We start from the raw sequence: 56522 nt of genomic DNA, 5'->3' as shown, positions 1-56522 counted from the left end.
AAATAGAGCAGGTCAATATCGAGATAAGGCAGGATCAGCCGTTCGCGAATCCACTGCCAGATAATCCGGGTCATCTCGTCGCCATCAATCTCGACGAGCGGGGTTTTTACCTTGATTTTGGCCATGACGATCTTTCATCTGGGGAGTGATTAAGTGGTTTGACATTCGCATCTAGGGCGGTCTTGCCTGATGATCAACCAGTCAAATTGATCTGTTGCCATGATTAGGGCCATGGCAACATTGCCACATTGCAGGGTCCGGCGTATGAACCGCGGCTATGTCCAATCATATCGATCCCGATCTTCGCCCTGCCGAAGGCCATGTCGCCAGCGCCCGTTGGCGTTTTCCCACCGTCCATCCCGAAGGGCGCAAGTTTGCGCTCATCTCGGGCGGCATCGCCTTGTTGCTGGGACTATTCGCATGGGAAACACTGGCATGGCCGATGGTCGGCCTGACCATCTGGATTCTGACTTTTTTCCGCGATCCGATCCGCGTCACGCCCAAGGGTGACAATCTGATCATTGCGCCTGCCGACGGGCTGATTACCCAGATTATCGCCTGTGCGCCGCCTGCTGAACTCAGTGGCCCAGAAGGGCTTGGCGATGCGATGATGACCCGCATCTCGATTTTCATGAGCGTGTTCGACGTGCATATCAATCGCACCGCGATTGGCGGCACCGTCCGCCGCGTGGTCTATATTCCGGGTAAATTCCTCAACGCCGATCTCGACAAGGCGAGCGAAGAAAATGAGCGTCAGCATATTCTCGTCGAATCGGCCAATGGCCTGCGCATCGGCTTCACCCAGATCGCCGGTCTGGTTGCGCGCCGGATCGTGCCGTTCGTCAAGGCGGGCGATGTGATCGCCGCAGGCCAACGCGTCGGCCTCATTCGCTTTGGCAGCCGCGTCGATGTCTTTCTGCCGGAAGGGACGGGCGCGAATGTCGTCGTCGGCCAGCGGACGATTGCGGGTGAAACCGTTCTGGCGAAGATCGGCGAATATCAGCCGCCGACCGGGGTCGCGCAATAATGTCCAATGGCGAACGTCGGCTTGCGGGCCTGCCGCTCCGATCTGTCCCGGCCAATGCCATTACCGCTGCGGCATTGTGCTTTGGCCTGACCGGCGTGCGCTTTGCGATTGCCGGCAATTGGCCGATGGCGATGGCCTGTATTATCGGGGCAGGGGTGCTCGACGGTCTCGACGGTCGGGTTGCCCGCATGTTGAAGGGTGAAAGCCGGTTCGGGGCAGAGCTTGATTCACTGTCCGACGCCATTTCCTTTGGCGTATCGCCCGCGCTGATCGTGTATCTTTGGGCGCTGAAGGATGTGCCGCGCATCGGCTGGTTCTTCGCCCTTGGCTATGCGGTGTGCTGCGCCTTGCGCCTTGCGCGTTTCAATGCCCAGATCGACATCAAGGACCAGCCGCATAAATCAGCCGGTTTTCTGACCGGCGTACCGGCACCTGCGGGCGCGGGTCTGATGTTCGTGCCCTTGTATATCTGGGACGTGACCGGCGAACCGCTGGCCCGCGCGCCTTGGATTGTCGCGCCTTGGACCTTGCTGGTCGCGTTGCTGATGATTTCCAATTTCGCGACCTTCAGTTGGAGTTCGCTCCGCCTGCGCCGTGATTTGCGGCTCCCCGCCATTTTGTTGGTCGGCATTGCCTGCGCCATGCTCATCAGTGAGCCATGGGCGACGCTGCTGGCCATTTCGGCGCTGTATCTGCTGATGATCCCATTCAGCATGAGCAGCTATGCCAAGATCAAGCGGCGTCGGGCCATGACGGGTAATGCGACTGAACTGCCCGGCGACGAATAATGTTTTCCGGGGCGGCGTTGTTTGACCGCGCCGTCCGGAAATCGCCGCGCAATGTCGGCATGCTACCTGCGGCAGGGCCAGTCATCCGCGACCAAGCGATCGACAGTTCGGCCACCAGCACAGCGAGTGCGAGGCCAAGGGTAAGCACAGAACTCAACATCGACAGCAAATGCAGAACGGTCATTGTTCGAACCCCTTATCGAAAGGCAGCCTGTTTGGCCTCGGTTTGTTCCATGCAACATGTTCCCCTCATGTTCCAATGTCAAGAACAAAAAGTGATCGACTTGACTTGAGTGACGATTCGCGGCTAGGGGCCGCTCATTCCACATGCGTGACGCACATACCGGTGCGCGGGGTTCGCCCTTCGTCACTGTCACGCAGAGGTACAACCGGAAGGAGAAAGACCATGGCGGCTCCAGTCGTCACCATTCAGCAATTGATCGAAGCGGGTGCCCATTTCGGCCACCAGACCCACCGTTGGAACCCGAAGATGAAGCCTTACATCTTCGGAGATCGTAACGGCGTGCATATTTTAGACCTGTCGCAGACCGTGCCGCTGTTCGCGCGCGCGCTCGACTTCGTCAACCAGACCGTTGCCCGTGGTGGCAAGGTGTTGTTCGTCGGCACCAAGCGTCAGGCCCAAGGCCCGATCGCTGAAGCTGCGCGTGCTTCTGGCCAGCATTTCGTCAACCATCGCTGGCTCGGCGGCATGCTGACCAACTGGAAGACCATTTCCGGTTCGATCAAGCGTCTCAAGCAGATGGAAGAGCAGCTTTCCGGTTCGACCCACGGTCTGACCAAGAAGGAAATCCTTCAGCTCACCCGCGAACGCGACAAGCTTGAGCTGTCGCTCGGCGGCATCCGCGACATGGGCGGCATTCCGGACGTGATGTTCGTGATCGACGCCAACAAGGAAGAACTCGCGATCAAGGAAGCCAATGTTCTTGGTATTCCGGTCGTCGCCATCGTCGATTCGAACGTCAGCCCGGATGGCATTGCTTTCCCGGTTCCTGCGAACGATGACGCTGCGCGCGCGATCAAGCTGTATTGCGATGCCATTGCCGCTGCCGCGAGCAAGGGCGATCAGGGTGGCCGCGCGGCGCGCGGTGAAGACCTTGGCGCCATGATCGAGCCGCCGGTTGAAGCATAAGTCTTTGGGCCTGATGATTCGGGCCTGATGATTTAACTACGCTTCGAGTATCACGCGCCGGACATGTTCGGCGTTTATTGAACGACATTACAGGTGCCCCGGCTAATAGTCGGGGCGCTTTGTCATCGTGAAAGGATGAAAGACATGGCAGAAATTACCGCTGCTTCGGTGAAGGAACTCCGTGAACGCACGGGCGCCGGCATGATGGACTGCAAAAAGGCATTGTCCGAAAACAATGGCGACATGGAAGCCGCTGTTGACTGGCTGCGCACCAAGGGGCTTGCTGCTGCCGCTAAAAAGGCTGGCCGCGTGGCTGCCGAAGGTCTGGTCGGCGTTGCCGTCAGCGGCAATAAGGGTGCCGTTGTTGAAGTGAACTCGGAAACCGATTTCGTCGCCAAGAACGATCAGTTCCAGGCTTTTGTACGCAACGTGACCGAAATCGCGCTCGGCACCGATGGCAGCGTCGAAGCGCTCGCCACCGCAGCCTATCCGACTGGCGGCACCGTACAGGAAGTGCTGACCTCGAACATCGCGACCATTGGTGAAAACCAGTCGCTGCGTCGTGGCGCTGTGCTTGAAGTCAATCAGGGCGTTGTCGTCTCTTATGTGCACAATGCTGCTGCACCGAGCCTCGGCAAGATCGGCGTGCTCGTCGCGCTGGAAAGCGCTGCGCCTGCCGATGCGCTCAATGCACTTGGTAAGCAGCTCGCGATGCACATCGCCGCCGCCAATCCGCTGGCGCTCGATGAATCGGGCCTCGATCAGGAAATGCTGGCGCGTGAACGTGCGATTGCCGAAGAAAAGGCATCGACCTCGGGCAAGCCTGCTGAGATCGTCGCCAAGATGGTCGATGGCGCGATTGCCAAGTTTGCCAAGGAAAATGCGCTGGTCAGCCAGTTGTTCGTGATGGACAACAAGACCAAGATCGCTGACGTCGTGGCGCAGGCTGGCAAGGAAGCCGGCAGCCCGATCACGCTGAAGGCGTTCGTGCGCTTCCAGCTTGGCGAAGGCATTGAAAAGCAGGAAAGCGATTTCGCAGCAGAAGTTGCGGCAGCCGCTGGTATCTGATTTTCGCTAGATCGCATCGTTTTTACGGAAAACCGGTTCCGGCATTTCCGAACGATGCAGTATAACGCTTGGCAGGGCGGTGCGGGTCGATTAGGGTCCGCGCCGCCTTTGTCTTCTTTGTAACATCACGGATTATCATGACTCGACCCCGATTTCATCGCATCCTCCTGAAGCTCTCCGGCGAAGTGCTGATGGGCGATGGACAGTTCGGGATCGATCCCGCGACTGTCGCCCGCATGGCGCAAGAAGTGAAGGCGGCTCGCGATGCCGGGCATGAAGTGTGCCTCGTCGTCGGTGGCGGCAATATTTTCCGTGGTCTGGCAGGCGCTGCCAAGGGGTTTGAGCGCTCTTCCGCCGATTATATGGGCATGCTCGCGACCGTGATGAATGCGCTCGCGATGCAGAATGCGCTTGAACAGATCGGCGTCGATACCCGTGTGCTGTCCGCCATTCCGATGGCGACCGTCTGCGAACCCTATATTCGTCGCCGCGCGGTGCGCCATATGGAGAAGGGGCGGATCGTGATTTTCGCTGCAGGGACCGGGAATCCTTTCTTCACGACCGATACGGCCGCTGCTCTGCGCGCCGCCGAAATGGGCTGTGATGCGCTGTTCAAAGGCACGAGCGTGGATGGCGTCTATGATGCCGACCCGAAAAAGAACCCGACTGCCAAGCGCTACGAAAGCCTCAGCTTCAACCGCGTGCTGTCCGATGATCTGAAGGTCATGGATGCGAGCGCCGTGGCCTTGTGCCGCGATAACAATATTCCCATCGTGGTGTTCAGCATCCGCGAACAGGGCAACCTTGCCAGCGTTCTCGCCGGCGAGGGTGTCGCCACTATCGTCCAGACACAGGAGAACTGATCATGGCCAAATATGATAAGGCTGATCTCGAACGCCGGATGAAGGGCGCTGTCGAAAGCTTGCAGCATGACCTCAATGGCTTGCGCACAGGCCGCGCCAATACGTCATTGCTCGATCCGATTCAGGTGGAAGTCTATGGCGCGATGATGCCGCTTAATCAGGTCGCAACTGTCTCTGCGCCGGAACCGCGCATGTTGTCGGTGCAGGTGTGGGACCGTTCCAACATGACCCCGGTTGAAAAGGCGATCCGCAATGCGGGCCTTGGCATCAATCCGATTACCGATGGGCAGAATATCCGCCTGCCGATCCCGGACATGACGGAAGAGCGCCGCAAGGAACTGGCCAAACTCGCTAGCCAATATGCAGAAAAGGCCCGGATTGCCGTACGCAACGTGCGTCGCGACGGGATGGATATGCTGAAGGCCGACGAAAAGAAGAGCGAAATCAGCGAAGACGAACGCAAGCGCTTTGAAACCGAAGTGCAAAAGATCACGGATGCCACCATCGCCGATATCGATGCCGCCGTGGGCCTCAAAGAAAAGGAAATTCTCGGCAAGTGAGCGTATCCGGCCCCGGCCTTGTGGCAGTGCCACGTCATGTTGCGATCATCATGGATGGTAATGGCCGCTGGGCAAAGCAGCGTGGCCTGCCGCGCGTCGCGGGGCATAAGCAGGGCGTGGAGGCGGTGCGCCGCACCGTCCGCGCTGCGAGTGAACTCGGCATCGAGGCGCTGACCTTATACGCGTTCTCGACTGAAAACTGGCGGCGACCGGAAGATGAAATCAGCGACCTGTTGGGCCTGTTGCGCTTCTTTATCTCGCGCGAATTGGACGCGCTGCACAAGGCCGGTGTCCGCATCCTGATCCTTGGCGATTTGTGCCGTTTTCCCGCCGATATCGTCGCGGATATCAAACACGCGATTGAGCGCACCGCAGGCAATAGCAAGATGACGCTGGCGATTGCGCTGGGCTATGGCGCGCGGGCGGAAATCGTCCATGCTGCGCGTACGCTGGCCGCAAAGGCCGTTGCAGGCGAGATTGCGCCGGATCAGATAGACGAGGTCATGTTCGACGCCGCGCTTTACACCCATGATATGCCTCCGCTCGATCTGCTGATCCGGACATCGGGTGAGGTGCGCCTGTCCAATTTCCTGTTGTGGCAGGCTGCCTATGCCGAAATGATCTTCATCGATCAGTTCTGGCCGGATTTTGGGCATGAGACACTGGCCCAATGCCTTGACGAATATGCGCGGCGCGAGCGCCGCTATGGAGGGCTGTGATGGCTATCGCCAAGAATTTGCGGGATCGGGCGATTTCGGGCGTCATCCTTGGTGCGGTCGCCATCGGGGCCATCATCCGGGGCGGCAATGCGTTTTTAGCCCTCACGGCCATAATGACCCTGTTGATGCTGGTTGAATGGATCAACATCTCGCGGGCGATTGTTCGCAGCAAAGGCCTGCCGGTACCGCTGCTCGGTCTGTTCGGGCCATTGGGCGCGATCTATTGCGGGCTGACCTTGGCCGCATTGCTGATCATTCGCGCGGGTGAACATGGCTTGGCGCTGGCAATCTGGACCTTGTCGATTGTCGTGGCGACTGATGTCGGCGCCTATTTTGCCGGTCGCACTATTGGCGGACCGAAGCTCGCGCCGAAGATCAGTCCGAACAAGACATGGGCGGGCCTGATCGGCGGCATGGCGGCGGCAGGTTTGATCGGCATGCTGGTTGCCGGGCAGGGCGCATTGACCCCGAGCTTTGCCTATGCGGGAGCGGGCCTTGCGGTGCTGGCGCAGGCGGGCGATCTGTTTGAAAGCTGGATGAAGCGCATGGGCGGCGTCAAGGATAGCGGACGCGTCATTCCCGGCCATGGCGGGGTATGGGATCGGCTGGATGGGCTGGTACCGGTGTCTTGGGTCGTGGCCGCCTTGGTGATGAGCCAGAGTGCTGCGCAGTGACCAGAAGCATCACCATTCTTGGTGCAACAGGTTCCATAGGCACATCGACGCTCGATCTGATTGAGCGCGAACCGGACAAATTCCAGATAGACACGCTGACGGCCCATCGTGATGTGCAGGGCTTGGCATCGGCGGCATTGCGGACGCGGGCAAGTCTTGCCGTCATTGGCGATGAAAGTCTGTATGACGCGTTGAAATCCGCGCTTTCCGGTTCGGGGATAGAGATTGCCGCCGGGGCAACTGCGCTGGTGGAGGCGGCGTCGCGACCGGTGGACTGGACCATGGCGGCGATTGTCGGCGCGGCTGGCCTGCCACCCGTCATGGCGGCGGTGCAGCGCGGCGGGACATTGGCGCTGGCGAATAAAGAGGCGCTGGTTTGCGCGGGCGAATTGGTGCAGGCTGCCGTCAAGGCGCATGATGCGACGTTGCTGCCGGTGGACTCCGAGCATAACGCGATTTTCCAATGCTTCGATGTGGTGCAGGCGCATCGCATCAGCCGGATCATCCTGACGGCATCTGGCGGCCCGTTTCGCGGGCGTGACCGGGCCGCAATGGCAGCGGTGACCCCGGCAGAGGCCGTGCGCCATCCCAATTGGTCGATGGGCGCGAAGATCTCGGTCGACAGCGCAACCTTGATGAACAAAGGGCTTGAACTGATTGAAGCCCAACATATTTTCGGACTGGAGCCGGACAAATTCGAGGTGATTATTCACCCGCAATCGGTCATTCATTCAATGGTCGAATATGTCGACGGGTCGGTGCTGGCGCAAATGGGGTCGCCGGATATGCGGATTCCAATCGGCTTTTGCCTCGGTTGGCCGGAACGGATGACGACGCCTGCCGAACGGCTCGACCTCGCACGGATTGCACAACTCGATTTCCATGCGCCTGATTTGGCATCATTTCCTGCGCTCGCACTGGCGATGCAGGCGATGAAGGAGGGGGGTGCGCGGCCTGCGATCCTCAATGCGGCGAACGAAGTGGCGGTCGCGGCCTTTCTTGAACACCGCATAGGCTTTCTCGCGATTGCAGAGATTGTCGCGGACGTATTGGCTCGCTATGCTCCGCCCCGGCCTGATACGCTGGAAGATGTGTTCGCAGTCGATGCGGAGACGCGGCGGATTGCAGCAGAACGAGTGGAGGCAATACCCGCGTGATCAGTTCCAGCCCCGGTTTGCTGTTTACACTGGCCAGCTTTGCCTTTGTCATTGGATTGCTCGTCTTTGTCCATGAGCTTGGCCATTATCTTGCCGGACGCTGGTTCGGGGTGAAGGCTGATGTCTTTTCGATCGGCTTCGGTCGCGAAATGGTCGGCTGGACCGACAAACGCGGTACAAGGTGGAAAGTGGCATGGCTGCCTTTGGGTGGATATGTCCGTTTTGCAGGCGATATGAACGCCGCCAGCCAGCCGACCCCGGAATGGCTCGCACTGCCAGCCGCGGAACGCAACAAGACCTTCCAGTGCAAGCCCTTGTGGCAGCGCGCGATCATTGTCGCGGCAGGGCCTGCAATCAATTTTGCCTTTGCCATCGCCATTTTCATCGGCTTTTTCGGTATCTACGGCCAGCCGATGACGCCGCCTGTCGCCGGGCAGGTCATGCCGGGATCGGCGGCAGAAATGGCCGGGATCAAGCCGAATGACCGGCTGGTATCGGTCGATGGCCAACAGGTGAAGCGGTTTGAGGATATCGCCCGGATCGTGCAATTGCGCCCCGGTCAGGCCTTGCCGATCGTCATCCAGCGCGGCGGTGAGACATTGCGTATGGTTGCCACCCCGACCGATGAATATCAGCGCGACCGTTTCGGCAATCAATTTCATGTAGGACGCCTTGGGATCGCGCAGACCAGCCTCGCCTGGGTGCCGGTGCCTTTCTATCGCCTGCCGGATGTCGCAACGGTTGAAGTGTTCAAGACCGTCGGTTCGATGACGGATGCGATTGGTCAGATCATTACCGGGCGGCGTTCGATCAAGGAAATGGGCGGGCCGCTCAAAATCGCGCAATATTCTGGGCAGCAGGCTTCGCAAGGCGCCGAAAGCCTGATTATGTTCATCGCGCTCATTTCCATTAACCTCGGATTCATCAACCTGTTGCCAGTGCCGATGCTTGATGGTGGCCATTTGTTGCTTTACGCAGCCGAGGCGGTGATCCGTCGACCGATCCCGCCAAAGGTGCAGGAACAGGCCTTTCGGACCGGTTTTGCATTGTTGATGGGCTTAATGGTGTTTGTAACGTTGCTTGATCTCGGTAGTTTTGGTCTGTGGGACCAGATTAGCAGCTTGATCGGCTGAGATGGATGAGGCAGGGCAGTTTCTCAGAAATTGGGATGCTGTCATGATATTTGGCAAAGACAGACTGTAAGGGCACCTCGCGTGAATTCAGCAAAACTTACCGCGCCTTCGGGCAAATATCTTACCTGCGCGCTGCTGGTGGGGACGATCCTGTCCGGACCGGTATCTGTGGCGATGGCTGCGGATGATGCCGCGCCGGTGCCTGCACCCGCAACACCCGCCGCCGCACCTGCGACGGCAGGCGTGATCCGCTCGATTACAGTGACCGGGGCGCAGCGTCTCGAACCTGATACGGTCCGTTCATATATCAAATTACGCCCGGGGCAGGCCTATACCCGCGAACAGCTCGATGACGCGCTGCGCGATCTGTTTGCGACCGAATTGTTCGCCGACGTCCAGATCCGTGACAATGGCACCGGCGACCTCGTCATCGAAATCAAGGAAAACCCGGTCATCAACCGCATCGTGCTGGAAGGCAACAAGCGGTTGAAGGAAGAAAAGATCCGTCCGGAAATCAAACTGTCACCGCGCCAGATTTTCACAAAGTCAAAAGCGCGCGCCGATGTCGCCCGGATCATCGAATTATACCGCCGTCAGGGCCGCTTTGCTGCGACGGTGGAGCCGAAGCTCGTCACGCTCGACCAGAACCGCGTCGATGTGGTGTTCGAAATCACCGAAGGGGCCAAGTCCAAGGTCCAGCAGATCAACATCATCGGCAATGAAAAATTCTCGGATGGCGATCTGCGCGGGCAGATGGTGACGAAGCAGTCGCGTCTGTTCCGCCTCTTTTCATCATCGGCCAGCTACGATCCCGATCGTCTCGCCTATGACCAGCAGAAGCTGCGCCAATTTTATCTGAGCAACGGCTATGCCGATTTCCGCGTCGTGTCGGCGGTTGCCGAACTGACCCCGGACAAGCGCGACTTCATCATCACCTATGTGGTGGAGGAAGGCGAACGCTACAAGCTCGGCGCAGTCGATCTTGAAAGCGAAATTCGCGACTTTAAGGCTGACAAGCTCAAGCCGCTGATCCCGATGAAAAAGGGCGATTGGTATAACGCTAAGGCGATTGAAGACACTGTCGATCAATTGACGGAAACCGCCGGGACCTTCGGCTATGCCTTTGTCGATATTCGTCCGGACTTCGTGCGTGACAAGGATGCGCGGACCATGTCCGTCACCTTCAAGGTGGCAGATGCGCCGCGCGTGTATGTCGAACGGATCGACATCAACGGCAACACCCACACCAAGGACAAGGTGATCCGCCGCGAATTCCGCCTGTTCGAAGGCGATGCGTTCAACACCTTCAAGGTGAAGCGCTCGAAGGATCGCATCCAGTCACTTGGCTATTTCCAGGAAAATCTGGAAATCGAGCAAAAGCAGGGCAGCAGCCCGGACAAGGTTGTGCTGGAAGCCAATGTCGAAGAAAAATCGACCGGCGAATTGCAGGTGTCGGCCGGTTTCTCGTCGCTTGAACGCTTTATCGTCGACCTGTCGATCCGTGAACGCAATTTCATGGGCAAGGGTCAGGAAGTCCGCGCCAGCGTCAATTATTCCAGCTATTCCAAGTCGGTCGAGGTCGGCTTTACCGAGCCTTATATCTTCGACAAGAACATTGCCGTCGGCGGCGATATTTTCCGTCGAGACTATAACAGCTTCAATTACATCGGGAAAAGCCGCAACACGACCTATCAACAGTCGACCACCGGTTTCCAGATCCGTGCCGGTGTGCCGCTGACCGAATATTGGTCGATGGCATTGCGTTATGGCCTGAACTATGACGATGTGACGCTCGATAAGGATACATTCTATTATACCGACGCCAGCGGCGCACGGATCTGCGATGAATTCACCGCCGGGCGCTATCTCTGCGATGCGATTGGCAAAAGAACGACATCGTCGGTCGGCTACAGCCTCGTCTTCGACAATCTCAACAATCGCATTCGTCCCAGCAAGGGGCAGCGCATGGTGTTCAGTCAAGATATGGCCGGACTTGGCGGCAGCGTAAAATATCTGCGGACCCGGATCGACACCAATAAATATTGGGGTCTTGGCAAGGGCTTTGTCTTCTCGGTCGGGCTGGAAGGTGGCCATATCCTCAGCCTTGAAAAGAGCAAGGGCGATGGCGTTGACAAGGTTCGTTTGACCGACCGTTTCTTCCTTGGTGAACCACAGTTGCGCGGCTTCGGCATTCGCGGCGTAGGCCCGCGGGTTGTCCGCACCTATCCGGGCCAGACGACCACGCAAAATAACAACAACGATGCGGTCGGCGGTCATCAATATTATCTCGGCAAGGTCGAATTGGAAATTCCGCTCGGCTCCGGCGCGCGTGAAATGGGTCTGCGCCCGAGTGTGTTCCTCGATGCCGGTTCGGTCTGGGGTGTAAAGAACCCGAAGCTGTTGACAGCGGCAGAGACCGGATCAGTCGTGCGTCAGTGTCAGGATCCAGCGACGCTCGCCGTCACGCCGTCCAATGGCGGTGTTTGCGCCGCGGGGCTTACCCCGCTTCATATCGCGGCATTTGATGAAACTTTCTTCGGCGACACATGGAAGCCGCGCGTATCCATCGGTTTTGGCGTGAATTGGAATTCGCCATTCGGTCCGTTCAGGATTGATATAGCTAAAGCGCTTATTAAGCAGGATGGCGACAAGACCAAGCTCTTTACATTCAACATAGGGACCCAGTTCTAATGACTAAAATGACGAAGTTTCTTGCGGCTAGCGCAGCCTTGATGATGGTGCCTAACCTCGCAGCCGCGCAGGTTGCCCAAGGCGTAGCCACCGCGAATTTCGACCGTGCGATTGAATCGAGCGCCGCCTATGGCAGCGCGATCAAGCAGGTTGAAGCCAGCTACAAGCCGCAGATCGACGCATTTTCTGCACGCAAGAAGGTGCTGGATGCCGAACTGAACGCATTGGTCGTGAAATATCAGGCCGATGCCAAGGTGAACCCGAACAACCCGGCGTTGAAGACGCAGGAAACCACGATCCGCGCCAAGCAGACCGCCGCGCAGAGCGAACTCGGCAATCTGTCCACGCCATTTGGCCGTCCGATTGCCTATGTGCGCGAACAGGTTGAAGCCCGTCTCGAAGCCGCGATCAAGTCGGCGATGAAGAAGAAGAACATCGGGATCATCTTGACGCCTGACGCCATCATGGCGATTGCGCCGGGCAATGACCTGACCGGCGATATTGTGTCTGAGTTGAACCTCACGCTTCCGACTGTCGGCATCACTCCGCCCGCCGGTTGGCAGCCGGGCCAACAGCAGGCTGCTGCCAACACGCCGCCTGCCAATCCTGGCAACACCCCACAGGGGCGTTGATCTGAAATGAGCGAGGGTGAGCAAAAGGGGGAATCGATTGGTCCGCAGGATATTCGGCGGATCATGTCGACCATCCCGCACCGCTATCCGATGCTGCTGGTCGATCGCGTCGAGGAGTTAATCCTCGACGAATCGATCGTGGCGGTAAAGGCCGTGACGATGAACGAACAGTTCTTTCAGGGGCATTTCCCTGATCGTCCGATCATGCCGGGCGTGTTGATCGTCGAGGCACTTGCACAGGCGGCCGCCATTTTGGCGGTGCAGTCGCTGGGCATGGCCGATAGCGGGAAGCTCGTCTATTTCATGGCGATCGATAGCGCCAAGTTCCGCCGTCCGGTGGAGCCGGGTTGCTTATTGAAGCTGCACGTTGAATTCATTCAAAAGCGTGCATCGGTGTGCAAGTTCCGGGGTCGCGCCATGATCGATGGCCAATTGGCGACCGAGACCGAGTTCACCGCCATGATCGCGGACCCGCCCAAGGCGTAACGCCTAAGCGACTACAGGTCTTTGACTTCATTGATGTTTCGAACAGCATGCCCGATCCTTACAGGTCGGGCATGTTGCTGTTCATGCCAATCGCGCAGTCTCAGGCTCTCGCCATCTTGCAGCCATTGCTGCAATGCCCCGGCCAGCGTCGCAGGCCAGCGGCTCCAGCTCCAATGCGCCTCGATATACGCCGGGGCGGGGGACAACAGGGCCGCGAGGTCGTCCGGCACATCCGGCATATCGCACGGGCAGATCAGCACTTCGTCAAATCCATTGGCCTGCGCATAAGCCAAAGCCCCCGATATGCCGCCAAGCGGCCCAAGGCCGGGGGCGGGGGCATCGGGCGCGCTGGGCAAGCCCGGCCAGTCCCGCCCGATCACGACCAGCCCATCGCATTGCGGGCGCAAGCGATCCGCGACGACATCGAGCATCGCCCGCCCGTCGATCAGAGCCTGTGCCTTGTCCGAACCGAAGCGGCGTGATTGCCCCCCGGCGAGAATCGCGCCGAGCAGTTTCATGCCGCCCCGCCATTACTGTCGGCAAGTTCCATCCCGCGATCCGTCAGGCGCACGCCGAAGATGGCCGATAATGGGGCATCGCCCATGATGACATCCGGTCGGCCTTGGCCAATCAACTTGCCCTGATCGACCAGCAGCACATCGCCATGATGATGGTGAGCAAGGATCAAATCATGGACGGACAAAAGGACAATCGCCCCGCGTTGCGCCTCTTCCTCCAGCAACGCCAGCACACGCAGGCGCCATGCCGGATCAAGATTGGCGAGGGGTTCATCGAGCAGGATCACATCGGGCTGGCTCACCAGCGCACGGGCGATAAGGATGCGCGTCCGTTCGCCGGTCGACAGGCTGTTGATCGGGCGTGCGCCCAGTTCAACCGCATCAAGCCGGGTGAGCACTTGATCGATCAGGTTGGGGGCAAGACCGGGCGCAAGGCCAAGTGCGACCACATCCCGCGCCCGCATCGGCCACGCAATATCGCGCGATGCGGGCATGAAAGAGATATGCCGCATCCGTACCGCAGGCGGCAGATCGGCAAGATCAATCTCTCCCAACTTTAACGTGCCGGATACCTCGCCATGGCCGATTAGCGCATGGAACAGGCTGGTTTTGCCCGCGCCATTGGGGCCAATCACGAAGGAGACGGTGCCCAAGGCCAGGTCGACATCCGCAGGCCCGAAGCGGCCCGCCAATTGCAGGGCGCGGAGATGAAGTCCGGTCATCACAAGCCCTTTTGCCAGCGACGGCCCGCGACCAGCCACAGAAAGAACGGTACGCCGATCAGTGCGGTGACGACCCCGACCGGCAGATTGCGGCCAATCGGGGCAAAGCGGGTGACGATATCGGCGCACATTAGCATCACCGCGCCGATCATCGCGGCGGGCAACAAGGCGCGGCCCGGATGCTGACGCGTGAGCGACCGCGCGAGAAACGGCGCGACCAGTCCGACAAAGCCGACCGCGCCGCAAATAGACACGCATGCCCCGATGGCAACCGCCGAGGCGATGATGATCCGGCGGCGCAAGCGCGGCACATCATGGCCCATCGACTGCGCGACCACATCGCCCAGCACGAGGTGGTCGAGCGCATTCGCCTCGCGCATGATGACGAACAAGGCCGGGAGCGTAATCGCGCCTGCAAGCAGGGCCTGCCCAAGGCTGTGATCGACGAAACTGCCCATCATCCAGTCATAGACATCGTAAAAGGCGAAGGGCGAGGGGGCGAGCGCCAGCGCGAGCGTGGTCGCCGCGCCGGTCACCGCCGTAATCGCGACCCCTGCGAGCAAAAAGCTGATGCTGTCGGCGCGTTTGCCCGCGAGCAGCAACAATGCGACCAGCGCGAGCAGCGCCCCCGCAATCGCTCCGATGGTGAGCGCATAGCCATCGCCAAGGCCCAGGCTATAGCCGGTGACGACCGCGCCAAGCGCTGCGCCGCCACTCGCGCCATTGATATCGGGCGAGGCCAAGGGATTGGCGAACAGCGCCTGTATAGCCGCACCGGTCAGGCCAAGGCTCGCGCCGAAGATCAACGCCAGCAACAAGCGCGGCAGGCGCAATTCGAGCAGAATCGTCGCGAATAAGGCGGGCCGTTCGGCCCAGAGCGGCCATAATATCGATGCCGGCAGCGCAAGCGACACCAGCCCGGCAATCGCCAGTGCCAGCAGCAGGAAAAGGCGCGCCCGCATGGTCATTCCATCAACCCTTTGTTTGTCCACGCAGGCGCATTATCTCATCGATCAACGAAGGGCCACCACAGAGCCATCCACGCCCATCGGTATCAATCACCCGCCAACCGGGGCGATGGCGCACAAATTGCAGACCCGGCCAGCGCTGCGAACGCGCCATCTGGCCGATCCGATAGCGGCTGTTGAGCAGCCAGATCGGCTTCATCGTCAACAACATTTCGGAGGTGAGGCGGCTTCCCGCCATCGCTACCTGTCGCAATCCAGCAAGGCGCATCCATTGGGCGCTTAACCCATCGGGCAAAATGGTCAGTCCTTCGCTCGTGACAAAGCTCGCCTGGTGCAATCGACGCGGGGCGGAGGCACGCATTTGTTTGAACCGTTCGCGCCAGATTTGCGCCGCCTGTGGTCGCCCTAAGACGGTGGCGACGTGTACAAGATTGGCGGCGACATCGTCCAATGTCTGGGGATAGGGCAGGATCATCAACCGGGCGTTGAGCGCGCGCGCCAAGCCGATCCGATCATCCGGCGCGCCACCCATGGTCAGGATCAGGTCCGGCTGTTGCACGGCCACGGAATCGATAGTGCCATTGTTCGTGCCAAAGCGTTTTGCCTGATCGGCCCAGCGGTTTTCGTTCGGATCATGGCCAAGATGGGTGAGTGAGACGATCTGGACAGGGGCCGCCACCGCCAACAGATATTCATCCGTGCACAGGTTCAACGACACCACCCGGCGCGGCGCGGCGGCTGCCAGATCGGGCAGCAGCAACAAGGCGAGGGTCAGCAGGCGGATCATCAGCCACCCTATTGCGCGAAAACAGGGTATTGTCGATGGAGCAATATGGGCCGAACCTGCCTTGCAATTCACCGGATTTGAAGCTATTGGCCCGTCATTATCTATTTCTGGCTGGTCGGAACCAGCCGCGAACCAGAGAAAGACCACAAGATGAAGCCCGATATCCATCCCGATTATCACATGATCAAGGTCCAGATGACGGACGGCACTGTGTACGAAACCCGCTCCACCTGGGGCAAGGAAGGCGACACGCTGCTGCTCGAAATCGATCCGTTGTCGCATCCGGCTTGGACCGGTGGCAACAAGGTGATGTTGGATGCCGGTGGCCAGGTTGCCCGCTTCAACAAGCGCTTTGGTGGTCTCTCGCTCGCCAAGAAGTAATTCTGGCGCGGTGTGCCGCACTGAATATGAAAAGGCCTCGGTTGAAAAACCGGGGCCTTTTTCTTTTGGTCCCTCAAAACACCACAAAAAAGGCCGCTCGATCCAGTCGAGCGGCCTTTTTAAGCCGATAGAATCGCGCGCAGATTATCGCGGCGTGATCGGCCCGACATTGAAATTATCGGCATAGGTCTGCAATTTGATCACGCGTGCAGGCGCAGGCGCGACCGTATATTGAAGATCATTAGCCTTGGCATAGGCCGTGGCCGCATCCAGCGAGGCAAAGCGCAGCTTCACCTGACGCTCGGTATCGCCGGAGCCTGCCCAGCCCATCAACGGATCGGCGACGCGCGCTTCCTTCGGCTGATGTTCCAAAACCCATGTGCCGGTCCCGGCGCGGCCCGATTGCAGGGCGTTTTTCTGCTGTTGATAGATGATGGCCGTCATGGATCTCTACTCATTCCCGAATGGCTTGCCGATAATGGCATTCAACAGGCGCTATAATCGCTTCACCTCGCCATAAAAAGGGGGAATATGGCGTGACCCGGACGATGATGCGTCATAAAGAGATGGCAATAGATCAAGGAGCAGCCCGATGCCGACTTTTGACCTCAAGCTTAAAAATGGCACTGTCTGGACGCCGGGTGGCCCGGTGCATGCCGATATTGGCGTTCGCAACGGCAAAATTGCCGGGATCGGCATCACGGGCGATGCGGATGAGGTGATCGATTGCACCGGTTTGGATATTCTCCCCGGCGTGATCGACACACAGGTCCATTTCCGCGAACCGGGGCTGGAACATAAAGAAGACCTTGAAACCGGATCGCGCGCGGCGGTGATGGGCGGCGTGACGTCGATCTTCGAAATGCCGAATACCAAGCCGAACACCGATAGCGTCGATCGCGTCACCGATAAATTGGGCCGGGCGCTGCATCGCATGTGGTGCGACCATGCGTTTTATGTCGGCGCGACCAGTGCCAATGCCGATCAATTGCACGAGCTTGAACGTCTGCCCGGCACGGCTGGGGTCAAGATTTTCATGGGGGCGTCGACTGGCGATTTGCTGGTATCCGAAGATAAGGAACTCGCCCGCGTGTTGCGTAATGGCAAGCGCCGGGTCGCGATCCATGCCGAGGATGAGGCGCGGATGCAGGAGCGGCTCCATCATCGGGTCGCGGGCGATGCGTCCAGCCATCCGGTGTGGCGCGACGATGAAAGCGCGTTGCTTGCGACCAAGCGCATTCTCGGCATTGCGCGGGAAACCGGGCGGCGTATCCATATTCTCCATGTTACCACGCCCGAAGAGCTGGAACTGATCTCCCATCACAAGGACATCGCGACCTGCGAAGTGACTCCCCAGCATCTGACTTTGCGCGGCGAGGAGGCCTATCCCCGGCTTGGCACACTCGCGCAGATGAACCCGCCGATCCGGTCGGGCAAGCATGTCGATGGCTTGTGGTTCTGGTTGAATCAGGGCGTGCCGGATGTGATCGGTTCCGATCATGCGCCGCATACGCTGGAAGAAAAGTCCAAGGCCTATCCGGACTCGCCCAGCGGCATGCCGGGCGTGCAGACCTTGCTGCCGCTGATGCTCAACCATGTGGTGCAGGGGCGAATGACGATGGAACGGTTGATCGACCTGACCTCTGCAGGGGCGCAGCGGATTTTCGGTCTGGTTGGCAAAGGAAGGATCGTCGTCGGCTATGATGCCGATTTCACCATTGTCGATCGCCACAAGAAATGGACAGTGACCAAGGATTGGCTTGGGTCGCGTTGCGGCTGGTCGCCCTTTGAGGACATGGACCTGACCGGCAAGGCGCTTGGCACCATCATTCGCGGGCATCGCGTGATGTGGGACGATCAACTGGCCAATCAGGCGTTTGGCGAACCGCTGAAGTTCGAATCGACCAGCTTTTCCTAGAGCAACTCGCGTACCGGCCTGAAACTGCGACGATGATGGGGCGTGACCCCTTGCAATTTCAGGCCGTTTAAATGGTCCGCCGTCCCATAGCCCGCATTGCGCGCCCAGCCATAGCCGGGGTGCGCGGCATCGAGTGCTATCATGATCCGGTCGCGATGGACCTTGGCGATGATGCTCGCCGCGGCAATCGACAGGCAGCGGTCATCGCCCTTGACCACCGCCGTCGCCGCAAAGGGCCAGACCGGCAAGCGATTGCCATCGACCAGTACATGCACCGGCGAAAGTGTCAGCGCGGTCACTGCGCGATGCATCGCCAGCATTGTGGCTTGCAGGATGTTGATCTCGTCGATCTCCGCCACTTGCGCCTCGCCGATGCCGACATAAGCGCAGGCCATGATCTGATCGAACAATATTTCCCGCCGCGCCGCCGACAGTTTTTTGGAATCGGCCAATCCATCCGGCATGCGGGCGGGGTCAAGAATCACGGCTGCGGCGACGACCGGCCCCGCGAGCGGCCCACGACCGGCTTCATCAACCCCGGCGACAGGGCCTTGGTGACAGGCTTCGAATGACCAGTCAGGCATGTGGCGCGACTTCAGCAATATGATTGTTTTCATGCATCTGTGGGTGCATAACCCAGTCAGCGTAGGAGTAAAACCAGTGGTTGCAAGATTGCATCATCCCATATCTCGTCATGATCTCGCCACTAGGCTGTGGCACTGGATCAATGCCCTGACGATATTGATCATGGTGATGAGCGGCCTCACGATTCTCAATGCGCATCCACGGTTCTATTGGGGGGATGTCGGTACTTGGGGCGATATCGCATGGCTGCAAATCGGATCGAGCGATGGGCGCGGCCTGTTATTCATCGGCGACCGGATGTTCGATACGACCGGCTGGCTTGGCCATTGGACCGATGCGCAAGGCGTGGCGCAAGACTGGGCCTTTCCCGGCTGGATCACCATTCCCACCGATTATGATCTTGCCCAAGGGCGGATTTGGCATTTGCTGTTCGCTTGGGTGTTTGTGCTCGGCTGGCTCTTTTATCTGGGGCGGGGTGTTATCAGCGGCCATTTACGGCGCGATCTATGGCCGCGCCTTGGCGATCTGACCCCGCGCGCGCTGAGGCATGAAATTCGCCATCATCTGAGCATCTCCGCCATTCGGGCGATGGCGGATAATGGGTATAACAGTCTCCAGCGGCTGAGTTATCTCGCCGTCATTCTGGGGCTTATTCCCTTGATGATCATGACCGGGCTTTCAATGTCGCCGGGGATGAACGCGGCCCTGCCGTGGCTGCCCGAATTATTTGGCGGGCGACAATCGGCGCGGTCGATCCATTTTCTCGGGATGTCCGCGATCCTGATTTTCGTAGTGGTGCATCTGGTGATGGTGCTGCTGGCCGGGCCGATCCGGCTGATATTGGGGATGATGACGGGCGGATCGTTGAAGGCAGAGGGCGCGCATCATGGCGAATGAGATTGATCGTCGCGCCGTTATTGCCGGGTTGATCGGCGGCGGGGCATTATTGTCCGGTTGTGATCGGATTGGCTCAAGCGCGCCCTTTCAGGCAGCAGTGGAGGGCGCGCGCGGCCTGACAATGCACAGCCAGCGCCTGTTGATTGGCCGTGATCGGCTGGCCCCAGAATTTGGCCGGGACAAGATTTCCGATAGGTTTCACGCCAATGGCACGACCGATCCGATTGAACCGGCCTATCGCGCCCTTGCGGCGAATGGATTTCGCCAATGGCGGCTGGAGGTGGATGGGTTGGTCCATCGGCCATTCGGACTGTCGCTTGCTCAATTGCAGACGCTGCCGCAGCGCCGCCAGATCACCCGCCATGATTGTGTCGAGGGTTGGAGCGCCATCGCCGAATGGCAGGGCGTGCCGCTCGGCCTGATCCTTGCCCATGCCGGGTTGATGCCCGATGCGCGTTATGCGGTGTTTCATTGCGCGGATCGGCTGGGCGGTGATCAATATTATGAATCGATTGATCTGATTGATGCATTCCACCCTCAGACCATCCTCGCGCATCGCATGAATGGCCAGCCGCTTGGCATCGCGCACGGCGCGCCGATCCGGCTGCGAGTGGAACGCCAGCTTGGCTATAAACAGGCCAAATATGTGATGAGAATCGAATTGGTGGCGACGCTGGACGGGATCGGCGGCGGCAAGGGTGGCTATTGGGAAGATCGCCGAAATTATGATTATTACGCAGGTATTTGAGCGGGAGAGGGCGTGTAAGCGGATCGTTTGATCCCATATGGATGGAATCTTCACCATAATACTGAAAAACAAGACCTTATATCCGATATGGTCCTTTTATGTTCTGGACTTCATCCGCTTTGGTTTGCACCTAGGGAGGGTAATCGGAAAGGGACAATGATGCAGATGACCAACGATTTAAGCGCTTCCGAGCAGCAGATTTCAGCCCCGATCATGATCATGATTGCAGAAAATGAATATCTGGCCGCGCAGGCATCGCGCCATGCCGATGCGACTGGCATCCGTTTTGGCGCCGTCGTGGCACCAGGACAGGCATGGGAACGGTTGCAACAGCAGGTCGTGCTGGATGCGGTGTGGCTCGATTGGGAAAGCTGCGCGGAAAGCGCCGCATTGCCCGCATTGCTCAACTGGCTTGAGGAAGATGATCTGGGCTTGGATGCACGGCTGATTGTGTCGCTGCGGCTGGATCAGCTTGATGATGCGCTGACCCGGCTCCCGCGCGACGCCACGGTCTTGTGCAATGCGGATGAACTCGACAGCATCGTTGCGCTGTCGGCACTGACTGCCCCGTCAACTCATATGCTGAACGATATTGGGGCCGAACATAAGGTCGAACAATTAAGCATGATCAGCGAAGAGGTGCAGCGCATTGCCCGCGTGTTGGCCTCGCTCTCGACCACCAACGCGACCGGAACTGCATCAAATAATGCGGGCCGCAGCGACATATCCGTGCCCGGTCTTGCCGCCAGCCCGTTCCTGCCATCAGCGATCGAGGAAGACGCGCCTATCACTGGCGCGGAAGTGCGCCATCTGATCCGCATTCGCCGGGTGAGAAACCAGTTTTTCAATGGCGAATTATTCGCCGATCCGGCTTGGGATATGTTGCTTGATTTGATGGCGGCCAAGCTTGAACAAAAGCGTGTCGCCGTTTCCAGCCTGTGCATCGCCGCTGATGTGCCGGCCACCACTGCGCTGCGCTGGATCAAGACCATGGCGGATAATGGTCTGTTTCGTCGCATTGCCGATCCCACCGATGGCCGCCGTATCTTTATCGAATTATCAGAAACCGCCTTTGGCGCGATGAAAGAATATTTCCGCGCCGACGGCCGGTTGTCTCGCTTTGGTGCTTGATCACCCTTTGCATGGCAGAAGAGTGGATGTGCGGAATTCACTTCTTTAACTAAATACAATATTGTAGAGCCATTACTGAACGGGCGAGGGAGAAGTCATGGCGTTTTCGGGACCTATCGAAGATCGATTTGCTATTCGCGAACTGCATGACAGCTATTCAGATAGCGCCACTCGGCACGACCGCGAGGCATGGCTTGCCTGTTGGGCCGATGATGGCGAATGGCGCATCATGCATGGTGATTTCACCTCCAAGGAGGAAATTGCCCTCGAATGGGACCGGATCATGAACGATATGAACGGCGGTCTGAAAGGTGCTGATCTAGAGTTGTTTTTGAGCTTTCCGGCATCGATGGAACTGCATGGCGATCATGGTGTCGGCTATGTGTATACCAATGAACTGGTGGTCAATGAATCAGGCCGCGTCTCTCGTCTGGCGGGGCGGTATGACGATGAATATGTCAAGGTCGATGGCCATTGGTTGTTCAAAAGCAGGACCTATCACCTGATCCATGTGGATTCGCATATTGAGCGCTAACGCATTAATTTATTAGATATTGCTGACGTTCTGCGCTTGGGGGCTTGTTCGGATGCAAATAATTCGATAAATCTCGAATTATGGAATCTATATCTGCTACCGAGGCATTGGCTGCCCTTGCCCAGACTACCCGTCTCGACTGTTTTCGCCTGCTCGTTCGTCATGAACCTGCGGGGCTGGCGGCGGGCGATATCGCGCGTCAGCTTGATGTGCCGCCCAATACGCTCTCCACGCATTTGAACATCTTGGCGCGCACGGGTCTGGTGTCGGCGACGCGTCAGGGCCGTTCAATTGTCTATCGCGCGCAGATTGCCACGTTGCGCGATCTCATGGTGTTTCTCGCCAAGGATTGTTGCGAAGGTCGCAGCGATCTGTGCGCGCCATTGATTGCCGAACTCACCTGTTGTTGAAAAGCGCGCGGCTAGTCATCGCTGTGCCAAAAGGAAAGTCTTTTGATGTCCGGTCCCATCGATATCATCATCTATCACAATCCCGATTGCGGCACGTCGCGCAATACACTGGCACTCATCCGCAATGCGGGGATTGAGCCGCATGTCGTCGAATATCTCAAGACACCGCCGAGCCGCGCATTGTTGACCTCGTTGATCGGGCGAATGGGCATTGGCGCGCGCGCGTTGTTGCGCGAAAAGGGGACACCTTATGCAGAGCTTGGCTTGGATAATCCGCGTCTTGGCGATGATGATCTGATCGCTGCGATGATCGCGCATCCGATCCTGATCAATCGCCCGATTGTGGTGTCGCCTTTGGGTGTCCGGCTTTGCCGCCCGTCTGAAGAGGTGCTCGATCTGCTGCCCCAGCCGCAGCTTGGGGCATTCGCTAAGGAAGATGGCGAACGCGTCATCGATGAGGCGGGGCAACGCATCCCGCCAGCCAATCTTAATTGAGAGTCGATACATGACGAACGTCACCACCAAGCGCCTGTCATTTCTGGATCGCTATCTGACCCTATGGATATTTGTCGCCATGGCGTCGGGTATCGCGATTGGTACGTTGTTCAAGGGCGTACCCGGCGCGTTGAACGCTATGTCGGTCGGCAGCACCAGTATCCCCATCGCCATTGGGTTGGTGGTCATGATGTTTCCGCCCTTGGCCAAGGTCAAATATGAAGAGCTAGGGCAGGTTTTCCGAGACCGGAAAATCCTCGCTTTGTCCCTGTTTGAATGTTGGGTTTTAGGCCCGGCCTTTATGTTCCTGCTCGCGGTGACATTGTTGCGCGACTACCCGGAATATATGACCGGCCTGATATTGATTGGCCTTGCGCCATGTATCGCGATGGTGCTGGTGTGGAACCAGTTGGCTGGCGGCAACGGCCAATATGTGGCAGGTCTGGTGGCGTTTAATTCGCTGTTCCAGATATTTTTCTACGCGCCTTATGCCTATTTCTATTTGACGGTGCTGCCGCCATTTTTCGGGCTTGACGCTCATGTAGTGGACGTCGATTTCCTCACGATCGCCAAGGCCGTGCTGACCTATCTTGGCATTCCCTTTGCCGCTGGATTTTTGACCCGCCGGGTGTTGATCGGCAAATATGGGGAAGATTGGTATCGCACCCGATTCCTACCGAAAATCAGTCCGCTCACACTCGTTGCATTGCTTTTCACGATTGTGGCGATGTTTAGCCTCAAGGGTGGGGAAATCCTTGCCCTGCCGATGGATGCCTTGCTGATTGCCGTGCCTTTGGGGGCGTATTTCCTCTTTATGTTCATCACCAGCTTCGCCCTTGGGCGTCTGATAGGCGCGGATTATCAGCGTACGACAGCCATGTCCTTTACCGCCGCATCCAACAATTTCGAACTGGCTATTGCTGTGGCTATTTCGGCCTTTGGCTTGGGATCGCCCGTGGCCTTTGCCGCTGTGATCGGGCCATTGGTCGAGGTACCCGTGCTGATCTTGCTGGTGGGTGTCGCGATCCGGCTTGGACAGCGCTATTTTCCTCGGACATTCATCCACCCATCGCAATCGCCGAATTAAGGACGAATAAAGTGTCTCGACTGCGCGACTTGACCGACCCTGATATTCTGCCTGCGTTTCAGCCGGAATATGCCCATCGTCACCCGGCTGTCGGACTTGGTCAAGATCAGCCCCCGCCGCGCATCCTGCTATTATATGGATCACTGCGGGAGCGGTCGTTTTCCCGGCTGGTGGTCGAGGAATCTGCGCGGTTATTGCAATATTTTGGCGCGGAAACCCGTATATTCGATCCATTGGATCTGCCGTTGCCCGATCAGATCGCCGGTGATGATCATCCGGCGGTGCATGAATTGCGCGAACATGCGATGTGGTCCGAAGGGCAGGTCTGGTGCAGTCCGGAACGCCATGGCCAGATCACCGGTATTATGAAGGCGCAAATCGATCACTTGCCACTGGAACTGAAAGGCAGGCGGCCAACCCAAGGGCGCACCTTGGCGGTGATGCAGGTGTGCGCCGGGTCGCAATCTTTCAACAGCGTCAACACGCTGCGGATATTGGGGCGCTGGATGCGGATGTTCACGATTCCCAACCAGTCGAGCGTTGCCATGGCCTATAAGGAATTTGACGATGCCGGACGGATGCTACCCTCCGCTTATTATGACCGCATTGTCGACGTGATGGAGGAGTTGGTCCGCTTCACCATCTTGCTGCGCCCCCATGCGGCGCAATTGGTCGATCGCTATTCTGAACGCAAGGAAAGAGGGGAGTTGACGTCCGACAGGGACGATCACGCCGCGGCAGCCTTGGGCGTGCAGGGGTAGGGCGATCACCACTTCATCTACGTATTGATGGCGATTGCATCGCGTTAAAATTGGGTCGACGTTTCTTCATCATCAACAACGGTGACGGAGAGTCCCATGTCGAACCATGTCTACAAGGTCGTCGAGATTGTTGGTACGTCCAGCAAAAGTATCGAAGACGCCATCCAAAAGGGGATCTCCCGTGCGGGTAGCAGCTTGCGGCATATCGGCTGGTTTGAGGTTGTTGGCACGCGTGGGCATGTCGAGGACGATCATGTGGTGCATTACCAAGTTACGATGAAAGTGGGATTCCGCATGGAAAGTGACGGCTGACCGTCGGATTGGCGTTTGTTTCCCGCATAATTTGAGCTTTTGCTGTCTATTTGTGCCTTGAGGGCGCAAGGGGGGCTCTACACACCAATCGGAGCACCTCAATGTCCAGACAGCATACGCCTCCCTATCTCATCACCAAGGATGAGGCAGGTGCATTTCGCCTGACCGTCAGGGAGGTCCGCTTCAACTCGCAAGGCTATCCATTGGTGTCGTCAAAGCTTCAGGACGAAGTGTTCAAAACCGCCAACGCCGCCAAAACCTTCGCGCGCGAACAGTTTGGCGCAGAACCGGGTCAATACGCGACGAAATAAGGCGGGTGCGCACTGCGCATGTATCAGGATCAGGGGCGTCTTGCCGTCATCGGCAATGACGTCGCCGCCCTGCGCGATGGGGGTATCCCAAAGACGACAATAATATAGGTGAAATTTGGCGGAAGAGGTGGGATTCGAACCCACGGAGAGCTCTCACCCTCGCTGGTTTTCAAGACCAGTTCCTTAAACCACTCGGACACTCTTCCTGCACTGAGCGATATCGCCTTTAGACGCGGCATGGGTGAGGATGCAAGGGGGGACTTTATGCGCCGATAAGGTGGAAAAGGGATTCACCTTTGCGGCGCACTGTGGCATCAATTACAGCATGATGAGTTTATCACAGCGTTCCTATTTTGTTGCGGCCTTTGTTGGCGGACTGGCTTTGTCTGGTGTCGGGCTTTGGCAGGCGGCGGCGCAGGATCGTTTTGAACCGAATACGCCGATAGCCGCCGCATCACTGACACCAGTTTCACAAGACAGTTTTCGCCTGTTCCTTGATCAATTGGCGGGGCAGGCCTTGGCGCAAGGGGTGTCGAAACGCACGATTGATGCGGTAATGCCGTCACTGACCTATAATGCGCGGGTGATTGCGCTTGATCGGGAACAGCCCGGCGCATCCGATCCGAATGCGCCCATTCCGAAATTCGTTCCCTATCGCCTACGTCATGTCGATGCCGCGCGGATTGGCCGGGGGCGCTCGGTATATCAACGCCTGCGCCCGAAACTCGCGCAAATCGAGGCGCAAACCGGGGTGCCGGAATCCGTCATGGTCGCAATTTATGGGCATGAAACCAATTATGGAGCCTATGCGGGCGATTTCGATCTTGCGCGCTCGCTGGCCAGCCTTGCCTATGAAGGTCGCCGTCGCGCCTTGTTCAGCGTGGAGTTCATCGCCACGCTGAAGCTGATGGATCGCGGTTTTCCGCGTGCCAAATTGGTCGGCAGTTGGGCAGGGGCGACCGGCTATCCGCAATTCCTGCCAAGCGTGTACCTCAAGCGCGCGCAAGATGGCGATGGCGATGGGCGGGCGGATATTTGGTCAAGCGAGGCCGACGCGCTTGCGTCGATTGGTAATTACCTGCGTTTCGCGGGATGGCAGGCAGGCTTGCCCTGGGGCGTTGAGGCCTATGTCCCGGCATCGCTTGATCGCCAGTTGATCCGTAGCAGGACGAATTCGCCGCGTTGTCCAAGGGTCCATGTCCGGCATAGCCGCTGGCTGACCATCGCCGAATGGCGAGCAATGGGCGTGATTGAGGCGGGAGCAAAGCGCCTGCCCGATCGCGCGATGGCGACATTGATTGAACCGGATGGAGCGGGGACGCCCGCATATCTGACCACGATGAACTATCGCGCTATTCTCGATTATAATTGTTCGAATTTCTATGCCTTGTCTGTTGGGCTGCTTGCGGACAAGGTTGAAAACTGACGGTAAAGGCGTTGTTTATGCGTAATTTTCTATTGTTCTTTTCCTTGATGATCATCGCATCGGGCTATGCGTCATCGCTGCAAGCGGCAGACAATATCGCCAGTCCGCATTTCGATCTGCTCGGATCGGCGCATGTCACCTCTGGTTCGCTATCTTCGCCCATATCGGTGAGCTTGCCGGACGCGGCCGGATTGGAGGTGGTCGAGATTACGTCACTCGATAGTGGTCAGGTCATTCTCGCTTTGCCCCTTGCAGAGGTGCAATATGGGCATCACGACATCATGCTTTCCGCCAGCGCAGCGGCGCAATTGGGCATATCCGGCAATGGAGGTCGGGTACGTGTGCGCCGTGCCGTGGCCAGCCCACAGGATATTGCCCAGTTACAAGCCGGAAAGCCTGCCACGCCTCGATTATCTGCGCCGCCCACCATGCTCGCTGCGTTGCGCCAGCGCTTTGATGCGGGTGATCATGTGTTGCTCGCTGCCGAGCCTTCGCCCGATGCGTCCCAGCCTATGCCACAGACATCGCCACCTTTTCCTGCACCTTCCTCTACCGCAGGACCATTGGAAATGGTTACTTCAATCCCGCAATTGCCGACCGACCAATCATTTGACGAGACGACAGGTCTATATGTGCAAGTGGCGGCGTTGGGTGACAAGGCGCGGGCCAATAAACTTGCCAACGCGTTGAAGGATATCGCTACGCCGCGACTGTCCAGCACCGGCAATATTACACGCGTTCAGATTGGCCCATTCAATTCCATGACAGATGCACAACAAGCATTGGCAGAAGTCCGGGCGCGCGGCTATGTGGATGCACGGATTCTCCATATCCCCTAATGGGGCTGTGTTCATCGAGTTTGCGTATCCTTGTAGATTTCCTCCTATCGCGCCCGAGAATGGAAAGACGGAATATTTTGAAACAGCACGTCCGCTACGCCGCCCTTTTGTCCACCTTGGCCATGTTTGGCGCATCCACATCTTCGGCTGCACCGACGATCGACACTATTGCGCCGGTGGTGCTGCTGGTCGATCAGACCGCTGGCGCGACCTTGTTCGCCCGCGATGCAGATCGCTCCATGCCGCCTGCTTCCATGGCCAAGATGATGACAAGCCATGTCGTGTTCAGTTTGATTAAACAGGGCAAGCTTCGGCTTGATCAGATGCTGACAGTGCGCCCGGAAACATGGCAGAAATGGCATGGCCCCGCCGCTGGTTCGACCATGTTCCTGTCCGCTGGCGAACAGGTCAGCGTCGAAAACCTGCTCCATGGCGTGATCACACTGTCGGGAAATGATGCTTGTGTCGTGTTGGCGGAAGGCATCTCCGGCACCGAACAGGCCTTTACCGACCTGATGAACGCCGAGGCCAAGCGCCTTGGTATGACCAACAGCCATTTCGGCACCAGCAATGGCTGGCCGGATGAGGGCGTGACCCATGTCACCGCCCGCGATCTTGCGAAGCTCGCGGCCAGCACGATCAACGATTATCCTGAATTTTACGCGAAATTCTATCAGCAGACGAGCTTTTCATGGGGCAAGACCATGGGCGGCGATGCGATCATGCAGGACAATCGCAACCCGATTCTTGGCCGGGTGCCGGGGGCGGACGGGCTGAAAACCGGCCACACCGAAGAGGCGGGCTATGGCTTCACCGGCTCTGCCATTCAGAATGGCCGTCGTCTTGTGCTGGTTGTTGCCGGGCTTAATAGCAAAAGTGATCGCGTCACCGAATCCGTCAAGCTGATGGAATGGGGCTTCAAGGCATGGGAAGCCAAGCCCTTGTTCGCCAAGGGCGCACAGGTCGGCAAGGCCCGCGTCCAATTGGGTTCGGAAGATGAGGTCGCACTCACTGCACCGCGCAACCTTGCGGCGGTGATGCCGCAGGGCACCGGCGGTTCGGTCAAAATGTCGATCCGTTATGATGGGCCGATCAAGGCGCCGATCAAGGCGGGCCAACATGTCGCCGATTTGATCGTCACCACGAGCGACACCCCGCCACAGGTGATGCCATTGGTCGCGGCGGTTGCGGTGGATGAAGCGAGCTGGTTCGATCGCGTGATCGCCGGTCTCAAGGCCTTTTTCGGCCTCGCGTGACACGCGGATGCTTCATCACGCTGGAGGGCGGGGAGGGTGTCGGCAAGTCGACCCAGCTCCGCCTGCTGGCGACTGTGCTGGAATTGCGCGGCCTTGACGTCATCGTCACGCGCGAACCGGGCGGCAGTCCGGGGGCGGAGGATATACGCAACTTGATCCTGTCGGGCGATAAGGACCGTTGGGATATGAAGACCGAGGCAATGCTGTTCGCCGCCGCCCGTGCCGACCATCTCCGCGCCACAGTTCGCCCGGCATTGGAACGCGGGGCATGGGTATTGTGCGACCGGTTCATTGATAGCAACCGCGCCTATCAGGGCGCAGCGGGCGAATTGGGTGATGCGTTCATCCTCGCGCTGCATGAATTGGGCAGCGATGGCTTCATGCCGGAACGCACCCTTGTGCTCGATCTGCCGGATGATGTCATCGGCATCAGGGCGGAGGAGCGCGATCAAGGGCAGGAAATCGACCGAATTGGCGGGCGGACCCTCAATTATCATCGCCGCGTGGCACAGGCCTTTCGCGAATTTTCCGCACAAGACCCGGCGCGGGTGCGCCTGATCGATGCAGGCGGCGAGCGCGAAGACGTGACCGCGCGGCTGCTTGGCGCGATATCGGATTTGTTGTGAGCAAATTACTCGGCCATGATGATGTCATGACGTCATTTCGGGCATCGCTCGATGGCCCGCGCTTGCACCATGGCTGGATTTTCGCGGGGCCGAAGGGGGTTGGCAAGGCCGCATTGGCCCAAAGACTTGCGACGTTTCACCTCGCGCGGGCGGCGGGACCGGCGTTTGCCGATCATGACATGCAGGTGCCAGACCATCATCCGATCGTGAAATTGATCGCGGCGGGGACGCATCCCGACTTCATCCGGATCGAACGCCTGCCGCGCAAAAGCGAAAAGGGCGATAGCAGCGACCCGACCAAGCTCGCCCGCAATATTTCGGTCGATCAGATCCGGGCGCTGCGCGAGCAATTACACCGCACGCCGTCGCTCTCGCCGCAACGCGTCGTGATGATCGATGCCGCCGAGGATATGGAGGCGGGGGCGGCCAATGCGCTGCTCAAAATTCTTGAAGAACCGCCCGCCAACACTATGTTTTTCCTGATTAGTCATATGCCGGGTCGGTTGTTGCCTACGATCCGTTCGCGTTGTCGCCTTGTCCGGTTGCGGCCCTTGTCCAATGATCAGGTGGCCCGCATTGTCGCGGATCATCTGCCGGAACTCGATATGGCGGCCTGCAAGGCGCTGGCGCTAGCGGCGCAAGGATCACCCGGACAGGCGCTGCAATATGCCGAACTCGACGTCGCCGGGATTGAATCCACGCTGGACAAGGTCGAACGTGGCGATCCCAGCGCGTCTGCCGAACGCTCCCTCCTATCGCGACAATTGGCGGGCAAGGCGGCGCAAAGCCGGTTTGAGCTGTTTCTCGATTATTTTCCCTCGCGTCTGGCACGCTCGGTGCGCCAATCCGGCGGGGATACGCTTGCAGAAGGCATCGCCCTGTGGGAAAGGGCCTCCGCATTGGCCAACAGCGCCCGTAGGTTGTCGCTCGATCCGGAATCGACCGTATATGAACTGACGGGCTATCTTGCGGCCCTGCATATATCCCGCACGCCTTCGTCCAGGAAGTCCTGAGCTTATTATGTCCGAACCTTATTACATCACGACCGCTATCTCTTATCCGAATGGCCGCCCGCATATCGGCCATGCTTATGAGGCGATTGCCGCCGATGCCATTGCCCGTTTTCATCGGATGTTGGGCCGGGATGTGCGCTTCCAGACCGGGACGGACGAACATGGCCTGAAAATGGCCCAGACGGCACGCGATCGCGGCATTACGCCCAAGGAATTAAGTGACGAAATGTCATCTTATTTCAAAGCAATGTGCGATAGTCTTGATATTTCATATGATCGTTTCATTCGCACCACCGATCCCGATCATAAGGTGTCGGTACAGGCGTTGTGGCGCAAGATGGTCGATAAGGGCGATATTTATCTGGGCCGTTATGAAGGCTGGTATTCCGTCCGTGACGAAGCCTTTTACGATGAAAAGGAACTGACGACCGGCGAGGGCGGGGTGCGTCTGTCGCCGCAAGGGACGCCGGTGGAATGGACGGTTGAGGAAAGCTGGTTTTTCCGCCTGTCGGCCTATCAGGACCGGTTGCTTGATCTGTATCGCAACCACCCCGAATTCATCCAGCCCGAAGGCCGGCGCAATGAAGTGGTCCGCTTTGTCGAGGGTGGGCTTTCCGATCTATCGGCATCGCGCACCAGCTTTGACTGGGGGATTCCGGTGCCGGACAGCCCCGGCCATGTGATGTATGTCTGGGTCGATGCGCTGACCAATTATCTGACGGGCGCGGGCTATCCCGATCTCGATGGCGCACTTGGCAAATATTGGCCAGCGGATGTCCATGTGATCGGCAAGGATATTGTCCGTTTCCACGCCGTCTATTGGCCCGCCTTTTTGATGAGCGCCGATGTACCGCTACCCAAACAGGTGTTTGGCCATGGCTTCTTGCTCCATAAGGGTGAGAAAATGTCAAAGTCTGTCGGCAATGTAGTTGATCCGATTGAACTTTCTACCGTGTTCGGTGTCGATCAATTGCGCTATTTCCTGTTGCGCGAAGTCAGCTTTGGGCAGGATGGCAGCTATTCGGAAGATGCGATTGTCACCCGTTGCAATGCCGATCTTGCCAATAATCTCGGCAATCTCGCGCAACGCAGCCTATCGATGATCGCCAAGAATTGTGACGGTAAGGTGCCGGTGCCGGGGGATGCAACCGAGGCCGAAACCGCGCTGCTGGCGGGCATCGCCGCCGCCGAACAGGCCGTGCGCCAACATATGACGGGCGGGCAATTTGCGATCCATTCGGCCTTGCAGGTCATTTGGGAACAGATGAGCCTGACCAACCAATATTTTGCTGAACAACAGCCTTGGGCAGTCCGCAAGGTCGATCCCGCCCGCGCGGATACGATCCTATATTATACGGCAGAGGCGATCCGCCAATTGGCGATCCTTGCACGCTGGGTCATGCCGTCGAGCTGTGATAAACTGCTCGATCTGCTGGCGCAAAAGCCCGACGCCCGCGATTTCGCGGCGCTGGGGACGCGGATTGCACCGGGCATGGATTTGCCCACGCCAATGCCGATCTTCCCCCGGCTGGAATTAGCCGGCGACGCAAAGGGTAATTGATGCTGATCGATTCCCACTGTCATCTGAATTACAAGGGCTTGGTCGAGGATCAACAGGCCGTGTTGGAACGTGCGCGGGCCGTTGGAGTCACCGGGATGCTCAATATCTCGACCCGCGAGCGCGAATGGGCGGACATTATCGCCACTGCCGAGCGTAATGACGATATTTGGGCCTCGGTCGGCATTCACCCGCATGAGGCGGATGATCATGCCGATCTGCAACTGGCCCGGCTGATCGAGGCCGCCAGCCATCCCAAGGTCGTCGCGATTGGCGAAACCGGCCTTGATTATTATTATGAACATAGCGACCGCCAGCGCCAGCAAGACAGCTTTCGCCTGCATATCGCCGCCGCCCGCGAGACCGGCCTGCCGATCATCATCCATACCCGCGATGCCGAGGAGGATACCGCCGCCATTTTGCGTGATGAGATGGGGAAGGGCGCGTTTACCGGCGTGATCCATTGCTTCACGGCCTCCGCAGCATTCGCCGATATTGCATTGGAATTAGGTCTTTTTATCTCCATTTCCGGCATCGTCACGTTCAAAAATGCCCATGATTTGCAGGCAACCGCGGCGCGGCTGCCGCTTGATCGGCTGTTGGTCGAAACCGATGCGCCGTTTCTTGCGCCGGTGCCGCATCGTGGCAAGACCGGCGAGCCGGGGTTCGTCGCGGATACCACCCGTTTTCTCGCGCAATTGCGCGGCGAGGGGGTGGAACAACTCCATGACGCCACCAGCGCCAATTTCTTCCGCCTGTTTAGCAAGGCCGCGCAATGAAACTCCGCATCCTCGGCTCCGGCACATCATCCGGCGTGCCAAGGATCGGGCCGGATTGGGGCGATTGCGACCCGCATGAGCCGCGCAATCGGCGCATGCGGGCGTCGATCTTGGTCGAAACTGCCACGACAAGGGTGTTGGTCGATACGACGCCCGATATGCGAGCGCAGTTGATCGCCGCCGAGATCGACCATGTCGATGCCGTCATCTGGACCCATGATCATGCCGATCATTGCCACGGGATCGATGATTTGCGCCAGTTGTTCCATGCCAAGGGGCAGGCCATTATCGCTTATGCGCGGGCGGATGTGCTGGAAAGCCTGCAACGCCGCTTTGAATATGCGTTTTATGGCAAGGATGGCTATCCGCCGATGGTCGAGGGAAGGGTGCTGCCGGATGCATTCACTTTGGGCGATTTGCATATTGGGGCGGTGGATCAACCCCATGGCAACATCACTTCGGCAGGCATTGTCTTCACAAATAATGTAAATAAAATTGTATATTCAACTGATTTTAATGATTTTACGCCAGAAATGGCAGGGCAATATGCAGGGGCGGACATCTGGGTGGTCGATGCCCTGCGCCGCCGTCCGCATCCGACCCATTGCCATCTCGATCAGACATTGCGCCTGATCGGGGAGGTGAAGCCGCAATTGGCTGTGCTGACCCATATGGATCAAAGCATGGATTATGCGACCTTGTTAAGGGAACTGCCTGCGGGGGTTTTGCCCGGTTATGACGGGATGGAGATCCAGCTTTGATAAGCGAGGACCAGAGCCTGCAACTGGTGCAAATTCTGGCGGTCGCCGTGCTGGTGGGCAGTTCATTGATGTCTCGGCGGTTGAATTTTCGTACTGTCACCCGAATGGCCTTGGCTTGGGCAGCGATCTTTGCGTTGTTGTTTCTGGCATTTGGCTATCGCGACCGGATTACCGCCGGTTTCCACCGCGCAACCGCCGCGATTGGGATTGCCGACCAGCAAAAATCCGCCAATGGCGAGGCCGTTATTTTGCGCCGTGATGCGGATGGGCATTTTTGGGCAAACGCCACGATCAATGGCAAGACATTGCGGATGCTGATTGATAGCGGCGCGAGCATCACCGCGATTTCGGATGATGCGCGGCGCGCATTGGGATTGCGCGTGGATGCAGGCTTTGGCGCAGTCGTCACGACCGCCAATGGCCCGGTAAAGGTGGAACGCATCACGATCCCGCAAATGGCGGTCGAGCATATTATCGTTGATAAGTTGACGGTCGTGACGTCACCACAGTTCGGCGACAATAATGTGTTGGGGATGAATTTCCTTGATCAGCTTCAATCCTGGACGGTTTCGGGGGATAAGATGACCCTTCTCCCCAAGGCTGATTGAATCTGTATTTAACATAATATATATTATCGGGATAAGGTTGATATGGCTGAAGATACCCCCTCAACACCGAAATCCCCCATATTATCAGAAACGACCTCAACGCCCGGTTTTACAAGCCGTGCCGATCTGTTGCCGCATATCGAACAGCAACACGGCATTGATCGTTTACGCGCGATCATGGTCGCCTTGCGCGATCCGACATACGGCTGCCCTTGGGATCGTGTGCAGAGTTTTTCGACGATTGCGCCTTATACCATCGAAGAAGCGCATGAAGTCGCCGATGCGATCGCGCGTGATGACATGTCCGATCTTTGCGATGAACTTGGCGATCTGTTGTTGCAGGTTGTGTATCACGCTCGCATCGCCGAGGAATCTGACGCCTTTGCGCTGGATGACGTCATGATGGCAATTTGCGACAAGATGATCCGTCGCCATCCGCATGTCTTTGGCCCGGATGATGCCGCGGATACTGCGCCCTCGCCGCGTTGGGAACAAATCAAGCACGAGGAACGGGCGAATAAAGGCGAGGACGATAGCGCGCTTGCCGGGGTGGCACTGGGCCTGCCCGCCTTATTACGGGCGGAAAAGCTGCAACGCCGGGCCGCAAGGGTCGGTTTTGATTGGCCGGATATTGATGGTCCCCGAGCGAAAATCGTCGAAGAACTAGACGAGATCGAGGCAGCCCAAAGCGATGAAGAGCGTATCGATGAATATGGCGATATGCTGTTTTCGATGGTGAATTGGGGCCGCCACCTAGGCATTGATCCGGAATCCGCACTGCGTCAGGCCAATGCCAAGTTTGAACGGCGTTTCCGGCGCATGGAAGAATTGGCGGGTCGAGAGGTGTTTAACGCCGCCAGTCTTGATGAAAAAGAAGCCTATTGGGTTGAGGCCAAAAAGCCTTAATGCGCTTTGCCTGCGCGGCGGACCCAGCGCTCCCAATCGACTTCGCTCATGCGAACTGCAACATTTAAATGCTCATCTTCAGATGCTTGCGAGATGATATTGCCATGACGGTGGAGCCATGACAGGCCCGCTCCGTCGCTGGCCTCAAGCCGAATATCATGGATGCGCGCCCCACCGAGCAGGCGGTTGGACAGCATCTCGCGCAGATGGTCGACCCCTTGCCCGCTGATCGCCGAAACCAGCACGACATCGTCACGCCGCGCGGCCTCGGCCCGGGCATGGGCCCCCTCTTCCTCGTCCAGCAGGTCGATCTTGTTCCAGATTTCGATCATTGGCGCACCTTCCGGTCCGCCAACGCCGATTTCCTGCAACACCGTTTTCACATCCTCGGCCTGTGCATCGCTATCCGGATGGGCGATGTCGCGCACATGGAGGATGAGATCGGCGGACACGACTTCTTCCAGCGTCGCCCGAAATGCCGCGACCAATTGGGTCGGCAGATTGGACACGAAACCGACCGTATCGGACAGGATCGCCTTGTTGATCCCCGGCAATGATACCGCTCGCATGGTGGGATCAAGCGTCGCGAACAAAAGGTCTTCAGCCAGCACTTCCGCGCTGGTCATCAGATTGAACAGGGTCGATTTGCCTGCATTGGTATAGCCGACAAGCGCAATCACCGGCCAAGGGGCCTTGTGACGCCGCGCCCGATGGAGTGCGCGGGTGCGGGTGACTTGTTCCAATTCACGGCGCAATTTCGCCATGCGGTCACGGATCAGGCGACGATCGGCCTCAATCTGTGTTTCACCGGGACCGCCGAGAAAGCCAAAGCCACCGCGCTGGCGTTCAAGATGGGTCCAGCTTCGAACCAATCGACCCGCCTGATAATCAAGATGCGCGAGTTCGACCTGCAAACGGCCTTCTGCGGTGGCGGCGCGTTCACCGAAAATTTCGAGGATCAGCCCGGTGCGGTCGATCACCTTGACCTCCAACGCGCGTTCAAGATTGCGCTGCTGGATCGCGGTGAGCGAGGCATCGACGATCAGCAATTCCGCGTCATGTTCGGCGATGTCGAGCTTGACCAGATCAATCTGGCCGGAACCGATCAGCGTGGCCGCTTTGGCCGCGCGGATACGAAAGGCGTGACGTCCGACAACCTCGATGCCGATGGCTTCGGCAAGGCCGGTCGCTTCATCGAGCCGCGCATCGTGATTGCGCCGGTCGCCGCCAAAGTCGGGGAGCACGAGAATAGCCCGCGCACCCCGACCAAAGCCGTCTTTTTCCGTTCGATTGAAAAGGCTCAATCCTGCTCCACCGATTCTTCATAAGCGGCCAGATCGATCTGATGGCTGGGCTGGATCGTTGAAATCGCGTGCTTATAGACCAGCTGCACCATGTTATCGCGACGGAGCAACATGCAGAACAGATCGAACGCGGCGACCTCGCCCTGCAACATCACGCCATTGACGAGGAACATGGTGACATAATCCTGTTCCTTCTTGATCGCGCCAAGGAACACGTCTTGAAGCTGTTGCTGCTTGCGCTCGCCAATGGTGATCTTATCGACATTGTCCAATGGCATCGGCTGGGCCGGCATGATGGTCGAAATCGCATGCTTATAGACCAGTTGCGACTGGCCATCGCGACGCAGCAGCAGCGAGAAATTGTCAAACCAGGTGATGATCCCCTGGAGTTTTACGCCCTTTACCAGAAACATCGTCACTGGGATTTTCTGCTTCCTGAGGGCATTCAGGAACAAGTCTTGTAAAATATTGACCTTTTCAGCCATTATGGCCTCCGGTTCTTGGCGGAACAATGTCCGCTTTGGCGCTGTTGCTCAGCGTCGTGCATCGATCGGAATAGCCCGTCGATGGGTAGAGCATTAAAGGGTAACGGCGCGTCCGTCTATCCCTTCTCGTCCTCCTCACCGCGAATATCACTCAATCCAAGGAGTTTGAGTTTGCGATGCAGCGCCGAACGCTCCATTCCGACAAAGGTCGCGGTGCGCGAGATGTTGCCGGAGAAACGCCGCACCTGCACCCGCAGATATTCGCGCTCGAAACTCTCCCGCGCCTCGCGCAAGGGGGATGTCATGATCGTCATCAGCCCTTGGTCCATGCGGACGACAGATGCATCGAGAATTTCGGACGGCAGGACATCGGATTCGATCCGGACATTGGGATCGGTCGGAGCGAGGATCAAAATCCGTTCGATGATATTGCGCAACTGGCGGACATTGCCCGGCCAATCATAGGCCTGCAATGCGGCCATGGTGTCATCGCTGAAACTGGGCGGCGCGATCCGGCGTTCGGCGGAAAAACGCGCGACGAAATGATCGATCAGCGCGGGAATATCCGCCCTGCGCTGGTTCAATGGCGGCAGATGCACCGGCACCACGTTCAGGCGGTAGAACAGATCTTCGCGGAAAACGCCCTCGGCGATGCGGGATGGCAGGTCCTGCGCGGTTGCGGACACGACGCGCAAATCGACCTTGATAACGCGATCACCACCCAAACGGGTGAAGCTTTGATCGGTCAACACCCGCAAGATCTTGGCCTGAGTGGTCAGTGGCATATCTGCAATTTCATCTAGGAAAAGCGTGCCGCCATGCGCCTGTTCCAACAGGCCTGCCCGCACCATCTTGCCGTTTTCCTCGATCCCGAACAGCTCTTCCTCCACCCGCGCCGGGTCCATCCGGGCGGCGCTGACGACGACAAATGGCGTATCCGCGCGGTGCGACCATTTGTGGAGCAAACGCGCCGCCACTTCCTTACCGACGCCTGCGGGGCCGGTGATCAACACGCGGCTACCGGTCGCCGATACTTTCTTCAAGGTCGCGCGGACGGCGTTGATCTGGGACGATGTGCCGGTCAGTTCATCTTCTTGGCCGACCATCGCCTTTAATGTGGCGTTTTCGGTCCGTAGTCGCTCTGTCTCGGTCGCGCGCTCGACCATGTACAAAAGGCGCTCGGCTTCGAACGGTTTTTCAATGAAATCGGTGGCCCCGCGCCGGATCGCGGCGACGGCGGTGTCGATATTGCCATGGCCGGAAATCACCAGCACCGGCAGGCTCGCATCGCGCGCCTTCAACTCATCCAGCAAATCCATCCCGTCGAGGCGCGAGCCGTGAAGCCACACATCGAGCAGCACCAAGGACGGGCGGCGTTCATCCACGGCCGCCAGCGCCGCATCGCTATCGGCGGCGGTGCGGACGGTATAGCCCTCGTCCTCCAGCACACCGGAGACCAAATCACGAATATCGGCTTCGTCATCTACAACGAGAATATCAAGGCTCATGCGTCGGTCCTGTCCCTCGGATTCATACTGGGCAGCGGATCGTCGTCCTGATGGACCACGCCCGTTTCCTCATCATCTTCTACATGCAGGCGGATTAACGCCGCCGTATCGAACTGCATCGTAACGACGGCACCTTCGCCATCGCCTTCGCGGTCTGAGAAGCGCAGCGTGCCGCAATGCTCCTCGACGATCTTGCGCACGATGGCGAGGCCAAGGCCGGTACCCCCTGCCCGTGTCGTCATATAGGGTTCGGTCATGCTTTCGCGTTCTTTGGGCAGGCCGATGCCATTATCGCCGACGATGATGGATAGGCGCTCGCCATCTTCGATCATTGCGATGTCGATCTGGCCTTGATAGCTGGGCTGTTGCTGCACCCGGGGCTGGATCGCTTCGGTCGCGTTCTTGATGATGTTGATGAGCGCCTGGCTGATCTGACGGCGGTCGCAGACCATGATCGGCAGATTATCCGGCAAATTCAGCGCGAATTTCAATTCGGGATGCGCCACCTCCTGCAAAAAGGCGGTCTGGCGCACGATATCGACAATTGATTCCCGGCGGAAAAACGGCTTGGGCATCCGCGCAAAGGACGAAAACTCATCGACGATGCGGCGAAGATCGCCAACCTGGCGAACGATGGTCGAGGTCAATTGCGCGAAGACCGTATCGTCTTCCGGCATGTTGCGGCCATAACGGCGTTGCAGGCGTTCGGCGGCAAGCTGTATCGGCGTCAGCGGGTTCTTGATTTCATGTGCGATCCGCCTTGCGACATCCGACCATGCAGCGGTGCGTTGATCGGCTAGGCGCTGGGTAATATCGTCAAAGGTCAGTACGGCCCCAGTGTCGGTCTGTCCCACCGTCACCGCAAGGGTACGCGGCGCATCATTGACCTGCATCATCACCACTGCCTCACTTTTATCGGCGGTAATGACGGCATCGAGTTCCGGCAGCACTTCGCCCAATGCAGCGAGCACCAACTCGTCCTCCTTGCGCGACAGCATTTCAAGTGCCGACCGGTTCACCAGCCGGATCGAGCGATCTTCCGCGAGCGCGATTACCCCGGCGGATACGCTGGTCAGCACGGCCTCGATCAATTCGCGACGGCGGTCCAGCAATTCATTGGCCCGCATCAACGCGCCGGTCTGTTCGGACAAGCGGCGGGTCATACGGTTGAATGCATTGGCGAGTGTGCCGATTTCGTCACGGCTGTTCAAATGGGCGACGCGGGCGTTGAGATCACCAGCCGCCACGCTGCGGGCTGCATCGACCAAGGCATTGACCGGCCTCACCACCCGATCCGCCACGCGATAGGCGATGAACATCGCGATGCAGACGATCAAGAGCGACAGCACCAACAAAGCGGCGATAAAGCGTAACTGGAGCGACCTTGCGCGGCTGAGCAACTGGCCATAATCGCCAAGCGCCGTCTTGGCGCGGGCGATTTTCGACAGCACTGCCGGATCGACCGCGCGCGAGGCATAGAGAAACCATCGGCCTTTTTGATCGAGCAGGGTAATCGCCTCGACCCGGTCAATCGCATCATGGATCGACACGCGCTTGCCACTACGTAATGCCGCGAGCGCCGCCTGCGGCATGCGTTCCTGTAGTCCGCGTGAGTCAAGATTGGCCCCGGCGACAAGGCGACGCGCGCCATCGTCGCCAATCTCAACGACCGCCGCCTCGGACAGGTTACGCGCGGCGACCTGCCACGCCAGACCTTGCGCGAAATTGGGGTCTTCCATGCCATAACTACGCGCATAGCCGGAAATATCGCCGCCCATCGCCTCCACATCTGCGCTGAGACGAGTGCGGTTTTCGGCGACATAGGCCGTGGCGACCTGATCGGCATTGAGCAGCACGGTGCGCGCCTTGTCCGAAAACCAGAAGTCGACGCCATATTGGAACAGCATCGCCGCAAAGGCCGCGACAAAAAGCGTCGGAATGGCGGACAGGAAGGAAAATAGCGCCACCAGCCGCACATGGAGTTGGCCCCGTCCCGTGCCATGAATATGGGCGATGCGGCGCAGCGCGATTCGCCGCACGACCAATACCAACAGGCAGATAATCGGCACGAGATTGAGGATCAGCAACAACGCGACCATGCCGGGCGCGAGCAAGCGATCAATCGTGCCGCTTTCCTGCGAAATATAATAATAGGTAAACAAGGCGATCAGCACAGCGGCTGCGAATGTGCTGCCTTCCAGCCACGGAATGAACACCCGCGACCGCGACAACAATTGTACGCGGCGGATCAGCCGTTGCCATATCGAACTGTCGGAGAACGCACGGATCATCATTGTGGCCAAAGTAACACATTGTCGCGATAGTGCAACAGGTGCCCGAGATTAGGACCCGAAATCAAGCCCCACTTATCAGGCCGTGATCCCGTAATTTCTGGCGCAATGTATTGCGGTTGATGCCAAGCAAGCGCGCGGCCCGCAATTGATTGCCCTTGGTTGCCGCCATCGTCAGCCGCAATAACGGCAACTCGACCTCGGCCAACACCCGATCATAAAGGCCATCAGGCGGCAAATCGTCGCCAAATCGGGCAAAAAACGCAATCAGGCTTTGCTCGACCGCCGCAGAAAGCCCCTGCCCGTTCGGCAATAATACGGGCGTTTCTTCGCGCCGGTCGGTGCCGCGCAGATATTGGTTGATGACCGCACCAGTCAGCGTTTCCTCGCGCACCAAGGCCGCGAGCCGTCGCATCAGATTTTCCAGCTCACGCACATTGCCGGGCCAGCTATAATCCGTCAGCACCGCCAGCGCGTCTTGTGACAGATGCTTGCGCGGCAGTCCCTCACGCGTGGCCTTATCCAGAAAATGCCGTGCGAGTTCGGCAATGTCTTCCAGCCGCTGCCGCAAGGCTGGCAAATGGATCGGCACGACGTTCAGCCGGTAATACAGATCCTCGCGGAAGAGATGCTTTTCGATCAATTCCGGCAGATGCTTATGCGTCGCGGCGACGATGCGAACATCGGTGGCAATCGTCTGGGCGCTGCCGACGGGGCTATATTCGCCCGATTGCAGTACGCGCAACAGCCGGGTCTGCGCATCCATCGGCATGTCGCCGATTTCATCAAGGAACAAGGTGCCACCTTGCGCCTGTCCGAATTTCCCCGCTGAACGCCCGGTCGCCCCGGTAAACGCCCCTTTTTCATGGCCGAACAATTCGGATTCGATCAATTCGCGCGGGATCGCCGCCATGTTGATGGCGACAAAGGGCTTGACGGCGCGCGGGCCAAGATCATGGATCGCGCGGGCGACAAGTTCCTTGCCCGTCCCGGATTCGCCAAGAATCAGCACCGACAACTCATTGGCGACGACGCGGGCGATAATGCGATAGACTTCTTGCATTGCCGCAGACCGGCCAATCAACGGCAGATCATCGCCAAAGCTAGGCGCAGCCGGGCTGGCGGCGCTGGCGCGTTTGCGGGCGGCGAGACCATCGAACACCGCGCGCGACAATTGGTCGAGGTCGAACGGTTTGGGCAGATATTCAAACGCGCCCTGCTCATTCGCCCGGACTGCCGTCGACAGCGTATTTTGCGCCGACAGGACGATGACCGGCATATTGGTATTACCCGCGATCAGCGAGGGCAGATTGTCCAGCCCATTGCCATCCGGCAGCATGACATCCGTCACCAGCAACTCCGGATCGAATTCAGGAAAGACCTGGCGCATTTCCGACAATGAGCCTGCCGTTTTGACATTATGGCCATCGCGACGCAGCTTTTCGCGAATAACGGTGCAAATCGCCTCGTCATCGTCCACGACCAAAATACGGCCTGTCACGTTCATGCAAATTTCCTCGATTTTGCGTCAACGCGGGGGAGCAGCATCCGGAATACCGTCTGTTCCCGCTCCGTATCGCGCACATATTCAATCATCCCGCCCAGATCGCGCACCAGCTTGTCTACCAGTGCCAGCCCAAGCCCACCGGGCCGATCGGTGCGGGTGGAGACAAAAGGCTCGAACAGATGATCGGCAATGTCTTCGGCCACGCCCGGCCCATTATCGATTACGCATACTTCAATCGGGAGCGAACGGCGCTTTTCGCGGCCATTACGTCGGTCGGCGACCATCACCCCGGTGCGATAGGCCGTCGTGAGGGTAATCTGCGGATGGGGGGTATGTTCCAACGCTTCCGCCGCATTTTTGATGAGGTTGAGAATGACCTGCACCAGCATATCATGATCGCCCAGCACATCCGGCAAGGACGGATCATACACTTCTTTGAACTCTACCCGCGCGCCAAAGCCATGCTGCGCCAGTTCAATCGCATGGCCCAGCACGGCATGAATATTGACCGGACTTGGGGTGAATGCGCGGGTATCGGTGAAGCCCTCCATCCGGTCGATCAACGCCGTGATGCGGTCCACCTCATTGCAGATCAGCCGGGTCATACTGGCGTTGGTTTCATCGCCATCGCCTTGGATCAACTGCGCCGCACCGCGTATGCCCGACAAAGGGTTCTTGATTTCATGCGCCAGCATCGCCGCCGCGCCGACGGCGGTGCGGCTATTGCTGCGGCGGCGATTGCCGCTGACCGACAGATAGGGTGCAGAACGATTGTGCAGGCAGATCAACATCCAGCCGGGCCGATCTGGCATTGGCGTGGCCATCAGATCGACCCGCAAGATGCGATGATCCTGCCGCATCAGATCAATGTCATAGGCCGCGACCGGCGTGGCCTCGGACAGATCCTCCGCCATCAAGGCGCCGCCTTCTGCCGTGCGCAGCAATTCGCCGCTATGGCGACCGATCATCGCGCTCCGGCTCTGATTAAACAAATTTTCCGCTGCATTATTCGCATCGACGACGACATGATCCGGCCCGATCAGCAGCACGGCATTAGGCAGTGCGGCGATCATCTCCGCCGCATCGGGCGTGGGCGCGGATGCCGCCCTCCATTTGCCAAAGACCATTAGGCGAACGCCATCAGGCGGCGATCTGCTGTCGCCAAGGCCGGTAAAATTCCTCCAGCATGGCCAGCACGACCTTCGGGTCCGCCTCGAAATTCACGCGGTTGCGAAACTCCGCCGAGCCGGTCAGGCCGCGTGTGTACCAGCCGATATGCTTGCGCGCGAGCGGCACCGCCGTCTGCGCGCCATAAAGGTCGAGCATGTCTTCATAATGTTCGACAATGATGTGATATTGCTCTTCGACGGTGGGCGTATCAAACACCGGGCGATTGCCCAGCGCCGCCATGACCTGACCAAGTAGCCACGGTTTGCCATAGGCCCCGCGCCCGATCATCACGCCATTCGCGCCCGATTGCGCAAGTGCCTCATGCGCATCTTCAATCGAACAAATATCGCCATTGACGATGACCGGCAGTTTGACCGCATCCTTGACGCTGCGGACAAAACGCCAATCGGCGGTCCCTTTGTACATCTGATTACGGGTGCGGCCATGAACGGTGATGAGCTTGGCGCCCAGATCCTCGGCGATATGCGCCAATTCCGGCGCATTCAGGCTCTCATGGCACCAGCCCATGCGCATCTTGACCGTGACAGGGACCGTCACCGCCTTCACCACCGCATCGATGATCGAGGCCGCGAGCGGCAAATCCTTCATCAGTGCGGAACCAGCATCGCCATTGACGATCTTTTTGACCGGGCAGCCCATATTGATGTCGATAATCGCCGCGCCGCGATCCTGATTAAGCTTGGCGGCCTCGGCCATTTCATAAGGCCCGCAACCGGCAAGCTGCATCGAGACAGGCTCTTCCACCGGGTCCCATGCGGCCTTTTGCAGCGATTGGCGCGTTTCGCGGATCATGGCTTGGCTGGCGATCATTTCAGTCACATTCAGGCCCGAACCAAAGCGCCGCACCAGCCGTCGAAACGGCCTGTCCGTCACGCCCGTCATCGGGGCCAGAATCACGGGTTCGTCGATCCGCACGGGACCGATCTCTATGGGACCATATTGCGTCATGTTCGCCTGCCTAAAAATCAGGCAAATCCTATATGCCCAAAGAGGCTGACAGGCAAGCAAGCCTTGGCTATGGGCATATGCTATGACCGAACGGCCAAACATTGCTGCCCCGCCAAAAACAATCGCGCTGATCGTCGCGGCGGGCGCGGGCGTGCGTGCCGGATTGAATGCGCCTAAGCAATTTCAACCCTTTGCAGGTCAGACCGTGCTCGCCCACAGTGTGCGGGCGCTGCTGACCCATCACGCGATTGATGCGGTGTGGATCGTGACGGGCGCGGATCAATTCGAGGCTTGCCGCGCGGCCATCGGGCCATTTGCCGCGCAAATCCGGATGGTGGCCGGTGGCGCGACCCGGCGGGAATCGGTGTTGAACGGCCTGAACGCCATTGCTGAGGCCGGTAGATGTGGACAGATTTTGATCCATGATGCGGCGCGCCCCGGCCTGCCCCATCGCGTGATCGATGATTTGATCGCCGCATTGGCCACGCATGAGGGCGCGATTCCCGTGCTGCCAGTCGCGGATAGCCTGTCCAATAGCGACGGCGACGATCTCGGCCAAGCCGTGAGCCGCGACGACCTGTGGCGGGTGCAGACACCGCAAGCCTTTCGCTTTGCCGGGATATATCATGCCCATCAGATCTGGGACGACAGCCGGGAAGCCACCGACGACGCGCGGATATTACAGGCCGATGGCGGGCGCGTCGCAATGGTCAAAGGCGATGCATATCTCGATAAATTGACCTATCATGAAGACTTCGCGCGGATGGAGGCGTTGATGACGGCCAATTGGCGCACAAGAACCGGCATGGGGTTCGATGTTCACCGGTTTGAACCGGGCGATACCGTTCATCTATGCGGCGTGCCGATCCCGCACGATCAACGGCTTGCCGGGCATAGCGATGCCGATGTCGCGCTGCATGCGCTGACCGATGCGTTATTGGGCGCGATTGCCGATGGCGATATTGGCCAGCACTTCCCCCCCTCCGATCCGCAATATAAAGGCGCGGCCTCGCACCGCTTCGTGGAATTTGCGCGGGATCGCATCGCGCAGCGCGGTGGCGTGATCGAACATGTAGATGTCACCATCATCTGCGAAGCGCCCAAGATCGGCCCCCATCGCGATGCGATGCGCCATGCGCTCTCGGCAATGTTGCAGCTTGACTTGGACAGTGTAAGCGTCAAGGCCACGACCACCGAACAACTCGGCTTTACGGGGCGACGCGAAGGCATCGCCGCCCAAGCCATTGCGACCGTGCGGATAGGAAATATTGTATGAACCGTTGCGTATCACGGATCAATTTTCGCGCCATTTCCGGGGTTATTGCTGTGGCGACACTGTTCGCCTCCCCTGCTGTGCAAGCGGCGCAATGCCTGACCCGGACCGAGGCCAATGGCGTGATCGCCTTTGCCTTGCCATCGGTGATCACCAGCCTTGAAGGTCGCTGTCGCGCCGTCTTGCCGAAAACCAGCGCCTTATCGACGCTCGGCCTTGATATGGCCGCCAAGATGAGGCCTGAATCCGACCGCGCATGGCCCGCCGCCAAGGCTGCCATTGACAAAATGTCCAAGGCGGAACTGCCAGCATTTCTCGGCGATTCCGTGATTCGTTCGATCTTGGAAGCCGCAATTACCGAAGGGATGGTCGAGGAAGTAAAACCCGATTCTTGCCCGATGGTTGATCGCTTTATCAATGTGCTATCGCCATTGCCCGCCGAAAATCTGACTGGCCTGATGACCTTGCTGGTCGAAATCGCCATGAAGCCGGAAACCAATAATAACCGTCAGAAAGCCGGACCATTTTCGGTCTGCGCTGGCGATACGCAAGGTTGAATGACATGCAAGACGCAGGCTTGAGCGCCGACCTGATTGTACAGGCAAAAGCGGTCATCACCGCCAATCGCCGCAAGGGCAAGAAGATCGCCGTGGCCGAAAGCTGCACTGGCGGCCTCGTCTCCGCCGCGCTCACCGAAATCGCCGGTTCATCCGATGTGTTCGAAGCGGGGTTCATCACTTATGGCAACGAGGCCAAGCGCAAGATGCTGGGCGTGAATGCCGAGGTGCTGGAAACCTTTGGCGCTGTCTCGATTGCGACCGCATGGGCGATGGCGCAGGGCGCGCTGGAACGCTCCGGCTGCGATGTCGCGGTGGCGATTACCGGGATTGCGGGTCCGGGTGGTGGCAGCGAGAAAAAGCCGGTCGGCACCGTCGTGTTCGCCCGTGCGCGGCGCGGCGAAGACCCGGAAACTATTATCGCCGACACGCGCTATTTCGCGGAAAATTCAGGCCGCAGCGATATCCGTCGTCAGGCGGCGTTGTGCGCGCTGGAATTGTTGATGCCCGACGCATCGCCATTTGGCGAACCGTAAAGCGCCCTCGCCCGCGCCTCAAAGGCGTTGACCATCTTATGCACCGCGCGGTCGAGCATCTGGTTAGCCAGCATGTTCAGCACATGGGATCGAAACTGAAAGTCCACATCGAACTGGACATGGCAACCGCCTGCATTGTCCCTATCAAACTGCCAATGGCTGGTCAGATGCTTCATCGGCCCATCGACATAGCTGATCGCCAGCCCATGCGGCGCATCCAATGTCACGCGTGAGCGATAGCGTTCGCTGAACCCCATAAAGCCGACGACAAGATCGACCAGCAGCAATGTCGGCGCGCGTTCGACCACGCGAATAGCCGACACCCAAGGCAGAAATTCGGGATAATGCTCCACATCCGCCGCGACATTGAACAATTGTTCCGGCGTATAGGGAAGCAGCCGCCGGTCCGCGAAAACCCCCATCAGCCCTTGGCCAATTTCGCGTTCCGTGCCTCCCGCATCTGCGCGAAATCGGCATCGGCATGATAGCTTGAGCGCGTCAGCGGGCTGGAGGCGACCTGTAAAAAGCCCTTGGCACGGGCAATCGCGGCATAGCCTTCAAATTGCTTCGGGGTGACAAACTCCATCACCTTCGCATGACGCGGAGTCGGCTGGAGATATTGGCCCATGGTGATGAAATCGATATCTGCCGAACGCATATCGTCCATCACCTGATGGATTTCCATCCGCTCTTCGCCAAGGCCGAGCATCACGCCCGATTTGGTGAAGATCGTCGGGTCGAGCCGCTTGACCGTGTCCAACAGCCGCAGCGACGCATAATAACGCGCGCCGGGGCGAATCGTTGGGTACAGCCTCGGCACGGTTTCGAGATTGTGATTATAGACATCGGGCCGCGCCGCCACGATCGATTCCAACGCCTGTTCGCGCTTGTTGCGAAAATCCGGCGTCAGGATTTCAATGGTCGTGTCGGGGGTTGAGGCCCGCAGGGCATTGATCACCTTGACGAACTGACTCGCGCCGCCATCCGGCAGATCGTCGCGATCAACCGAGGTGATGACGATATGCTTCAGGCCCATTTCTGCCGCCGCATCCGCCACATGCTGCGGCTCCATCGCGTCCACGGCGCGCGGCATGCCGGTCTTGATGTTGCAAAAGGCGCAGGCTCTGGTGCAGGTGTCGCCCAAGATCATTACCGTCGCGTGCTTTTTCGTCCAGCATTCGCCGATATTGGGGCAAGCCGCCTCTTCGCACACTGTCGCGAGATTAAGCCGTCTCATCAATTGGCGGGTTTCATTATATCCCGCGCTGGTCGGCGCTTTGACGCGAATCCAATCCGGCTTGCGGGTGCGCTCTGCCGGGGCCTGTTCTTGAATGATCTGGGTCATGCGATGCCCATACAGCGTCCCGAGCCGTCTTGCCACCCGCCATTTTCAGAGCTAACTCCGCAAGTCATGACAATGTTCACCAACATGATCGACGGCTATCGCCGTTTTCGCGCCAATGGCTGGATGACGCAGCATGAACGCTGGACAACTTTGGCGGATGGCCAATCGCCCCGGGTGATGGTGATCGCCTGTTGCGATAGCCGAGTTGATCCTGCGACGATCTTTGACGCCTCCCCCGGCGAGATGTTCGTCGTCCGTAACATCGCCAATCTCGTGCCGCCTTTCGAAACCACGCCGGGCCATCATGGCGTGTCGGCAGCGCTTGAATTTGCCGTGACCCAATTGGAGGTCGAAGAAATCGTCGTCATGGGCCACGGGCAATGTGGTGGCATCGCGGCGGCCATGTCCCAGCGTTTCGCCGATGCGGCACCGGGCGAAGGCGGGTTTATCGCATCATGGATTCACATGCTGGACGAGGCCCGTGATCGCGTGATCCACGAACATGGCTGCAACGCCACGCATGAGTTGGAACTGGAGGCAATCAAGACCAGCATCGCCAATCTGCGGACATTCGCCTGCATTCGGGAGCGTGAAAAGGCTGGAAAGCTGGAGCTTCATGGTGCGTGGTTCTCGATTGATGCCGGAAAATTGCATGTGTTGGACCCCGTAACCGGGGAATTCGCACCCGCCTGATAAAAATCGTCGCGATTTTGCTTGGCAAAGCGGGCGATCATTACTACGGACCATCCCACCAGTCGGGGAGTGGCGCAGCCTGGTAGCGCATCTGGTTTGGGACCAGAGGGTCGCAGGTTCGAATCCTGTCTCCCCGACCATCATATCCGCCCAGCATGATGGGCCGATTATTTTCAGACATCGCGCCATACGCCCTGATAATGTCGCTAGATGCATCATCGCACTCAATAATTTGACGTTAACTTCTTGCAGCGATAACGTTGGTTATGTTTGTAAAGCGTATTCCTTGCCCCCAAATAATCGAGTTCTCACTTTTTGAGGAACGACGGGTTCGTCCCTCACCCGCACGGATGCAGGCGCATTGGCCTCTGCTGGCCCTGCTCGCGCTGTTCTGGCCTTCCCTCACACTGGCCGATGCCCCGCATGATATACCGGGTAATCAACGCCTGTGGCTGGACGGGCTGGATGTGAGCGGCACCGATACCGGCAATGGCGGCGGCACGAACCCCATGGGCGGTGCGCAGGTCACGTCGTGGAAGGATAAAAGCGCCAACGCCTATACTGCAGGCGATGCGACCAGCTATGGCGCAACGACCCACAGTTTACCGACCTATAGCGCGGGCAATGGTGTTTCGTTTGATGGAACCACCAATATACTTGAGGTTGTCGGCGGCATCTATCCGAATAATGCTGCCATATCGGACAGCGATTATTTTATCGTCACCACCAGCGTTACAAATAAATATCAATTCTTGTTCTACAATAATTTACCAACAACTAGTTCGGGCCCTCGCATCTCCGCCCATATGCCATGGATAGACAGCACTATTTATTGGGACCATAGCACACGTATAGCCATTAGCTGGGGTGGAAACAGCTCAGTTTATAATCGAAAATATATTTATAATTTGGGGGCTAGCGTAAGCGGTCAGCAATCTATTGCAAGAGATGGTAATATTTTATCAAGCATAAATGGATCATCTGCCACAATATACACAAAATTATCGACGCATACATTTTTTTTAGGAAATGGTTATACAGGCAGCGGCGCTTCTCATAACGGCGTCATTTCTGAATTCATCGTTTATTCGCGCCGGTTGAATAGTGCGGAAAAGAATATCCTCCAATCCTATCTGGCCGCAAAACATGCCAACCCCGGCGGTGCAGGTGCGGCCAACCGCTATACCAATACTGTATATAAGTTTCATGTCGGCGGGATCGGGCAGGAAAGCGATGGATCGCTTACCACCGGCACCTCTGCCGGGTTGACCATTGCCAACACCTCATTCCTCGCCACCGGCAATTATGTATTGGCCGGATTGCCTGCGCTGTCTCCCGCCACCGGCAGCACCGCCGCCGATGTGCCGACCGGCTTTAATGCGCGTTCCCAGCGCATCTGGTATCTCAACCGCACCGGCACCGGGACTGGGGCCATCTCGCTGAGCTTCAAACTATCCGATCTTGGGATGACCGCCACCAACGGACAGCGGCTGGCGTTATTGTCACGCAGCGAGACGACCGGCACGTTCGCTTCGCTCGCGACTACCAATTATAATGGCAGCGGCACCGCCAGTTTTTCGATCAGCGACCCGCAAACTGGCTATTACGTGCTGGCGCTCGCGCCTTTGCCGATCCTCACCGCTTCGTTGAGCAATATTGTCCAGTCGGACGGCATCAATGTCAGCGATTTCAAGGCCATTCCCAACGCCCTGATCAAAGTCAGCGCCAATATGACCAACAGCGGGCAAGGCAGCCCGGATGCCAATAGCACGACCCTGACCCTTCCCGTCCCCGCCAATATGACATTTTTCGTCGGCGACATCGGCTCGGTCGGTGGCGGCCCGGTGACGTTCAATCAAGGGTCGCCGACATCCAGCCTAACTTACACCTACACCGCCCTTGGCAGCACCAGCGACGGGTTGGAATTCTCGAATGATTCCGGGACGACATGGACCTACGCCCCTGTGCCGGATGGCCAGCAGGGCGACACGCATATCACTCATGTGCGGATCAAGCCGGGCGGCAGCTTTGCCACTAGCACCGCCGCCCCCTTTCCCAATTTTAGCGTGGATTATGGTCTGTTGGTGAAATAGGCGGCATAAGACCTATTGGTCGATAACTAATATTGCTCGATTATGGATAATGTAAACTTTATCAATCATTTGACGTAAAATTACTACGGGTATAGTATTGGTTATGTTTGCATTGCGTTTTACTCCCACAGATATGACTGTCATCGCTGACAAGTGGCGACGTCACCGACCTTCAATATCTCTACTGGCGCTACTTGGGTTGATATGGCCACCCATGGCGATGGCCGATGCCCCGCATGACATTCAGGGCAATCTGCGCCTGTGGCTGGACGGGCTGGATGTAAGCGGCACCGATACCGGCAATGGCGGCGGCACCAACCCAACAGGCGGCGCACAGGTGACGACATGGAAGGATAAGAGCGTCAATGGGTTCGTCGCAGGCGATGCAACTGACTTTGGCACAGGAAATCGCACCTTTCCAACCTACACGGCAGGCACCGGCATATCATTCGATGGCACGAAAAATATACTGGAAATTCCATCCGGCCTATATGGCAACGGCACAGTAGTAAGCAACAGTGAAATATTCACTGTTTATACAACAAGATTAAATAAAGCGTCATTTTTATTTTACTTAGGAACCAATGGGGATAACCTAAAAAGAATAAGCTACTCTCCAGCCTATGCAGATTCGAAGGTATATTGGGATCACGGAAGCCCCTTTTCACCGGGAAGGGTAAGCCTCACTTTTAACGGATCTCACAACCAGTTAAATATTTTCAATTTAGGCGCTAGTACGAGCGGCACGCAGTCCATCGTGCGCGATGGCACTGTTTTGGCCAGTGCATCCGGATCGGCAAGTCATACCCAATTATCCACCAACCGTTTCTTCATTGGCGGTGGCGAAATCGGGACATCCAACTTCCATAACGGAATTATATCCGAATTCATCGTCTATTCGCGCCGGTTGAACAGTGCGGAAAAGAACATCATCCAATCCTATCTGGCCGCCAAACATGCCAATCCCGGCGGCGCAGGCACAGCCAATCGTTATACCAATACCGATGGCTATCGTTTTCATGTGGGTGGGATCGGGCAGGAAAGCGATGGGTCGCTTGCCACCGGCTCCTCTGCTGGGCTGACCATCGCCGACAGCAGTTTTCTCGCCAATGGCAATTATGTGATGGCTGGATTGCCCGCCTTATCCCCTGCGACCGGGAGCGCCACCAGCGATGCGCCAACTGGCTATAAATCGCGTTCGCAGCGAATCTGGTTTCTCAATCGCACCGGCACCGGGACTGGCACGATCTCGCTGAGTTTCAAACTGTCCGATCTGGGGGTGACTGCCACCAGCGGGCAACGACTGGCGTTATTGACGCGCAGCGCGACGACCGGCACGTTCACCACGCTCGCGACCACCAATTATGCAGGAAGCGGCAGCGCCAGTTTCTCCATCAGCGATCCGAAGTCCGGCTATTACGCCCTGGCGCTCGAGCCGGTGCCGATTGTGACCGCTACGTTGAGCAATATTGTGCAAAGCGATGGCATCAACAGCAGCAATTTCAAGGCCATTCCTAATGCCCTGATCAAAGCCAGCGCTAATATGACCAATAGCGGGCCGGGCAATTCGGATAGCAATAACACGACCCTGACCATCCCCGTGCCCGCCAATATGACATTTTTCGTCGGCGATATCGGCTCAGTCGGCAGCGGCCCGGTGAAGTTCAATCAAGGGTCGCCGACATCCGGCCTGACCTATAGTTATACCGCCCTTGGTAACACGAGCGACGGGCTGGAATTCTCGAATGATTCCGGGGCGACATGGACCTACACCCCCGTGCCGGATGGTCAGCAGGGCGACACCCATATCACCCATGTGCGGATCAAGCCGAGCGGCAGCTTCGCCACCAGCACCGCCTCCCCCTTTCCCAATTTCACCGTGGATTACGGCCTGTTGGTGAAATAGCCGCCAGTGCAGGATACTTAACCAGCTCAATAATTTGACGTTTTCACCTTGCGGGAATAATATTGGGTATGTCTGTAAAGCGTCACTCCTCCCCTCATCTTATGGTCCGTATACTGCATGAGGGGCGGCAGCCTCTAATGTCAAAGGCATGCATGCGGGCGCACCATCCCCTGCTCGCCATGTTCGCGCTGCTGTGGCCATCAATGGCGATGGCGGACGCGCCGCATGATATACAGGGCAATCTGCGCCTATGGCTGGATGGGCTGGATGTGAATGGCACCGATACCGGCAATGGCGGCGGCTCCAATCCAACGAACGGTGCACAGGTCAAGGCGTGGAAAGACAAAAGCGCGAATGCGTTCACGGCGGGCGATGCCGTTAGCAATACCACGCGCACCTTCCCCACTTACAACGAATCTTCCGGGGTATCTTTCAATGGGGTTCGCGACATCCTTGAAATTCCTGGCGGCATATTTCCTTCCGGTGTCGGAGTCAGTGCCAGCGAGATACTCATTATCGCAACGACCAGGACAATTGCCGCATTACCCATTTTGTTAAGCAATGGGAATGCGGGGGGATCCGGGACTAACCGTTATTTGGTCTCATTACCGTGGAATGATGGGAACATCTATTGGGATCATGGAAATCTCAATGCGGGCCGGGTATCGGTTAGTTGGTCTGGGACAAATTCGGCCCTTGATCGCGTTTATCTCTACAATTTTAATGCAAGTTCGCCGATCTCTATTGCGCGCGATGGCTCCACGATCGCCAGTTCATCAAACACGGGCACGTACACACCTGCCTCTAACCACTTTTTCAATATTGGTGGCGGTGAAGGGGATAGCAACAGACATCATGATGGTATTGTATCCGAACTTATCGTCTATTCTCGCAAGTTGAAGACGGCAGAACGCAACATCATCCAATCCTATCTGGCCGCCAAACACGCCAATCCCGGCGGCGCGGGATCACTCAATCGTTATACCAACAGCGCTGGCTATCGTTATCATGTCGGCGGGATCGGGCAGGAAAGCGACGGGTCGCTTACCACCGGCACCTCTGCCGGGCTGACCATCACCAACACCTCTTTTCTCGCCAATGGCAATTATGTGCTGGCCGGATTGTCCGCGCTGTCCCCCACGACCGGCACAACCTCCGCCGATGCGCCAACCGGCTTTAATGCGCGTTCCCAGCGCATCTGGTTTCTCAACCGCACTGGCACCGGAACGGGCGCGATTTCGCTCAGTTTCAAATTATCCGATCTGGGGGTGACCGCCACCAACGGGCAACGACTGGCGTTATTATCGCGCAGCGCGACGACCGGGACGTTCACCATGTTGGCGACCACCAATTATGCAGGGGGTGGCACCGCCAGCTTTTCGATCAGCGATCCGCAAAATGGCTATTACGCGCTAGCGCTTGAACCGATGCCGGTTGTGACCGCTTCATTGAACCATATTGTCCAGTCGGACGGTATCAACAGCAGCAATTTCAAAGCTATTCCCAATGCCCTGATCAAAGCCAGCGCCAATATGACCAATAGCGGGCCGGGCAGCCCGGATAGCAATAGCACAACCCTGACCATCCCCGTCCCCGCCAATATGACCTTCTTCGTTGGCGACATCGCCACGGTCGGCGGTGGCCCGGTGAAGTTCAATCAAGGGTCGCCGACATCCGGCCTGACTTATAGCTACACCGTCCTTGGCAATAGCAGCGACGGTCTGGAATTCTCGAATGATTCCGGCGCGACATGGACCTACACCCCTGTGCCGGATGGTCAGCAGGGCGACACCCATATCACCCATGTGCGGATCAAGCCGAGCGGCAGCTTCGCCACCAGCACCGCCTCCCCCTTTCCCAATTTCACCGTGGATTACGGCCTGTTGGTGAAATAACTGGTGGCCGCGATGCGCGGCCTATTGCTGCCCCATGCCAAGGAATGAAAAGCTGTCATTGTCCAGCTTCAACCGGGCGGCGACAAAAATACCTTGATCGGTATTGCGGGCCGCAGAGAAATCGCGATCGCGATAGCCCTTCACATTATAGCCTATCGACAACAGGACGTTGGTTGTGGGGGTGATCCCGATTTCGGGACCATATGAAAAGCTGACACTATTATCCATCAAATTGGCCCGGACGCTGGTGCGCCCGCCAAGATCGACAAATTCATTCAGCCCCCAACGGCCATCGAATCCTGCAATCAGCGTAGTCCCGGCAAGGTCATAGTCCCCCAATTGATCGAAATTATACCGCACCGCCGCGAACAGGCTGGCCTCACTACGCTGGATAAACTGGTTGCCATCCTGCTCCTTTGGCGACCAGTTGAGGGCCACCGACCCGATCACCCGCGTGGAGCGGGCATCGCCGATCACATTAAATGCATTGCCGGCAATGTCCGGCCCTCCGGAAGAAATGTTGCGCACGCTATCGGCACGGAGTTCAATCTTGCCCAGCACGGCATAAGGGGCAGCGGCAGGGCGATGCGCCAGCGCCAGCGTGCTATTGATAACAGCGCTCGACGCCCCACCCGCTGCTGTCGCCCGCGTCCAGCCAAAAGACCCGCCGAACATGCTGCCTTCGCCCAATTGGCGAATGGCGCCCAGCGTCACGCCCTTGCGATCATCATCCTGTCCATCGCGATATTCGCCCCGGCCAGAGATGCTCCATGGACCATTGCGCCATGCCGCGCCCGTGGTGAATGCCGTGTAATCATATTCAAGCCTTCCCCCTTCGGCCACGCGCCCGCCGCTTGCGGGCGGCTGTGCGGGATTGATCGCATTATTGGCGGCGCTTTGGCTTAGATTGCGAGCCGCATCCATGGTCGCACTGATCGACAAATGGCGGCTGACATCGAACGTCTGGGTCAGGCCAAAGTTGGCGAAGGCGCGCTTACCCTCTTCGGCCTGTGCCTGCTGGCCAAGCCCGGTCATGATGCGCGCGCCCTGCCATGGCGAGACTTCCAGTCCGGCCCGCGCGGTGCGGCTATCGCCGGTCGTGCCATTGGCGATTTCATAGCTGCCGACCAGACGCACATCCTTGCTCAGATTATAACGCGATGACAGGCGATGGCGCGCTGGCAAGTCCACGGCTTCACTCTTGCCGAGTGCCAGCGATGTGGAGGCTGCAATTTCCAGCCTGTTGTCAAACAGCCTTTGGGTCGCCCCGCCTTCCAGCAAGGTCGAACTGACCTGCTGCCCATCGAACCTTGTATCATACATCGTCGCCAGCCCGATGCGCGCATCGGTGCGCCGCGTGCGATGGGCAGCGCCAATCTGCACCGCCGTGCGATGCGATGCATCACGCAAACTGTCATCATCCCATGCGCTGGCGGTCAATGAGACAGATTCGCTCATTTCATATCGCGCATCCAGCCCGTATTTACGCCGTCCGCGCTCCGCACCGCTCATTTGGCCCAGGCCGAAATCCTGCGAGGCGGATCGGGCATAAGCCAGCAGATCAAGCCGTCCTGCATGATGTTCGGTTTCGATCAGCCATGCATCGGCCTGCGCCCCGCCCTGAAAGCTGCGCCCGGCTTCGGCCCGCACTTCGGTCGCATCGCCGAGGCGAAGTCGCACATCGACGGCGGCAAGGTCCGTGCG

60 protein-coding genes and 2 tRNA genes (2 of these 62 running past the window's edge) are annotated in these 56522 nt (G+C 58.2%); 43 read left to right on the top strand and 19 right to left on the bottom strand.

Features of this window, described 5'->3' with window-relative positions; all coding sequences use genetic code 11:
• On the bottom strand, nucleotides 1-125 hold the 5' end (the start) of the coding sequence (locus tag K6117_RS01480; protein WP_221791998.1) for an NADP-dependent isocitrate dehydrogenase. Its footprint begins 1096 nt before the window's first position; the window shows 125 of its 1221 coding nt (coding positions 1-125); its start codon is at nucleotides 123-125; the stop codon falls past the left edge of the window.
• Nucleotides 126-277: 152 nt separating this feature from the next.
• Between K6117_RS01480 and K6117_RS01475 the strand changes: the two genes are divergently transcribed.
• Both K6117_RS01475 and K6117_RS01470 read left to right on the top strand, forming a co-directional pair.
• The gene (locus K6117_RS01475; RefSeq protein WP_221791997.1) at nucleotides 278-1027 is read left to right on the top strand and encodes a phosphatidylserine decarboxylase; all 750 of its coding nucleotides are present in this window, start codon (nucleotides 278-280) and stop codon (nucleotides 1025-1027) included.
• A complete protein-coding gene (locus K6117_RS01470) occupies nucleotides 1027-1815 on the top strand; it encodes a CDP-alcohol phosphatidyltransferase family protein (RefSeq protein ID WP_221791996.1) in 789 nt (262 codons plus the stop codon). Before K6117_RS01475 ends, K6117_RS01470 begins: the two co-directional genes overlap by 1 nt.
• On the opposite strand, the gene K6117_RS01465 is transcribed toward K6117_RS01470, so the two are convergent.
• On the bottom strand, nucleotides 1760-1999 hold the full coding sequence (locus K6117_RS01465) for a hypothetical protein (protein ID WP_221791995.1): 240 nt from the start codon (nucleotides 1997-1999) through the stop codon (nucleotides 1760-1762). The genes K6117_RS01470 and K6117_RS01465 overlap by 56 nt on opposite strands.
• A gap of 222 nt (nucleotides 2000-2221) precedes the next feature.
• Between K6117_RS01465 and rpsB the strand changes: the two genes are divergently transcribed.
• The 11 genes from rpsB to fabZ all read left to right on the top strand — a co-directional run bounded on the left by rpsB (nucleotide 2222) and on the right by fabZ (nucleotide 12948).
• Nucleotides 2222-2965, top strand: coding sequence for a 30S ribosomal protein S2 (rpsB, locus tag K6117_RS01460; RefSeq protein WP_221791994.1), 744 nt, complete (start codon nucleotides 2222-2224; stop codon nucleotides 2963-2965).
• Between the two features lie 144 nt (nucleotides 2966-3109).
• On the top strand, nucleotides 3110-4033 hold the full coding sequence (gene tsf / locus K6117_RS01455; RefSeq protein ID WP_221791993.1) for a translation elongation factor Ts: 924 nt from the start codon (nucleotides 3110-3112) through the stop codon (nucleotides 4031-4033).
• Nucleotides 4034-4170: 137 nt separating this feature from the next.
• The gene (pyrH, locus tag K6117_RS01450) at nucleotides 4171-4896 is read left to right on the top strand and encodes a UMP kinase (protein WP_221791992.1); all 726 of its coding nucleotides are present in this window, start codon (nucleotides 4171-4173) and stop codon (nucleotides 4894-4896) included.
• A gap of 2 nt (nucleotides 4897-4898) precedes the next feature.
• Entirely contained in the window at nucleotides 4899-5456 is a 558-nt protein-coding gene (gene frr / locus K6117_RS01445; protein WP_221791991.1) for a ribosome recycling factor, read from the top strand.
• A 50-nt stretch (nucleotides 5457-5506) separates the two neighbouring features.
• Nucleotides 5507-6175 (top strand): polyprenyl diphosphate synthase, encoded by a 669-nt coding sequence (gene uppS, locus K6117_RS01440; RefSeq protein ID WP_221792809.1) that lies wholly within the window; start codon nucleotides 5507-5509, stop codon nucleotides 6173-6175.
• Nucleotides 6175-6849 (top strand): phosphatidate cytidylyltransferase, encoded by a 675-nt coding sequence (locus tag K6117_RS01435; protein WP_221791990.1) that lies wholly within the window; start codon nucleotides 6175-6177, stop codon nucleotides 6847-6849. The genes uppS and K6117_RS01435 overlap by 1 nt, the downstream gene beginning before the upstream one ends.
• Nucleotides 6846-8006 carry a 1-deoxy-D-xylulose-5-phosphate reductoisomerase gene (locus K6117_RS01430; RefSeq protein ID WP_343211721.1) on the top strand — a complete coding sequence of 387 codons (1161 nt, stop codon included), beginning with the start codon at nucleotides 6846-6848 and terminating at the stop codon, nucleotides 8004-8006. Before K6117_RS01435 ends, K6117_RS01430 begins: the two co-directional genes overlap by 4 nt.
• A complete protein-coding gene (rseP, locus tag K6117_RS01425) occupies nucleotides 8006-9139 on the top strand; it encodes an RIP metalloprotease RseP (protein ID WP_221792808.1) in 1134 nt (377 codons plus the stop codon). The genes K6117_RS01430 and rseP overlap by 1 nt, the downstream gene beginning before the upstream one ends.
• Before the next feature lie 81 nt (nucleotides 9140-9220).
• Nucleotides 9221-11830, top strand: a complete 2610-nt coding sequence (gene bamA, locus K6117_RS01420; RefSeq protein WP_343211720.1) for an outer membrane protein assembly factor BamA — start codon at nucleotides 9221-9223, stop codon at nucleotides 11828-11830.
• 8 nt (nucleotides 11831-11838) lie between these two features.
• Entirely contained in the window at nucleotides 11839-12462 is a 624-nt protein-coding gene (locus K6117_RS01415) for an OmpH family outer membrane protein (protein WP_221791988.1), read from the top strand.
• 6 nt (nucleotides 12463-12468) lie between these two features.
• Nucleotides 12469-12948 carry a 3-hydroxyacyl-ACP dehydratase FabZ gene (gene fabZ / locus K6117_RS01410; protein ID WP_221791987.1) on the top strand — a complete coding sequence of 160 codons (480 nt, stop codon included), beginning with the start codon at nucleotides 12469-12471 and terminating at the stop codon, nucleotides 12946-12948.
• An 11-nt stretch (nucleotides 12949-12959) separates the two neighbouring features.
• Here the strand turns inward: fabZ and mobA are convergent, their stop codons facing one another.
• The 4 genes from mobA to K6117_RS01390 are packed head-to-tail and all read right to left on the bottom strand — an operon-like array spanning nucleotide 12960 to nucleotide 15943.
• Nucleotides 12960-13466, bottom strand: coding sequence for a molybdenum cofactor guanylyltransferase (gene mobA / locus K6117_RS01405; RefSeq protein WP_221791986.1), 507 nt, complete (start codon nucleotides 13464-13466; stop codon nucleotides 12960-12962).
• Nucleotides 13463-14188, bottom strand: coding sequence for an ABC transporter ATP-binding protein (locus K6117_RS01400; protein WP_221791985.1), 726 nt, complete (start codon nucleotides 14186-14188; stop codon nucleotides 13463-13465). Before K6117_RS01400 ends, mobA begins: the two co-directional genes overlap by 4 nt.
• Complete coding sequence (locus tag K6117_RS01395) at nucleotides 14188-15150, bottom strand: FecCD family ABC transporter permease (RefSeq protein ID WP_221791984.1); 963 nt, start codon at nucleotides 15148-15150, stop codon at nucleotides 14188-14190. The genes K6117_RS01400 and K6117_RS01395 overlap by 1 nt, the downstream gene beginning before the upstream one ends.
• Before the next feature lie 10 nt (nucleotides 15151-15160).
• Nucleotides 15161-15943: an ABC transporter substrate-binding protein gene (locus K6117_RS01390; RefSeq protein ID WP_221791983.1), complete on the bottom strand. Its 783-nt coding sequence runs from the start codon at nucleotides 15941-15943 to the stop codon at nucleotides 15161-15163.
• A 150-nt stretch (nucleotides 15944-16093) separates the two neighbouring features.
• Here K6117_RS01390 and rpmE point away from each other — a divergent pair, with 150 nt between their 5' ends.
• Nucleotides 16094-16324 carry a 50S ribosomal protein L31 gene (gene rpmE / locus K6117_RS01385; RefSeq protein ID WP_221791982.1) on the top strand — a complete coding sequence of 77 codons (231 nt, stop codon included), beginning with the start codon at nucleotides 16094-16096 and terminating at the stop codon, nucleotides 16322-16324.
• A gap of 144 nt (nucleotides 16325-16468) precedes the next feature.
• Here rpmE and K6117_RS01380 read toward each other — a convergent pair whose 3' ends face one another.
• Nucleotides 16469-16768, bottom strand: coding sequence for an ETC complex I subunit (locus tag K6117_RS01380; protein WP_221791981.1), 300 nt, complete (start codon nucleotides 16766-16768; stop codon nucleotides 16469-16471).
• Nucleotides 16769-16916: 148 nt separating this feature from the next.
• On the opposite strand from K6117_RS01380, the gene K6117_RS01375 reads away from it, so the two are divergent.
• Nucleotides 16917-18242, top strand: a complete 1326-nt coding sequence (locus tag K6117_RS01375; protein ID WP_221791980.1) for a dihydroorotase — start codon at nucleotides 16917-16919, stop codon at nucleotides 18240-18242.
• On the opposite strand, the gene rnhB is transcribed toward K6117_RS01375, so the two are convergent.
• The gene (rnhB, locus tag K6117_RS01370; protein WP_221791979.1) at nucleotides 18239-18826 is read right to left on the bottom strand and encodes a ribonuclease HII; all 588 of its coding nucleotides are present in this window, start codon (nucleotides 18824-18826) and stop codon (nucleotides 18239-18241) included. The two genes, K6117_RS01375 and rnhB, sit on opposite strands and share 4 nt — an antisense overlap.
• Before the next feature lie 76 nt (nucleotides 18827-18902).
• Here rnhB and K6117_RS01365 point away from each other — a divergent pair, with 76 nt between their 5' ends.
• The 10 genes from K6117_RS01365 (at nucleotide 18903) to K6117_RS01320 (ending at nucleotide 25514) form a co-directional block, all read left to right on the top strand.
• Entirely contained in the window at nucleotides 18903-19724 is an 822-nt protein-coding gene (locus K6117_RS01365; RefSeq protein WP_343211719.1) for a cytochrome b/b6 domain-containing protein, read from the top strand.
• Nucleotides 19714-20472 (top strand): molybdopterin-dependent oxidoreductase, encoded by a 759-nt coding sequence (locus K6117_RS01360; RefSeq protein ID WP_221791978.1) that lies wholly within the window; start codon nucleotides 19714-19716, stop codon nucleotides 20470-20472. Before K6117_RS01365 ends, K6117_RS01360 begins: the two co-directional genes overlap by 11 nt.
• Before the next feature lie 165 nt (nucleotides 20473-20637).
• Nucleotides 20638-21603 carry a helix-turn-helix domain-containing protein gene (locus K6117_RS01355; RefSeq protein ID WP_221791977.1) on the top strand — a complete coding sequence of 322 codons (966 nt, stop codon included), beginning with the start codon at nucleotides 20638-20640 and terminating at the stop codon, nucleotides 21601-21603.
• 97 nt (nucleotides 21604-21700) lie between these two features.
• Entirely contained in the window at nucleotides 21701-22138 is a 438-nt protein-coding gene (locus tag K6117_RS01350) for a nuclear transport factor 2 family protein (protein ID WP_221791976.1), read from the top strand.
• Between the two features lie 80 nt (nucleotides 22139-22218).
• The gene (locus tag K6117_RS01345) at nucleotides 22219-22548 is read left to right on the top strand and encodes an ArsR/SmtB family transcription factor (RefSeq protein WP_221791975.1); all 330 of its coding nucleotides are present in this window, start codon (nucleotides 22219-22221) and stop codon (nucleotides 22546-22548) included.
• 45 nt (nucleotides 22549-22593) lie between these two features.
• Nucleotides 22594-23043 carry an arsenate reductase (glutaredoxin) gene (gene arsC / locus K6117_RS01340; RefSeq protein ID WP_221791974.1) on the top strand — a complete coding sequence of 150 codons (450 nt, stop codon included), beginning with the start codon at nucleotides 22594-22596 and terminating at the stop codon, nucleotides 23041-23043.
• Between the two features lie 10 nt (nucleotides 23044-23053).
• Nucleotides 23054-24130 carry an ACR3 family arsenite efflux transporter gene (arsB, locus tag K6117_RS01335; RefSeq protein ID WP_221791973.1) on the top strand — a complete coding sequence of 359 codons (1077 nt, stop codon included), beginning with the start codon at nucleotides 23054-23056 and terminating at the stop codon, nucleotides 24128-24130.
• 11 nt (nucleotides 24131-24141) lie between these two features.
• Nucleotides 24142-24891: an arsenical resistance protein ArsH gene (arsH, locus tag K6117_RS01330; protein WP_221791972.1), complete on the top strand. Its 750-nt coding sequence runs from the start codon at nucleotides 24142-24144 to the stop codon at nucleotides 24889-24891.
• 96 nt (nucleotides 24892-24987) lie between these two features.
• On the top strand, nucleotides 24988-25203 hold the full coding sequence (locus K6117_RS01325; protein WP_221791971.1) for a dodecin: 216 nt from the start codon (nucleotides 24988-24990) through the stop codon (nucleotides 25201-25203).
• A 101-nt stretch (nucleotides 25204-25304) separates the two neighbouring features.
• Nucleotides 25305-25514 carry a hypothetical protein gene (locus K6117_RS01320; RefSeq protein WP_221791970.1) on the top strand — a complete coding sequence of 70 codons (210 nt, stop codon included), beginning with the start codon at nucleotides 25305-25307 and terminating at the stop codon, nucleotides 25512-25514.
• Between the two features lie 116 nt (nucleotides 25515-25630).
• On the opposite strand, the gene K6117_RS01315 is transcribed toward K6117_RS01320, so the two are convergent.
• Nucleotides 25631-25720 (bottom strand) — tRNA-Ser (locus tag K6117_RS01315).
• A gap of 119 nt (nucleotides 25721-25839) precedes the next feature.
• Here K6117_RS01315 and K6117_RS01310 point away from each other — a divergent pair.
• From K6117_RS01310 to mazG, 10 genes are all read left to right on the top strand, one after another.
• Complete coding sequence (locus K6117_RS01310; protein WP_246604751.1) at nucleotides 25840-26940, top strand: lytic murein transglycosylase; 1101 nt, start codon at nucleotides 25840-25842, stop codon at nucleotides 26938-26940.
• Nucleotides 26941-26957: 17 nt separating this feature from the next.
• Entirely contained in the window at nucleotides 26958-27779 is an 822-nt protein-coding gene (locus K6117_RS01305) for an SPOR domain-containing protein (protein ID WP_221791969.1), read from the top strand.
• A gap of 122 nt (nucleotides 27780-27901) precedes the next feature.
• Nucleotides 27902-29035, top strand: a complete 1134-nt coding sequence (locus K6117_RS01300) for a D-alanyl-D-alanine carboxypeptidase family protein (RefSeq protein ID WP_221792804.1) — start codon at nucleotides 27902-27904, stop codon at nucleotides 29033-29035.
• Entirely contained in the window at nucleotides 29032-29661 is a 630-nt protein-coding gene (tmk, locus tag K6117_RS01295) for a dTMP kinase (protein WP_221791968.1), read from the top strand. The genes K6117_RS01300 and tmk overlap by 4 nt, the downstream gene beginning before the upstream one ends.
• The gene (gene holB / locus K6117_RS01290) at nucleotides 29658-30674 is read left to right on the top strand and encodes a DNA polymerase III subunit delta' (RefSeq protein WP_343211716.1); all 1017 of its coding nucleotides are present in this window, start codon (nucleotides 29658-29660) and stop codon (nucleotides 30672-30674) included. Before tmk ends, holB begins: the two co-directional genes overlap by 4 nt.
• Nucleotides 30675-30681: 7 nt before the next feature.
• A complete protein-coding gene (gene metG / locus K6117_RS01285; RefSeq protein WP_221791967.1) occupies nucleotides 30682-32235 on the top strand; it encodes a methionine--tRNA ligase in 1554 nt (517 codons plus the stop codon).
• Complete coding sequence (locus tag K6117_RS01280) at nucleotides 32235-33011, top strand: TatD family hydrolase (RefSeq protein WP_221791966.1); 777 nt, start codon at nucleotides 32235-32237, stop codon at nucleotides 33009-33011. Before metG ends, K6117_RS01280 begins: the two co-directional genes overlap by 1 nt.
• Nucleotides 33008-33772: an MBL fold metallo-hydrolase gene (locus K6117_RS01275; RefSeq protein ID WP_221791965.1), complete on the top strand. Its 765-nt coding sequence runs from the start codon at nucleotides 33008-33010 to the stop codon at nucleotides 33770-33772. Before K6117_RS01280 ends, K6117_RS01275 begins: the two co-directional genes overlap by 4 nt.
• Complete coding sequence (locus K6117_RS01270) at nucleotides 33769-34380, top strand: retropepsin-like aspartic protease family protein (protein ID WP_221791964.1); 612 nt, start codon at nucleotides 33769-33771, stop codon at nucleotides 34378-34380. The genes K6117_RS01275 and K6117_RS01270 overlap by 4 nt, the downstream gene beginning before the upstream one ends.
• Nucleotides 34381-34422: 42 nt before the next feature.
• Nucleotides 34423-35286: a nucleoside triphosphate pyrophosphohydrolase gene (gene mazG / locus K6117_RS01265; protein WP_221791963.1), complete on the top strand. Its 864-nt coding sequence runs from the start codon at nucleotides 34423-34425 to the stop codon at nucleotides 35284-35286.
• Here the strand turns inward: mazG and hflX are convergent.
• From hflX to dusB, 7 genes are all read right to left on the bottom strand, one after another.
• Nucleotides 35283-36590, bottom strand: coding sequence for a GTPase HflX (hflX, locus tag K6117_RS01260; protein ID WP_221791962.1), 1308 nt, complete (start codon nucleotides 36588-36590; stop codon nucleotides 35283-35285). The genes mazG and hflX overlap by 4 nt on opposite strands.
• On the bottom strand, nucleotides 36587-37102 hold the full coding sequence (gene hfq / locus K6117_RS01255; protein ID WP_281422084.1) for an RNA chaperone Hfq: 516 nt from the start codon (nucleotides 37100-37102) through the stop codon (nucleotides 36587-36589). Before hfq ends, hflX begins: the two co-directional genes overlap by 4 nt.
• Before the next feature lie 89 nt (nucleotides 37103-37191).
• Nucleotides 37192-38583, bottom strand: a complete 1392-nt coding sequence (gene ntrX / locus K6117_RS01250; protein WP_221791960.1) for a nitrogen assimilation response regulator NtrX — start codon at nucleotides 38581-38583, stop codon at nucleotides 37192-37194.
• On the bottom strand, nucleotides 38580-40877 hold the full coding sequence (locus K6117_RS01245; protein ID WP_246604750.1) for a sensor histidine kinase: 2298 nt from the start codon (nucleotides 40875-40877) through the stop codon (nucleotides 38580-38582). The genes ntrX and K6117_RS01245 overlap by 4 nt, the downstream gene beginning before the upstream one ends.
• Before the next feature lie 61 nt (nucleotides 40878-40938).
• Nucleotides 40939-42381: a nitrogen regulation protein NR(I) gene (gene ntrC, locus K6117_RS01240; RefSeq protein ID WP_221791959.1), complete on the bottom strand. Its 1443-nt coding sequence runs from the start codon at nucleotides 42379-42381 to the stop codon at nucleotides 40939-40941.
• Nucleotides 42378-43508: a two-component system sensor histidine kinase NtrB gene (locus K6117_RS01235; protein ID WP_221791958.1), complete on the bottom strand. Its 1131-nt coding sequence runs from the start codon at nucleotides 43506-43508 to the stop codon at nucleotides 42378-42380. Before K6117_RS01235 ends, ntrC begins: the two co-directional genes overlap by 4 nt.
• Nucleotides 43509-43521: 13 nt before the next feature.
• The gene (gene dusB, locus K6117_RS01230) at nucleotides 43522-44520 is read right to left on the bottom strand and encodes a tRNA dihydrouridine synthase DusB (RefSeq protein ID WP_221791957.1); all 999 of its coding nucleotides are present in this window, start codon (nucleotides 44518-44520) and stop codon (nucleotides 43522-43524) included.
• 82 nt (nucleotides 44521-44602) lie between these two features.
• Between dusB and K6117_RS01225 the strand changes: the two genes are divergently transcribed.
• From K6117_RS01225 to K6117_RS01215, 3 genes are read left to right on the top strand one after another with little or no spacing between them, the layout of a single operon-like run.
• Complete coding sequence (locus K6117_RS01225) at nucleotides 44603-45796, top strand: bifunctional 2-C-methyl-D-erythritol 4-phosphate cytidylyltransferase/2-C-methyl-D-erythritol 2,4-cyclodiphosphate synthase (protein ID WP_221791956.1); 1194 nt, start codon at nucleotides 44603-44605, stop codon at nucleotides 45794-45796.
• The gene (locus K6117_RS01220; protein ID WP_221791955.1) at nucleotides 45793-46350 is read left to right on the top strand and encodes a hypothetical protein; all 558 of its coding nucleotides are present in this window, start codon (nucleotides 45793-45795) and stop codon (nucleotides 46348-46350) included. The genes K6117_RS01225 and K6117_RS01220 overlap by 4 nt, the downstream gene beginning before the upstream one ends.
• Nucleotides 46351-46355: 5 nt before the next feature.
• Nucleotides 46356-46886: a CinA family protein gene (locus tag K6117_RS01215; protein WP_221791954.1), complete on the top strand. Its 531-nt coding sequence runs from the start codon at nucleotides 46356-46358 to the stop codon at nucleotides 46884-46886.
• On the opposite strand, the gene K6117_RS01210 is transcribed toward K6117_RS01215, so the two are convergent.
• Both K6117_RS01210 and lipA read right to left on the bottom strand, forming a co-directional pair.
• Nucleotides 46823-47308, bottom strand: a complete 486-nt coding sequence (locus K6117_RS01210) for a type II toxin-antitoxin system RatA family toxin (RefSeq protein WP_221791953.1) — start codon at nucleotides 47306-47308, stop codon at nucleotides 46823-46825. The two genes, K6117_RS01215 and K6117_RS01210, sit on opposite strands and share 64 nt — an antisense overlap.
• Entirely contained in the window at nucleotides 47308-48231 is a 924-nt protein-coding gene (gene lipA / locus K6117_RS01205; RefSeq protein WP_221791952.1) for a lipoyl synthase, read from the bottom strand. The genes K6117_RS01210 and lipA overlap by 1 nt, the downstream gene beginning before the upstream one ends.
• Nucleotides 48232-48297: 66 nt before the next feature.
• Here lipA and K6117_RS01200 point away from each other — a divergent pair, with 66 nt between their 5' ends.
• The 5 genes from K6117_RS01200 to K6117_RS01180 all read left to right on the top strand — a co-directional run bounded on the left by K6117_RS01200 (nucleotide 48298) and on the right by K6117_RS01180 (nucleotide 54818).
• Nucleotides 48298-48924 carry a carbonic anhydrase gene (locus K6117_RS01200; RefSeq protein ID WP_221791951.1) on the top strand — a complete coding sequence of 209 codons (627 nt, stop codon included), beginning with the start codon at nucleotides 48298-48300 and terminating at the stop codon, nucleotides 48922-48924.
• A gap of 63 nt (nucleotides 48925-48987) precedes the next feature.
• A tRNA-Pro gene (locus tag K6117_RS01195) sits at nucleotides 48988-49064 on the top strand.
• A gap of 369 nt (nucleotides 49065-49433) precedes the next feature.
• A complete protein-coding gene (locus tag K6117_RS01190; protein WP_221791950.1) occupies nucleotides 49434-51017 on the top strand; it encodes a hypothetical protein in 1584 nt (527 codons plus the stop codon).
• A 757-nt stretch (nucleotides 51018-51774) separates the two neighbouring features.
• The gene (locus tag K6117_RS01185; RefSeq protein ID WP_221791949.1) at nucleotides 51775-52923 is read left to right on the top strand and encodes a DUF8202 domain-containing protein; all 1149 of its coding nucleotides are present in this window, start codon (nucleotides 51775-51777) and stop codon (nucleotides 52921-52923) included.
• Between the two features lie 152 nt (nucleotides 52924-53075).
• On the top strand, nucleotides 53076-54818 hold the full coding sequence (locus tag K6117_RS01180; protein ID WP_221791948.1) for an autotransporter outer membrane beta-barrel domain-containing protein: 1743 nt from the start codon (nucleotides 53076-53078) through the stop codon (nucleotides 54816-54818).
• Nucleotides 54819-54839: 21 nt separating this feature from the next.
• On the opposite strand, the gene K6117_RS01175 is transcribed toward K6117_RS01180, so the two are convergent.
• Nucleotides 54840-56522: the 3' end of an isopeptide-forming domain-containing fimbrial protein gene (locus tag K6117_RS01175; protein WP_221791947.1), read on the bottom strand. 3405 nt of this gene lie beyond the right edge of the window; 1683 of the gene's 5088 nt are visible here — the last part of the coding sequence; its start codon lies beyond the right edge, outside the window; the stop codon is at nucleotides 54840-54842.

Origin of the sequence: Alteraquisediminimonas sediminicola (genome assembly GCF_019740335.1) — a bacterium.
GTDB lineage: Bacteria > Pseudomonadota > Alphaproteobacteria > Sphingomonadales > Sphingomonadaceae > Alteraquisediminimonas > Alteraquisediminimonas sediminicola.
Note: the sequence above shows the minus strand (reverse complement) of the source record. Positions and strands in the feature narration are given on the sequence as shown.

Bases quoted from the DNA above. Each gene is read 5' to 3' on its own strand.
- K6117_RS01475 (WP_221791997.1), top strand. From the start codon at position 278: ATGTCCAATCATATCGATCCCGATCTTCGCCCTGCCGAAGGCCATGTC.
- K6117_RS01470 (WP_221791996.1), top strand. From the start codon at position 1,027: ATGTCCAATGGCGAACGTCGGCTTGCGGGCCTGCCGCTCCGATCTGTC.
- K6117_RS01465 (WP_221791995.1), bottom strand. From the start codon at position 1,999: ATGACCGTTCTGCATTTGCTGTCGATGTTGAGTTCTGTGCTTACCCTT.
- rpsB (WP_221791994.1), top strand. From the start codon at position 2,222: ATGGCGGCTCCAGTCGTCACCATTCAGCAATTGATCGAAGCGGGTGCC.
- tsf (WP_221791993.1), top strand. From the start codon at position 3,110: ATGGCAGAAATTACCGCTGCTTCGGTGAAGGAACTCCGTGAACGCACG.
- pyrH (WP_221791992.1), top strand. From the start codon at position 4,171: ATGACTCGACCCCGATTTCATCGCATCCTCCTGAAGCTCTCCGGCGAA.
- frr (WP_221791991.1), top strand. From the start codon at position 4,899: ATGGCCAAATATGATAAGGCTGATCTCGAACGCCGGATGAAGGGCGCT.
- uppS (WP_221792809.1), top strand. From the start codon at position 5,507: ATGGATGGTAATGGCCGCTGGGCAAAGCAGCGTGGCCTGCCGCGCGTC.
- K6117_RS01435 (WP_221791990.1), top strand. From the start codon at position 6,175: ATGGCTATCGCCAAGAATTTGCGGGATCGGGCGATTTCGGGCGTCATC.
- K6117_RS01415 (WP_221791988.1), top strand. From the start codon at position 11,839: ATGACGAAGTTTCTTGCGGCTAGCGCAGCCTTGATGATGGTGCCTAAC.
- fabZ (WP_221791987.1), top strand. From the start codon at position 12,469: ATGAGCGAGGGTGAGCAAAAGGGGGAATCGATTGGTCCGCAGGATATT.
- mobA (WP_221791986.1), bottom strand. From the start codon at position 13,466: ATGAAACTGCTCGGCGCGATTCTCGCCGGGGGGCAATCACGCCGCTTC.
- K6117_RS01400 (WP_221791985.1), bottom strand. From the start codon at position 14,188: ATGACCGGACTTCATCTCCGCGCCCTGCAATTGGCGGGCCGCTTCGGG.
- K6117_RS01395 (WP_221791984.1), bottom strand. From the start codon at position 15,150: ATGCGGGCGCGCCTTTTCCTGCTGCTGGCACTGGCGATTGCCGGGCTG.
- K6117_RS01390 (WP_221791983.1), bottom strand. From the start codon at position 15,943: ATGATCCGCCTGCTGACCCTCGCCTTGTTGCTGCTGCCCGATCTGGCA.
- rpmE (WP_221791982.1), top strand. From the start codon at position 16,094: ATGAAGCCCGATATCCATCCCGATTATCACATGATCAAGGTCCAGATG.
- K6117_RS01380 (WP_221791981.1), bottom strand. From the start codon at position 16,768: ATGACGGCCATCATCTATCAACAGCAGAAAAACGCCCTGCAATCGGGC.
- K6117_RS01375 (WP_221791980.1), top strand. From the start codon at position 16,917: ATGCCGACTTTTGACCTCAAGCTTAAAAATGGCACTGTCTGGACGCCG.
- rnhB (WP_221791979.1), bottom strand. From the start codon at position 18,826: ATGCCTGACTGGTCATTCGAAGCCTGTCACCAAGGCCCTGTCGCCGGG.
- K6117_RS01360 (WP_221791978.1), top strand. From the start codon at position 19,714: ATGGCGAATGAGATTGATCGTCGCGCCGTTATTGCCGGGTTGATCGGC.
- K6117_RS01355 (WP_221791977.1), top strand. From the start codon at position 20,638: ATGACCAACGATTTAAGCGCTTCCGAGCAGCAGATTTCAGCCCCGATC.
- K6117_RS01350 (WP_221791976.1), top strand. From the start codon at position 21,701: ATGGCGTTTTCGGGACCTATCGAAGATCGATTTGCTATTCGCGAACTG.
- K6117_RS01345 (WP_221791975.1), top strand. From the start codon at position 22,219: ATGGAATCTATATCTGCTACCGAGGCATTGGCTGCCCTTGCCCAGACT.
- arsC (WP_221791974.1), top strand. From the start codon at position 22,594: ATGTCCGGTCCCATCGATATCATCATCTATCACAATCCCGATTGCGGC.
- arsB (WP_221791973.1), top strand. From the start codon at position 23,054: ATGACGAACGTCACCACCAAGCGCCTGTCATTTCTGGATCGCTATCTG.
- K6117_RS01325 (WP_221791971.1), top strand. From the start codon at position 24,988: ATGTCGAACCATGTCTACAAGGTCGTCGAGATTGTTGGTACGTCCAGC.
- K6117_RS01320 (WP_221791970.1), top strand. From the start codon at position 25,305: ATGTCCAGACAGCATACGCCTCCCTATCTCATCACCAAGGATGAGGCA.
- K6117_RS01310 (WP_246604751.1), top strand. From the start codon at position 25,840: ATGATGAGTTTATCACAGCGTTCCTATTTTGTTGCGGCCTTTGTTGGC.
- K6117_RS01305 (WP_221791969.1), top strand. From the start codon at position 26,958: ATGCGTAATTTTCTATTGTTCTTTTCCTTGATGATCATCGCATCGGGC.
- K6117_RS01300 (WP_221792804.1), top strand. From the start codon at position 27,902: ATGTTTGGCGCATCCACATCTTCGGCTGCACCGACGATCGACACTATT.
- metG (WP_221791967.1), top strand. From the start codon at position 30,682: ATGTCCGAACCTTATTACATCACGACCGCTATCTCTTATCCGAATGGC.
- K6117_RS01280 (WP_221791966.1), top strand. From the start codon at position 32,235: ATGCTGATCGATTCCCACTGTCATCTGAATTACAAGGGCTTGGTCGAG.
- K6117_RS01275 (WP_221791965.1), top strand. From the start codon at position 33,008: ATGAAACTCCGCATCCTCGGCTCCGGCACATCATCCGGCGTGCCAAGG.
- mazG (WP_221791963.1), top strand. From the start codon at position 34,423: ATGGCTGAAGATACCCCCTCAACACCGAAATCCCCCATATTATCAGAA.
- ntrX (WP_221791960.1), bottom strand. From the start codon at position 38,583: ATGAGCCTTGATATTCTCGTTGTAGATGACGAAGCCGATATTCGTGAT.
- K6117_RS01245 (WP_246604750.1), bottom strand. From the start codon at position 40,877: ATGATGATCCGTGCGTTCTCCGACAGTTCGATATGGCAACGGCTGATC.
- ntrC (WP_221791959.1), bottom strand. From the start codon at position 42,381: ATGAACGTGACAGGCCGTATTTTGGTCGTGGACGATGACGAGGCGATT.
- K6117_RS01235 (WP_221791958.1), bottom strand. From the start codon at position 43,508: ATGGTCTTTGGCAAATGGAGGGCGGCATCCGCGCCCACGCCCGATGCG.
- dusB (WP_221791957.1), bottom strand. From the start codon at position 44,520: ATGACGCAATATGGTCCCATAGAGATCGGTCCCGTGCGGATCGACGAA.
- K6117_RS01225 (WP_221791956.1), top strand. From the start codon at position 44,603: ATGACCGAACGGCCAAACATTGCTGCCCCGCCAAAAACAATCGCGCTG.
- K6117_RS01220 (WP_221791955.1), top strand. From the start codon at position 45,793: ATGAACCGTTGCGTATCACGGATCAATTTTCGCGCCATTTCCGGGGTT.
- K6117_RS01215 (WP_221791954.1), top strand. From the start codon at position 46,356: ATGCAAGACGCAGGCTTGAGCGCCGACCTGATTGTACAGGCAAAAGCG.
- K6117_RS01210 (WP_221791953.1), bottom strand. From the start codon at position 47,308: ATGGGGGTTTTCGCGGACCGGCGGCTGCTTCCCTATACGCCGGAACAA.
- lipA (WP_221791952.1), bottom strand. From the start codon at position 48,231: ATGACCCAGATCATTCAAGAACAGGCCCCGGCAGAGCGCACCCGCAAG.
- K6117_RS01200 (WP_221791951.1), top strand. From the start codon at position 48,298: ATGACAATGTTCACCAACATGATCGACGGCTATCGCCGTTTTCGCGCC.
- K6117_RS01190 (WP_221791950.1), top strand. From the start codon at position 49,434: ATGGGCGGTGCGCAGGTCACGTCGTGGAAGGATAAAAGCGCCAACGCC.
- K6117_RS01180 (WP_221791948.1), top strand. From the start codon at position 53,076: ATGCGGGCGCACCATCCCCTGCTCGCCATGTTCGCGCTGCTGTGGCCA.